The 57,671-nt window shown below is 32.2% G+C and carries 49 protein-coding genes and 7 pseudogenes (1 of these 56 running past the window's edge); 41 read left to right on the top strand and 15 right to left on the bottom strand.

Annotated elements, in window-relative coordinates; all coding sequences use genetic code 11:
* Positions 1 to 494, top strand: partial view of an IS200/IS605 family element RNA-guided endonuclease TnpB gene (gene tnpB, locus V7S50_RS31490; RefSeq protein ID WP_252209323.1) — the end only. It extends 628 nt beyond the left edge of the window; the window shows 494 of its 1,122 coding nt (coding positions 629–1,122); its start codon lies beyond the left edge, outside the window; it ends in the stop codon at positions 492 to 494.
* Positions 495 to 1,004: 510 nt separating this feature from the next.
* Here the strand turns inward: tnpB and V7S50_RS31485 are convergent.
* The gene (locus tag V7S50_RS31485; RefSeq protein ID WP_000376554.1) at positions 1,005 to 1,142 is read right to left on the bottom strand and encodes a DUF3956 domain-containing protein; all 138 of its coding nucleotides are present in this window, start codon (positions 1,140 to 1,142) and stop codon (positions 1,005 to 1,007) included.
* A gap of 268 nt (positions 1,143 to 1,410) precedes the next feature.
* Here V7S50_RS31485 and V7S50_RS31480 point away from each other — a divergent pair, with 268 nt between their 5' ends.
* From V7S50_RS31480 to V7S50_RS31465, 4 genes are all read left to right on the top strand, one after another.
* Complete coding sequence (locus V7S50_RS31480) at positions 1,411 to 1,617, top strand: hypothetical protein (protein WP_336376728.1); 207 nt, start codon at positions 1,411 to 1,413, stop codon at positions 1,615 to 1,617.
* A 636-nt stretch (positions 1,618 to 2,253) separates the two neighbouring features.
* The gene (locus tag V7S50_RS31475; protein WP_336376729.1) at positions 2,254 to 2,838 is read left to right on the top strand and encodes a recombinase family protein; all 585 of its coding nucleotides are present in this window, start codon (positions 2,254 to 2,256) and stop codon (positions 2,836 to 2,838) included.
* On the top strand, positions 2,835 to 3,434 hold the full coding sequence (locus V7S50_RS31470; RefSeq protein ID WP_336376730.1) for an HNH endonuclease signature motif containing protein: 600 nt from the start codon (positions 2,835 to 2,837) through the stop codon (positions 3,432 to 3,434). The genes V7S50_RS31475 and V7S50_RS31470 overlap by 4 nt, the downstream gene beginning before the upstream one ends.
* A 134-nt stretch (positions 3,435 to 3,568) precedes the next feature.
* Entirely contained in the window at positions 3,569 to 3,826 is a 258-nt protein-coding gene (locus tag V7S50_RS31465; protein WP_336376731.1) for a hypothetical protein, read from the top strand.
* A 67-nt stretch (positions 3,827 to 3,893) separates the two neighbouring features.
* On the opposite strand, the pseudogene V7S50_RS34210 reads toward V7S50_RS31465, so the two are convergent.
* Together V7S50_RS34210 and V7S50_RS31460 are read right to left on the bottom strand one after the other, a co-directional pair.
* Positions 3,894 to 4,007: pseudogene (locus V7S50_RS34210) on the bottom strand (hypothetical protein); the annotation flags it as partial.
* Positions 4,008 to 4,279: 272 nt separating this feature from the next.
* On the bottom strand, positions 4,280 to 5,113 hold the full coding sequence (locus V7S50_RS31460; protein ID WP_336376732.1) for a MerR family transcriptional regulator: 834 nt from the start codon (positions 5,111 to 5,113) through the stop codon (positions 4,280 to 4,282).
* A 120-nt stretch (positions 5,114 to 5,233) separates the two neighbouring features.
* Here V7S50_RS31460 and V7S50_RS31455 point away from each other — a divergent pair, with 120 nt between their 5' ends.
* From V7S50_RS31455 to V7S50_RS31445, 3 genes are read left to right on the top strand one after another with little or no spacing between them, the layout of a single operon-like run.
* Positions 5,234 to 5,722, top strand: a complete 489-nt coding sequence (locus tag V7S50_RS31455; protein ID WP_336584453.1) for a DedA family protein — start codon at positions 5,234 to 5,236, stop codon at positions 5,720 to 5,722.
* 28 nt (positions 5,723 to 5,750) lie between these two features.
* A complete protein-coding gene (locus tag V7S50_RS31450; protein ID WP_336376734.1) occupies positions 5,751 to 6,314 on the top strand; it encodes a GNAT family N-acetyltransferase in 564 nt (187 codons plus the stop codon).
* Positions 6,314 to 8,032, top strand: a complete 1,719-nt coding sequence (locus V7S50_RS31445) for an ABC transporter ATP-binding protein (RefSeq protein WP_336376735.1) — start codon at positions 6,314 to 6,316, stop codon at positions 8,030 to 8,032. Before V7S50_RS31450 ends, V7S50_RS31445 begins: the two co-directional genes overlap by 1 nt.
* Positions 8,033 to 8,300: 268 nt before the next feature.
* Here V7S50_RS31445 and V7S50_RS31440 read toward each other — a convergent pair whose 3' ends face one another.
* A complete protein-coding gene (locus tag V7S50_RS31440) occupies positions 8,301 to 8,816 on the bottom strand; it encodes a hypothetical protein (protein WP_336376736.1) in 516 nt (171 codons plus the stop codon).
* A 196-nt stretch (positions 8,817 to 9,012) separates the two neighbouring features.
* Between V7S50_RS31440 and V7S50_RS31435 the strand changes: the two genes are divergently transcribed.
* The 3 genes from V7S50_RS31435 to V7S50_RS31425 all read left to right on the top strand — a co-directional run bounded on the left by V7S50_RS31435 (position 9,013) and on the right by V7S50_RS31425 (position 10,043).
* Positions 9,013 to 9,183, top strand: coding sequence for a DUF4083 family protein (locus V7S50_RS31435; RefSeq protein ID WP_336376737.1), 171 nt, complete (start codon positions 9,013 to 9,015; stop codon positions 9,181 to 9,183).
* A gap of 52 nt (positions 9,184 to 9,235) precedes the next feature.
* The gene (locus V7S50_RS31430) at positions 9,236 to 9,673 is read left to right on the top strand and encodes a GNAT family N-acetyltransferase (protein WP_147807513.1); all 438 of its coding nucleotides are present in this window, start codon (positions 9,236 to 9,238) and stop codon (positions 9,671 to 9,673) included.
* A 133-nt stretch (positions 9,674 to 9,806) separates the two neighbouring features.
* A complete protein-coding gene (locus tag V7S50_RS31425; RefSeq protein ID WP_336376738.1) occupies positions 9,807 to 10,043 on the top strand; it encodes a hypothetical protein in 237 nt (78 codons plus the stop codon).
* 153 nt (positions 10,044 to 10,196) lie between these two features.
* Here the strand turns inward: V7S50_RS31425 and V7S50_RS31420 are convergent, their stop codons facing one another.
* Complete coding sequence (locus tag V7S50_RS31420; RefSeq protein WP_336376739.1) at positions 10,197 to 10,511, bottom strand: hypothetical protein; 315 nt, start codon at positions 10,509 to 10,511, stop codon at positions 10,197 to 10,199.
* Positions 10,512 to 10,984: 473 nt separating this feature from the next.
* Between V7S50_RS31420 and V7S50_RS31415 the strand changes: the two genes are divergently transcribed.
* Both V7S50_RS31415 and V7S50_RS31410 read left to right on the top strand, forming a co-directional pair.
* Positions 10,985 to 13,834 (top strand): pre-toxin TG domain-containing protein, encoded by a 2,850-nt coding sequence (locus V7S50_RS31415; protein ID WP_336376740.1) that lies wholly within the window; start codon positions 10,985 to 10,987, stop codon positions 13,832 to 13,834.
* A gap of 24 nt (positions 13,835 to 13,858) precedes the next feature.
* On the top strand, positions 13,859 to 14,266 hold the full coding sequence (locus tag V7S50_RS31410) for a hypothetical protein (RefSeq protein ID WP_336376741.1): 408 nt from the start codon (positions 13,859 to 13,861) through the stop codon (positions 14,264 to 14,266).
* 71 nt (positions 14,267 to 14,337) lie between these two features.
* Here V7S50_RS31410 and V7S50_RS31405 read toward each other — a convergent pair whose 3' ends face one another.
* Together V7S50_RS31405 and V7S50_RS31400 are read right to left on the bottom strand one after the other, a co-directional pair.
* A complete protein-coding gene (locus V7S50_RS31405; protein ID WP_336376742.1) occupies positions 14,338 to 17,364 on the bottom strand; it encodes a Tn3 family transposase in 3,027 nt (1,008 codons plus the stop codon).
* A 763-nt stretch (positions 17,365 to 18,127) separates the two neighbouring features.
* Entirely contained in the window at positions 18,128 to 18,727 is a 600-nt protein-coding gene (locus tag V7S50_RS31400) for a DJ-1/PfpI family protein (RefSeq protein WP_336376743.1), read from the bottom strand.
* Between the two features lie 73 nt (positions 18,728 to 18,800).
* On the opposite strand from V7S50_RS31400, the pseudogene V7S50_RS31395 reads away from it, so the two are divergent.
* The 4 genes and pseudogenes from V7S50_RS31395 to V7S50_RS31380 form a co-directional block, all read left to right on the top strand.
* Positions 18,801 to 18,902: pseudogene (locus tag V7S50_RS31395) on the top strand (tyrosine-type recombinase/integrase); the annotation flags it as partial.
* A 698-nt stretch (positions 18,903 to 19,600) separates the two neighbouring features.
* The gene (locus V7S50_RS31390; RefSeq protein WP_336376744.1) at positions 19,601 to 19,993 is read left to right on the top strand and encodes an S-layer homology domain-containing protein; all 393 of its coding nucleotides are present in this window, start codon (positions 19,601 to 19,603) and stop codon (positions 19,991 to 19,993) included.
* On the top strand, positions 19,990 to 22,368 hold the full coding sequence (locus V7S50_RS31385) for an S-layer homology domain-containing protein (protein ID WP_336376745.1): 2,379 nt from the start codon (positions 19,990 to 19,992) through the stop codon (positions 22,366 to 22,368). The genes V7S50_RS31390 and V7S50_RS31385 overlap by 4 nt, the downstream gene beginning before the upstream one ends.
* 16 nt (positions 22,369 to 22,384) lie before the next feature.
* Positions 22,385 to 22,930 carry a hypothetical protein gene (locus tag V7S50_RS31380; protein ID WP_336376746.1) on the top strand — a complete coding sequence of 182 codons (546 nt, stop codon included), beginning with the start codon at positions 22,385 to 22,387 and terminating at the stop codon, positions 22,928 to 22,930.
* A 378-nt stretch (positions 22,931 to 23,308) separates the two neighbouring features.
* On the opposite strand, the gene V7S50_RS31375 is transcribed toward V7S50_RS31380, so the two are convergent.
* Complete coding sequence (locus tag V7S50_RS31375; protein WP_086423312.1) at positions 23,309 to 24,739, bottom strand: IS4 family transposase; 1,431 nt, start codon at positions 24,737 to 24,739, stop codon at positions 23,309 to 23,311.
* Between the two features lie 148 nt (positions 24,740 to 24,887).
* Entirely contained in the window at positions 24,888 to 25,298 is a 411-nt protein-coding gene (locus V7S50_RS31370; protein ID WP_086423311.1) for a DUF1878 family protein, read from the bottom strand.
* A gap of 489 nt (positions 25,299 to 25,787) precedes the next feature.
* Between V7S50_RS31370 and V7S50_RS31365 the strand changes: the two genes are divergently transcribed.
* From V7S50_RS31365 to V7S50_RS31355, 3 genes are all read left to right on the top strand, one after another.
* Positions 25,788 to 26,507 carry an MOSC domain-containing protein gene (locus tag V7S50_RS31365; RefSeq protein ID WP_336376805.1) on the top strand — a complete coding sequence of 240 codons (720 nt, stop codon included), beginning with the start codon at positions 25,788 to 25,790 and terminating at the stop codon, positions 26,505 to 26,507.
* A gap of 445 nt (positions 26,508 to 26,952) precedes the next feature.
* The gene (locus tag V7S50_RS31360) at positions 26,953 to 27,480 is read left to right on the top strand and encodes a GNAT family N-acetyltransferase (protein ID WP_270673593.1); all 528 of its coding nucleotides are present in this window, start codon (positions 26,953 to 26,955) and stop codon (positions 27,478 to 27,480) included.
* A gap of 557 nt (positions 27,481 to 28,037) precedes the next feature.
* The gene (locus V7S50_RS31355; protein WP_336376804.1) at positions 28,038 to 28,598 is read left to right on the top strand and encodes an NAD(P)H-dependent oxidoreductase; all 561 of its coding nucleotides are present in this window, start codon (positions 28,038 to 28,040) and stop codon (positions 28,596 to 28,598) included.
* 902 nt (positions 28,599 to 29,500) lie between these two features.
* Here the strand turns inward: V7S50_RS31355 and V7S50_RS31350 are convergent.
* Both V7S50_RS31350 and V7S50_RS31345 read right to left on the bottom strand, forming a co-directional pair.
* Positions 29,501 to 30,094, bottom strand: a complete 594-nt coding sequence (locus V7S50_RS31350; RefSeq protein WP_088021385.1) for a hypothetical protein — start codon at positions 30,092 to 30,094, stop codon at positions 29,501 to 29,503.
* Positions 30,095 to 30,252: 158 nt separating this feature from the next.
* Positions 30,253 to 30,495: pseudogene (locus V7S50_RS31345) on the bottom strand (DDE-type integrase/transposase/recombinase); the annotation flags it as partial.
* A 400-nt stretch (positions 30,496 to 30,895) separates the two neighbouring features.
* On the opposite strand from V7S50_RS31345, the pseudogene V7S50_RS31340 reads away from it, so the two are divergent.
* The 3 genes and pseudogenes from V7S50_RS31340 to V7S50_RS31330 all read left to right on the top strand — a co-directional run.
* A pseudogene (locus tag V7S50_RS31340) lies at positions 30,896 to 32,176 on the top strand (ribonuclease domain-containing protein); the annotation flags it as partial.
* 20 nt (positions 32,177 to 32,196) lie between these two features.
* On the top strand, positions 32,197 to 32,472 hold the full coding sequence (locus V7S50_RS31335) for a barstar family protein (RefSeq protein WP_088349136.1): 276 nt from the start codon (positions 32,197 to 32,199) through the stop codon (positions 32,470 to 32,472).
* 859 nt (positions 32,473 to 33,331) lie between these two features.
* Positions 33,332 to 34,759 (top strand): S-layer homology domain-containing protein, encoded by a 1,428-nt coding sequence (locus V7S50_RS31330; RefSeq protein ID WP_336376803.1) that lies wholly within the window; start codon positions 33,332 to 33,334, stop codon positions 34,757 to 34,759.
* A 148-nt stretch (positions 34,760 to 34,907) separates the two neighbouring features.
* Here V7S50_RS31330 and V7S50_RS31325 read toward each other — a convergent pair whose 3' ends face one another.
* The gene (locus V7S50_RS31325) at positions 34,908 to 35,462 is read right to left on the bottom strand and encodes a helix-turn-helix domain-containing protein (RefSeq protein ID WP_336376802.1); all 555 of its coding nucleotides are present in this window, start codon (positions 35,460 to 35,462) and stop codon (positions 34,908 to 34,910) included.
* Between the two features lie 193 nt (positions 35,463 to 35,655).
* On the opposite strand from V7S50_RS31325, the gene V7S50_RS31320 reads away from it, so the two are divergent.
* The 7 genes and pseudogenes from V7S50_RS31320 to V7S50_RS31290 all read left to right on the top strand — a co-directional run bounded on the left by V7S50_RS31320 (position 35,656) and on the right by V7S50_RS31290 (position 43,051).
* Positions 35,656 to 35,868 carry a serine ammonia-lyase gene (locus tag V7S50_RS31320; RefSeq protein WP_336376801.1) on the top strand — a complete coding sequence of 71 codons (213 nt, stop codon included), beginning with the start codon at positions 35,656 to 35,658 and terminating at the stop codon, positions 35,866 to 35,868.
* 199 nt (positions 35,869 to 36,067) lie between these two features.
* Entirely contained in the window at positions 36,068 to 36,571 is a 504-nt protein-coding gene (locus V7S50_RS31315; protein WP_336376800.1) for a DUF3902 family protein, read from the top strand.
* Positions 36,572 to 36,669: 98 nt separating this feature from the next.
* Positions 36,670 to 37,491 (top strand): peptidoglycan-N-acetylglucosamine deacetylase, encoded by an 822-nt coding sequence (locus V7S50_RS31310; protein ID WP_336376799.1) that lies wholly within the window; start codon positions 36,670 to 36,672, stop codon positions 37,489 to 37,491.
* Positions 37,492 to 37,749: 258 nt separating this feature from the next.
* Entirely contained in the window at positions 37,750 to 39,480 is a 1,731-nt protein-coding gene (locus V7S50_RS31305) for a methyl-accepting chemotaxis protein (protein WP_336376798.1), read from the top strand.
* A gap of 460 nt (positions 39,481 to 39,940) precedes the next feature.
* Positions 39,941 to 40,105: pseudogene (locus V7S50_RS31300) on the top strand (helix-turn-helix domain-containing protein); the annotation flags it as partial.
* A gap of 129 nt (positions 40,106 to 40,234) precedes the next feature.
* On the top strand, positions 40,235 to 41,140 hold the full coding sequence (locus tag V7S50_RS31295) for an alpha/beta hydrolase (protein ID WP_336376797.1): 906 nt from the start codon (positions 40,235 to 40,237) through the stop codon (positions 41,138 to 41,140).
* A 519-nt stretch (positions 41,141 to 41,659) separates the two neighbouring features.
* A complete protein-coding gene (locus V7S50_RS31290; protein ID WP_336376796.1) occupies positions 41,660 to 43,051 on the top strand; it encodes a glycosyl hydrolase family 8 in 1,392 nt (463 codons plus the stop codon).
* 199 nt (positions 43,052 to 43,250) lie between these two features.
* Here the strand turns inward: V7S50_RS31290 and V7S50_RS31285 are convergent.
* A pseudogene (locus tag V7S50_RS31285) lies at positions 43,251 to 43,436 on the bottom strand (helix-turn-helix domain-containing protein); the annotation flags it as partial.
* Positions 43,437 to 43,628: 192 nt separating this feature from the next.
* Positions 43,629 to 43,841: pseudogene (locus V7S50_RS31280) on the bottom strand (DDE-type integrase/transposase/recombinase); the annotation flags it as partial.
* A 207-nt stretch (positions 43,842 to 44,048) separates the two neighbouring features.
* Between V7S50_RS31280 and V7S50_RS31275 the strand changes: the two are divergent.
* The 10 genes from V7S50_RS31275 to V7S50_RS31230 all read left to right on the top strand — a co-directional run bounded on the left by V7S50_RS31275 (position 44,049) and on the right by V7S50_RS31230 (position 55,186).
* The gene (locus tag V7S50_RS31275; RefSeq protein WP_336376795.1) at positions 44,049 to 45,134 is read left to right on the top strand and encodes an S-layer homology domain-containing protein; all 1,086 of its coding nucleotides are present in this window, start codon (positions 44,049 to 44,051) and stop codon (positions 45,132 to 45,134) included.
* A gap of 545 nt (positions 45,135 to 45,679) precedes the next feature.
* Entirely contained in the window at positions 45,680 to 47,068 is a 1,389-nt protein-coding gene (locus V7S50_RS31270; RefSeq protein ID WP_242255966.1) for an MFS transporter, read from the top strand.
* Positions 47,069 to 47,092: 24 nt separating this feature from the next.
* Positions 47,093 to 47,221 (top strand): hypothetical protein, encoded by a 129-nt coding sequence (locus tag V7S50_RS31265; RefSeq protein WP_002157812.1) that lies wholly within the window; start codon positions 47,093 to 47,095, stop codon positions 47,219 to 47,221.
* Between the two features lie 85 nt (positions 47,222 to 47,306).
* Positions 47,307 to 49,259 (top strand): B12-binding domain-containing radical SAM protein, encoded by a 1,953-nt coding sequence (locus tag V7S50_RS31260; RefSeq protein WP_242255967.1) that lies wholly within the window; start codon positions 47,307 to 47,309, stop codon positions 49,257 to 49,259.
* A complete protein-coding gene (locus V7S50_RS31255; protein WP_242255968.1) occupies positions 49,240 to 50,205 on the top strand; it encodes a multinuclear nonheme iron-dependent oxidase in 966 nt (321 codons plus the stop codon). Before V7S50_RS31260 ends, V7S50_RS31255 begins: the two co-directional genes overlap by 20 nt.
* Positions 50,190 to 50,981: a hypothetical protein gene (locus tag V7S50_RS31250; RefSeq protein ID WP_242255969.1), complete on the top strand. Its 792-nt coding sequence runs from the start codon at positions 50,190 to 50,192 to the stop codon at positions 50,979 to 50,981. The genes V7S50_RS31255 and V7S50_RS31250 overlap by 16 nt, the downstream gene beginning before the upstream one ends.
* Positions 50,978 to 52,222, top strand: a complete 1,245-nt coding sequence (locus tag V7S50_RS31245) for a hypothetical protein (RefSeq protein ID WP_309260320.1) — start codon at positions 50,978 to 50,980, stop codon at positions 52,220 to 52,222. Before V7S50_RS31250 ends, V7S50_RS31245 begins: the two co-directional genes overlap by 4 nt.
* A gap of 107 nt (positions 52,223 to 52,329) precedes the next feature.
* The gene (locus V7S50_RS31240; protein ID WP_336376794.1) at positions 52,330 to 53,340 is read left to right on the top strand and encodes a metallopeptidase TldD-related protein; all 1,011 of its coding nucleotides are present in this window, start codon (positions 52,330 to 52,332) and stop codon (positions 53,338 to 53,340) included.
* Positions 53,341 to 53,359: 19 nt separating this feature from the next.
* Positions 53,360 to 54,073, top strand: coding sequence for a cupin-like domain-containing protein (locus V7S50_RS31235; protein WP_242255975.1), 714 nt, complete (start codon positions 53,360 to 53,362; stop codon positions 54,071 to 54,073).
* Between the two features lie 36 nt (positions 54,074 to 54,109).
* Complete coding sequence (locus V7S50_RS31230; RefSeq protein ID WP_336376793.1) at positions 54,110 to 55,186, top strand: M42 family metallopeptidase; 1,077 nt, start codon at positions 54,110 to 54,112, stop codon at positions 55,184 to 55,186.
* Between the two features lie 307 nt (positions 55,187 to 55,493).
* Here V7S50_RS31230 and V7S50_RS31225 read toward each other — a convergent pair whose 3' ends face one another.
* Positions 55,494 to 56,486 (bottom strand): helix-turn-helix domain-containing protein, encoded by a 993-nt coding sequence (locus V7S50_RS31225; RefSeq protein WP_336376792.1) that lies wholly within the window; start codon positions 56,484 to 56,486, stop codon positions 55,494 to 55,496.
* A 400-nt stretch (positions 56,487 to 56,886) separates the two neighbouring features.
* Between V7S50_RS31225 and V7S50_RS31220 the strand changes: the two genes are divergently transcribed.
* Positions 56,887 to 57,671: tyrosine-type recombinase/integrase (locus V7S50_RS31220; protein WP_336376791.1), on the top strand; the 785-nt coding region annotated here is incomplete at its 3' end.

The raw sequence follows: 57,671 nt of genomic DNA, 5'->3' as shown, positions 1-57,671 counted from the left end.
AGTTGGCGAAAGCACAGCGTGTTCTTTCTAGAAGAATGAAAGGATCTTCTCGCTGGAATAAACAACGAGTAAAAGTAGCTAGAATTCATGAATACATATCAAATGCTAGAAAAGATTACTTAGACAAAATCTCGACTGAAATCATCAAAAGCCACGATGTTATCGGTATAGAGGATTTGCAAGTATCGAATATGTTAAAGAATCATAAGTTAGCAAAAGCAATTAGTGAAGTATCTTGGTCACAGTTTCGAACCATGTTGGAATATAAAGCAAAATGGTATGGCAAACAAGTCATTGTCATATCGAAAACATTTGCTTCCAGCCAATTATGTTCTTGTTGTGGATATCAAAATAAAGACGTTAAAAATCTAAACCTACGTAAATGGGACTGTCCTTCTTGTCGTATGCACCATGATAGGGATATTAACGCAAGTATCAATATAAAGAATGAAGCAATAAGACTTCTAACCGCAAGGACTGCGGGGTTAGCCTAATCAATTAGAGTTCGATAGAACTCTTTACTTAGGAATCCCTCACTTCTAAACGAAGTGAAAGTGGGGGTAGTTCAATGTTCTAGAAAGTCTATCAATGAAGCTATTCAATATTAATATTAGTATACATTAAGCATCCATTATGGATGCTTTTTTCTTTGTTATATAAAAATTACATATTAAACATATATTTATACGTTTTGTTCCTACACATTAAGGAATAGTAATAAAAAGATGATACCGATGAAACCGTATAAAAACAAAAAGAATCCTAAGATGGGTAGTTTTTTATGAAAGCCGAGCATGATAAACCTCCTTGGGTATATAAAGGATTATAATATATCGTTGGTCTATTTAGAATAGTAACCATGAATTGGATGGAATTATGGATGATTAAACCAATAGCAATTATCGTAGGCGCTGCCGTAATCTGGTGGTGTCTTCTTCGTTGTTAAGAAAAGATAAGGGGAAAATAAAAAAGAGAGCTAATGCCCTCTTTTTTTGATGTGGTAATTAATCGCAGATTGGTATTCCAAGCACTCTTAGAGCCAATGCTACCTGAAGAGAAATCTCCAATCTAGCAATTTCAATACCAGCTACTGAGAGAACTAAAAAAGGTTGTCCATTTACAAACACAACGCAACTATCCATGGTTACGCCTCCTTTCTAGTAATCTACTATAGTATATGTATGAATCATTAATATGTAATAGTTTGATTAATGGATTTAATATAATTGATAGATTAGCCTATTTAAAAAAACAAATGAACATAACGGTTGGAAATTGAGAGATGAGATAGACTTGCAAATTGAAATATTATTAATCTAAAACACAAAACATAGACTAGTAAACAAGCTGTTTTCACCTTTTATTCATAGAATATGATGAATTCTATTTTTAGAGGAGGGAATCATATCTATGGGATGGAATAAGAATTTTGGACATTCTCGTGATTGTAATAACTTTTGGGATGATTTAGTATTTTGCGGATGCGGCCGTAGACGCAGAAGAAACGATTTTAATGACTGTCATTGTAGACGCGATTGCGATTGTGATGAGTGTCGTCGTAGACGTGATCATGACCGCGATCGTGATCATGATCATGGTGAACATCGAGATTGGTAAAATCTTTTGAAAGAGTGCATATCTTAATCGCACTCTTTTTTATTATGTTTTTATTAGTACTTATTAACTCGAAGGATACCGTTTCAATTTGATTGAACATCTAACAAAACAAACGAACACAATTAATGAAGATACAAGCTTCAATTAATTAACTAATGCTTGTACCAATTTAATAAGGACATATAGAATTTGAAGTGAAAAGTAGATGTTTTCTATTGAATTAGGATATTGTACATTTTTATTTATTGCGATTTTTAACGCGGTTCCTTTTTGAGACTTAAATTTCAATTTGAATTTCATATAGAACACTCCTTTAGATAATTTCATTATTTAATTAAAACATGTGAAAATACCTTTAAGAAAGATTTGTCCAACAACCAGACTATTGTTTATATATCATCATTATTGGATCAATGCTTTTAAGGTATGAGCAGGAAAGATATTTCTCTTTTTATATGTTCCAGATAACGCGAGATTTGAGCCAATATTTAAAAACATAATTTTTGATTAGTGTTATATGAAAGAATACCTTCTGAAATAATTTAATGTGTCTCAAAAACATTTGATTGTGAGACGTAATCATTAATAGCCAAATATCAATGATTGCAGTGTATCAAAAGTAGAGGATGATAGGGAATGATATTCGGTTATGCGAGGGTATCGACTAAAAAGCAAAGTTTGGTTATGCAATTAGATAAGTTGGAAAGATATGGTTGTGAAGAAGTCATAACTGAAAAAGAAAGTGGTGCGAAGAAGGATAGGAAGGAGCTTCAAATGCTTCTTAATAAACTTCGTAAAGATGATACCTTAGTGGTTTATAAGTTAGATCGCTTAGGTAGAACTATGCACCAACTTGTTAATTTACTTCAGGAATTTAATGAAAAGGGAATTCACTTTGTTTCTATTAAAGATGACATTGATACATCTACAACAATGGGAAGGTTCTTATTCCATATATTCGGTGCAATGGCTGAGATGGAACGTGAAGTAATTAATGAACGTGTTATTAGTGATGTAGCTGCTGCTAAAGAAAGAGGAAGAGAAGGTGGAAGGAAGAAGGCTCACACCCCACAGCAAATTCAAGGTATGATGGAGATGTTAGCTGCTGGTAAGACAAAGATGGAAGTTTGTGAGATGTTTAATGTTGCTAGAGCTACTTTGTATAGATACATACGAGAACGGGATATGTCATCAAAAAATCTAAAGGAGAATGACGTATGAGTCGGAAACGGAAAAATATAAGCGGTTATGACATTATGCGATATTGGTTAGATAAAGAAGATGACGAGGGCATTCCATATGTTGAAATTGATGGATTGCAGTGCTTTCGCTGTAGAAAAAACAGTGAAATGATTTGTAATGATATAAACAACGACGTTGAACTAAAGGGTTATTGGAATAAGAAGACCAACGGATTCGTTAAAGCACATATCATACCTAATGCAGTAGGAGGTACTTGTCATCCTAGTAATATGATATTTTTATGCAAACATTGCAACAGGGACGACTTAGATGTTAAATCAAAAAATTTATATATGAATTGGTTGAATAGAGAACGAAAGAAACATATATTTGGTACTAACATGGGGCTAATTGAAAGAATGGCACAATGCTTGATTAAATACGAGATCAATGAAAAGAAGCTATCATTTATGTTTGGTGAAGAAAATGATGAATTTAAAAATTTTGTCAGTGAAAATTGTGCTTGTAACACCTCTATTAGTAAGAAAACGTACTATGATACAGCATTGGCGCTTGTATTGATGTACAAAGATGAATTAGATATGAAAGAACAAATGATGAAAGATTATTCTTAAAGTAGCGAATCCGCTGCTTTTTTATTTTATAAAGAAGCATTTTAAACATTTTTTATAGCGTTGAATACTTATGTAAATATGGAAAACAGATTTGGTTCTTGGAATGAGGGATCGATGTGGATATAACACATATTATGGCGAGGATAGTGGTTAATGGGAAAGATCTTCCGTTTACTTCAGTTAGGACAACTGCATGGATTAATGGACCTGCGAATGATTTAATCGTTACGACTAAGCAAAGGGTGGATGAGCTTTATCGGTTTATGTGGTCACGGGTGCCAATTATGCTAACAATGTATTTCCTTCAGGGGGCTGAATTGATGAGATTTGCTAGAGTTGCAGGAGTTGATGAAAGTATAACGGGAGAATATATATATCATTTTATTTGGTGATAAGACAAACCTTAAGTAGCCTAATAGCTGCTTTTTATTTTATAAAGGAAAACTCCCTACCTAGGGGCTAGATGATTTTCTTCATACCACAATGACGGCATTCTCTTAAGAAGATGAAATTTTTAATGGAACTTTTGAATGCGGAATTGCCGCAATTATCACAGCGACCGCTGATTTTATTATCAATACCTAAAACGCAAAAAGTTATAAAAAATAAAGGGTGATACATATTAGTCATGTGTAATATGTGTCACCCTTGTAATTCTTGTTCAACAATCGCGCCCTATTGTGGAAGATTGCTTTTAACTAAAGGCCAATATTAATTGTAGATTTAACAATTAACCTTTTAAAATATTCTTCATAATAGAGTTTTGAATTTTTTAAAAATTTTGAGAGAGGTTTTGAAAAAATAAAACGCCTATCTAGCAAGATAGACGTAAAGTATGACAAACTTTAAAGAGGTTGATAACTCGCCTCACGTGTTTTTACCTTCACACTAATTTTTGTAATATAATCTTTTTCCTCTTTAGCTGCTATCGAGTGCAGTAAATATTCCTCATAAATATCACCATCTAACAACAACTGCTCCTGTTCTAAATAAGCAAGCAGCGTATGATAGGTCTGCGAGATTTCATCATAAGTTCCTTGATGATAAATAATCGCATAGTGTCCAGCTGGTTTTATTCTTGCTGACGGGTCATCTAGGTGACAAAATAGGTAGCTTACCTCTCCAGACTCCTTATTTAGAAAATCTTCTTTTGAATACACAATACCGTATGCGGCTGTACTTTTAACCCCAAGTTTTTTTAAAAATGGCGTAGATTGCTCGTAAAGTTCCTCCATTGATACCGACCAATCTATTTTCTCGTCGCTATACACAACAGGTTCGGCTGGTAATTGCTTCAGCAAAACTTTACCAAATAAAATCACCTCCATCTCTTTTGTCAGGGCAACCGTTCGTTCTAGGAAAAATTGAATGTCCTGCAATTTTTGGATTTCCTTTGCCACTTTTTCTTTCTGTACCATCGCTAGTTGTTGCAAAATTTGGATGTTAGGCGCATCAAAATACGTTTTGAGTTCTTTAATTGGTAACTCAACGGCACGGAGCGATTGAATGCCTTCAAATTGGTTGAACTGATCAAATGTGTAGTAGCGATAGCCGTTTTCAAAGGTACCTGCAGGCTTAAATAAATCGATTTTATCATAATAAAGCAACGTATCTTTATTGATTTCAAGTAACTTGGCAAATTCCCCTGTGGAAAATGTTTTTTTGAATTTATTTTTCATTTCTTTTCACTTCTTTCTTTACTCTAGAGTTACTCCATACCTTACACTATTCCTTGTGAACTTAACAAGAAAACTTAAATGAGACAAGCAATCGTTATTGTGTTGAACGCATTAAGGTTGATGAAGGAGAGTGCCATGGGGTATATTGATCAATTAATTGAATACTACGGGTACGCAGCTGTTTTTATTGTGCTTGCCCTCGGGTTATTTAGCCTGCCGATTCCCGATGAAGCGATGGTACTACTTGTCGGCTATTTTACGAAAATCGGGCTGTTACATTATAGTTTTTCTTTGCTAGCTGTTTTTAGTGGGTCTTTTATAGGCATGCTTGTTAGTTATGAGATAGGAAAAAGAATCGGTCGTCCACTACTAACTTGGCTTGGTAAATGGTTGAGTTTCTCACTGAAATGGAGTAATAAGGCGGAAGGTTGGATTCAAAAATACGGAGCCCCGGCCATTATAGTCAGCTATTTTGTTCCTGGCATGCGACATGTTACGGGGTACTTTTGTGGAAGTTCGCATATGCCTCTAAAATCGTACATGCTATATGCTGGAGTGAGTGCTTTACTTTGGAGTCTACTATTTTTAACAGTCGGTCGAATATTTTAATCAGTTTAAAAGAAAGGTTTTTTTATAAATGACAAAACTAAATGAACAAATTACGTTAGCACCTGTACCGCAGGACGAGCTAGCAACATTTAAGGCAGAATTACAAGAGGCATTTATGAAAGGGTTACAAGATAGTTTTACAGATGCGGAAAATCCGACAGAAATGGGACCAATCCCGTCTGATGAAGATTTCGATCATTCACTTACTGCCAAAGAATCGGTCGTACGTCAACTTGTACTAAACGGCGAAAGAATCGGTGGTGTCGTATTGAAAATTAATAACGAAACCCAGCGAAACGAAGTGGACTTCCTGTATACAAGGGCAAATGCACATGGCAAAGGTCTTGGCACTAAAACGTGGGAAGCGATAGAAGCAGCGTTCCCAGAGACGGAGGTTTGGGAGCTGCACACACCATATTTTGAAAAGCGTAATATTCATTTTTACGTTAATAAATGCGGCTTTAAAATTGTCGAGTTTTATCACCAAGGCAACCCGGGGCCAAATGTTGAAGGCGAAGAGTCGGAATCGGATGAAGAGTATGAGTTTTTCCGTTTTGAAAAGGTCATGGTGAAAGTGAGCAGTGAATCATAATGCAAGGGAAAATCTCACAGCTTTGGATTTTGATGAATCGCAGTCAAATGGCGAATGGTCAATTAGTCCTTTTATTTTTTATAAGTATCGTAGAGGTGGCAGCTGGACTTGCTGTACCACTACTAACAATGAAGCTTATTAATCAAATTTCAGATAATGGTTTTGCATTAACGTCACTCTTACCAGTCATTGGCGTTTTAATTGTACAGGCAATGCTTAGTGCCTTTACATTTTATATGATGCGTCGTTTAGGTGAAGGAGTTGTCGCGAATTTACGAACAGAAGTATGGGAGCATATGCTACATTTACGATTAACGTATTACGATGCACATGAATCTGGCGAAACGATGAGTCGAATTACGCAGGATACAAACGTCGTGAAGGAGTTTGTAACGGAAAAGCTCGTGTCGTTTGTATCGGGGCTTTTCGCGATACTCGGTGCAGTCGTTGTTTTACTGTGGATTGACTGGAAAATGACGCTACTGTTACTGATCGCCGTACCACTAACAATTTTTGTGACGTATCCGTTAGGGGAAAAAATGTACGCGATTTCGAAAGCCAATCAAGATGAGTTGGCAGGATTCGGTGGACGATTAGGGAGAATTTTAACAAACATTCGCCTCGTGAAAGCTTCGCAAACAGAGCAGCAGGAGCTAGCAGGCGGAAAAAAGCAAATTCAACAGCTGTACAAGTACGGGTTAAAAGAAGCAAAAATTGTTGCGATTCTTTCACCACATATGACGTTGCTCATGATGGTTGTTCTCATTGCGATTTTTGGGTACGGCGGTTCACAGGTGGCTTCAGGTGCCATTAGTTCTGGCGAGCTTGTGGCAATCATGATTTATTTAGTGCAAATTATTATGCCATTTACACAAATGGCGACATTCTTTACTGATTTACAAAAAACACTTGGCGCAACAGAGCGTATTGTCGAGGCCTTAGATGAGAAGAGTGAAGTACAAGACGGTGAACCGGTAACTGCTACGTCACAGCCGATTCATTTTGAAAATGTGTCGTTTAAGTACAACGAAAAGTACGTGTTAAACGGTATGACGTTTACGTTAAAGCCAAATGAAACAACGGCCTTTGTCAGCCGAAGTGGTGGCGGGAAAACGACGATGTTCTCCCTTATTGAACGATTTTATGACGTGACATCAGGTACGATACTGTATGGTAAAGAAAACATTGAGCAATTTAACTTAACAGAGTGGCGTGAGCTGTTTGGCTATGTAAGTCAAAATGCACCGTTATTAAATGGAACGATTCGTGAAAACGTCATGTACGGGACGAATGGAGCAAGCGAACAAGAGGTACTTGCCGCATTAAAAGCAGCCTATGCCTATGATTTTGTCATGCAGCTGGACAAACGCCTCGATACAGAGGTTGGTGAAGGAGGTATTAAGCTTTCGGGTGGTCAAAAACAGCGTATTGCGATTGCTCGTGCGATTTTACGAAATCCGAGAATCTTATTACTTGATGAGGCGACATCGAACTTAGATAACGAATCAGAGCGTGAAGTGCAGCTTGCTCTTCAAGCGTTAACGAAAAACCGGATGACGATCATCATCGCCCATCGATTATCCACGATTACAAGTGCAGACCAAATCCTTGTCTTTGAAGAAGGACGCTTGTCAGGTCAAGGCACACATGAAGCATTACAAAAAACACATCCGTATTATCAACAGCTTTGGCATAATGGGCGTTTAACTGAAGATTAGACTAAGAGATGCAAAAATGTTTCTAGTAAGTTACTTTCGTGTACTCTTTGAAAGTAAAGACGTTAAAATAACTAATGAAATGGAAGTGGGACAGAACAAAATCCTACTTCCTAAATCTTAATAATTTTACATATTCAATTAGCCTCTAAATAACAACAAAACGAACTATATTTGTTTTATTAGCTAAAATCCTCTTAGCATTGCAACTTTTTTACAAACAGTTAATTTTTATTTTAAATCCCACAATAAGAAAAATTATCTATGATTATTAAAGTGGCCCACCTTCAAAACCGATCGGCCATCCATTGTCTTTAAATTTTACTTTATACTGAAACTCATAAGTGCCTTCATAAATAAACGCTAAACTAAAACCTGGCAATATATAATCGTCAATATTAGCCATCTTTCCAAAAGATATTGTGGTTAGGTAGTAGTTCTTCATTTCTTGATTAGGGAAGAATTTCTGTAGATATTTTAATGCACAGCTTATATGGAGATAGAGTTCATCGAATATTTTTTCTGCCATATCGATAATCTCAACATTGGGATTTTCATTATTTCCTTGAATGATAACTTCTACATCTTCCCACTCTCCGATATTCATACTACAAAACCACCGTGCCTGTATGAGATACTTCTCATTTTTGCATACAGTAGGATTAACTAGGTTTAATTTTTTCACCTCATCTTTAGTTATCGGTTTATCAAGAGTGAGCTTTTTATACAGAATATCTTTGATGTTAGAGATAATATATTTAGATTTATTTATTTTTAAAGAGTCCATTTTCCACCTCATAAATTATAAAATAAAGTAAATTCCCACTTAATTATATCATCATCCTAATTGAAGATTCCGCCTCATTCCTTACTACCGATAATGAGACGTTAAGTGAACATTGCATGCATAGAATATACAACCTAAAATACAGAACATATCACTTCTCTCAAATGGTATAATAAGGAAAAAGGGGTTCTGAATAATGTCTTTAGGAACCACTATTTCTTACACTATTATTGCGATAATCATTGGCGCACTGTTTGGCGGGATTATACGTATAATTCGGCATACCAGCAATCGTAAAAATCAAGATCCAGTTGAGCAAAAGTTAGATAAGATTATTCAAATGTTAGAAAAACATAACAAAGATTGACCATCTCTCCTAACAGGAGGGGGGGTGCTTTAATATTAGGAGGCGAAAAAATATGATTAAACAGGCTAGTAAAAATGATCTTAATGAAATTCTAGTAAGATCAAATAATGCTTTATACGAAGGAACTGCTAAGACCTTTAAACCTACACATGAACGGGTAAAAGAAATTGTACAAACAACATTAGAGCAAGGGGCATACTACCTAGTATCCAAAGATGGTGACGACTTAAAAGGATGGATTCTAATTGGCAGTGGTAAAGATTACTTTTCACAAGAAAGTGTAGGATTCATTTACGAATTATACATTTTACCAGAGTATCGTGGCCAAAAGCTTTCAAAGAAATTGATGCAAGCAGGTATAGACGAATTGTTTTTAAAAGGATATAAAGAAATACGATTAAATGTTCATGTAAAGAACTTTGCAAGAGAATTATATAAAGAACTCGGTTTTATAGATCGACAGATTTCAATGAGTTTAACCTGCAAATAATGAACTTTCGATAACGAAAATTATATAAATAAGTAGTCTAAATAGATAGCTTATTTTATTTTTTGCTTAGCTTGAGGTTTTTCTAAACTGCTGACGGTACCTTGGCTTTAAAAAAATGATAGGAGTGAAATACATGTATTATAATAAAGATCGAGATTTTCCACTAATGAAGTTCCAATTAGGTGAAAAAGTGTCGTTTAAATTCGGAAATAAGATGCTCGATGGAACAATTGACATTAGAGATTTTGGCGGCTCGATTGAACACGACTATCATTCTTATGATATTCTTGTCAAAGAAGAAAACATGCTATACAAACACATTCCAGAGCGTGATGTTTTCAAACTTACACATTCGGAAAATTTCCACTAGGAAAATGGATACTATAAATGAAGAATACGAAATTAAAGTAATTGATGAGTTTTTAATTAAGTATAGCGGTCCCATTAAGGGGTACCAACGTCAAAACGCGGTTATTATACGCTAAGATATTTTTGGAAGTAAAAACTCTAACATAAAAAACAATTATTTACGACGCCTTCTCTTTGTTTTTTTTCGCCCATTTGTTTGACTATATTTTTTTATAGGAGTGCTTTTATTTTTCTTATAATCGGGTAACTTGAGTATAAGAACAGAAATCGCAGTAAAAATGCAAAATATAAGCATTGCAATCATCCAAAGGTTAATGTCATATTCATATAACTTACTAAAATACTTTTTGTCATGAGTAATATAGCTTACGTTACTGTCAATTGCTTCAAGGGTGTAGGGAATAACCCAAAAGGAACCAATTATCATAACAAATGTTCCAAGTATGAAACTGAGTATATGTTTTATCATGTTCTGTTCTCCTTTAAGTATGTTTTCTATATACACTCATATAGTATATAGGGTTTTTCTGCAAAGATTGGCTTAATTTAAAATAATTAACATTCCTATTAAGTTGATAGTGCATATGGTGATTTCACGGAAATGAGTATGTAAATTGAATACTTTAAAAAGCGTAGAAAGATTCAATTTCTACGCTTTTTCTTCTTAATAAATATTTGTCGTTGTTGTAAATCGCTTATATAAGATTTTACAGCTTGTAATAAGAATTCTTCCTGTCCCATAATTTCAATTGTATTTTTTATAAGTGTTATTGAGAGTCTCTGAGACTAATAATATCAAGGAAAGGGATTACTTCTCAATAGGGTACACTCTATTGAGAAGGAGAATATGCAATTATATATATTTATATTCATCATTGCAATAACAATAAAATTTAATATATAATTAAAGGGTTTTTAATGAATTGATAAGGAGATGCGAGTATGAAGAAATTCATAGGACTTATAGTATCATTATTTTTATTATTTTCTACCTATGCACCAACGTTTACAGAAGCAGCCGAAGTTTTAAATAAAGTAGGCTGGGTGAAGGAAAAAGAGAATTGGTATTATTACGAAAAAGATGGCAGTAAAAGAACAGAAAAAATCACATTAGATGGCATAGAATATGATTTCTTTAAAGATGGTAGACTGTTTGAAGGCAAAAAATTAGTCGGAAATGAATGGATGCATTACAAAGAACCAGGAAAATTGCAAACAGGATGGAGTTTTTCTGGAACAGCTTGGAGTTATATACGTGATGGTAAATATGCAACGGGTGTTATTACCTATCAAGGGAAACAATTTGAAATTAATAAGTATGGAGAAATGGAAAAAGGATGGATTACATTACGTTCTAAAATTAAAAGAATGTATCCCAAACCAGAAACAAAATTTTTATTTGAGTCGAAACCAGTAAAAGACGGGGATTTACTAGAGGTTATTGGTAAACAAGGTATTTGGTATCAAGTAAAATACCAAGGGGAAATAGGGTATGTAAGAATTTTTGAATCTGTAGTCCTAGGAGAAAATCCAACACGTTCCTGGGATGTTGTTAAAGAAGGAATGAATCTTTCACTATTTATGACAACAGAATATAAAAAGGATCCCGAAAAATACTTCCCTCCTAACGTTATAAAAAATATTGATAAGCGAATAGATGAAGACATAAAAGTTTTATATGAAAATCTAGATTTTCTAGACAAAATAAAGTCGACTATCTTGTTAGATAATACGCAAGGATGGGTTCAAAAAGATAATAACAAGTGGATTTATTTTCGAAAAGATGGACAACCAGCCAAGGGATTTCAAGTTATAGATGAGAAAAAATATTATTTTGATGATAACGGAATCATGCAAACAGGTTGGATAAAATTACCTACAGGGACGTATTATTTTAGTCCATCAGGTGTGATGCAAACAGGTGCACAATCCATTGATGGAAAAATGTATTATTTCAATGAAGGTGGTTTTTTAAGTTCTGGACTTCGCTTTGTAAATGAAAAACCGTATTATTTTGATGAATCTCATGAACAGAAAAGCGGTTGGATGAAAATGGAATACGATTGGTATTTGTTACATCCGAATGGTTCCTTACAAACCGGAGATTTTACTTATAAAGATAAGGTTTTCTCTTTTAATAAAGATGGAGAAATGGTAAAAGGATGGATCACATTAGAATCCCCTGTAAAAAAAGTGTATCCAGAACCAGATTTAAAGAAAGTTTTACGAGCAAAGCGTGTAAGTACTGGTGAATTAATAGAAGTAACAGGAAAAGTTGCTTCTTGGTATGAAGTAATGTATAAAGGTGAAAAAGGATATGTACGGATTCATGATGCCATTATTTTTGACCAAGAAGCGAAAAAACCTCTAACTTTGCTAGGGGGCAAACTCAAAATTTTTGAAGGTGTTTTTGATTATATAAAAAGCGATCAAACACTTTTAAATAATACAGTAGATGTATTGCAGAAAATGGAAAATGGCATTATTGATGATGCAAATACTTATAATAATATTGCTGCAGATATTGATAATCGAATTTCTTCTTTAGAAGAGCAAAAGGCTATAGTTATTGATTTTCAAAAGAAAATGAAAGACTTACAACAAAAAGTAAAAAATGATTGGGACCGTTTAACAAAAGAAGAAATGCATCAACTCATTACTATGTTTATTGCTGACGCAGAAAGAGCTGGCATATATGGGGAAGAACGAGCAAATCATTTTTCAGAACAAATATTAAGAAAATCTCATGAAATGGTTCGATTCCAGGAAGAAGTGTTAAAATCTCTTACTCAAATGGTGGAGTTTAACAATCAAATTTATGACGTAATTAGAGAAGATATACAAAACGTAGGAAAATTTCAAGACCAATGTAATATTTATTTAAAACAAATTGCAGATTCGATTCATGAATTAGCAGAGAGTCATAAGCGTATTCAGCAAGTATTACACGACAATGGTACATTTGAGGATTTAGGAAACATTGCAACAAGTGCGATTCGATTGAAACACTCCATAGATCAGGCGAAACCTGGAATGGAGGAACTTGTACAAGTAACAAGAAAGAATGTTCCAGTCATAGCAAAAGATTTACAAACCATGCAAGAAAGAGTACCAGGCATCTATACTGATGTAAATACTGGATTAGATTTTGGAAATGCGTTTATGGACACAGCTTCTAAAGTTGTCGGACATAAGTATAATATCCCTACTGCAGCAGCTAACATTGGGAATATTAATTTAAATAATGCATTGCGTGATTTGGGTGGAGATCCTTCTAGAATATATGATCGTAAGAATGACGGAGATTTATCATTTATATTAGATATTACCCCTTTTGTTGGAACAGGAAAAGAAATTGGACAACTTGTCAAAGGCGAGGATGTAGTAACAGGAAAAAAATATGGACCTGAAGACTATGGCTGGGGTACACTGGCCGTTGTGTCAGGTGGTACTTCACGAGTAGTCGGGAAAGTTGTTGGAAAGATTGGTGACCTTGAAAAGAAAGGAAAGGCACTAGAAGCGGCTGCTAAGAATACAAAACATGAAGTGAAAGTATTAGGAAGAGGCTCTACAGGTAGAACCACCGCAAATACATTAGAAGAGCAACTTGCAATGAAAGAAGTTAAATCAAATCCACAAGGAATAGTTCTAACGAGAATACCAATGACGGATCCTCGTTGGCCTAAAGAAGACGGATGGGTGAAAATGGCGCATAATGTAAATGGTGTAGAAATTCATTATGTTAAAAATACTAGAACAGGCGAATTTGATGATTTTAAATTTAAAAATTAATTTTTTGTTGATAGGAGCTTCTATATGAAGGTAATGTGTATAAAAAATTCAGGAGATACATTTTCAGAGGGTTTATTAAAACAAGGATATAATCGAGATTCGATTATAAATTTAGAAATCCATAAGGAATATGTGGTTTATGGTATTAGTTCATTGAATGGAGAATTAGACTATCTAATCTTAGGTGAAAATGAAAACTTGCCTTCATGGTACCCCGCCGAATTGTTTGAAGTATCTAATCCTTTACAACCTTTAGAATGGTATTTTGCGGATCATAAACATAGTAAAGAGACAACAATAGAATATATATGGGGTTATAAAGAATTAGCTTTAAACGATAGACATGCTCTTGGTTTAATGGAAAGAGAGAATAAAGATATTGAAATATTTTTAAAGCGTAAAGCTGAAATTGATGAATTTGAGGAGTTTTAATAGTAAAAAATCTGATTAACTTATAAAAAACGTAGGAATTAAATATTCCTACGTTTTTTTGTACATAACATTTAAATGAACATCTTATTTTTTGAAAAAGTTGAAGGATCAAATGGAAGATTTTCTGGTTTACGATTTGAATCAATATGATATTTTCCAAATCGATTTATATGTGCTGTCATGTAGGGACTTAAATAACAAATCAATTCTTTATTAAATTCCTCTTTTCGTTTTTCATACTCGCGAATTAATTTAGACATGGAAAACACATTATAAAAAATAAGACAGTTGGCAACCAAGTGATTATACTTAATAATTTTCTTCTGTTTCTCACGATCATTCTCAGAAATAATGCCTTCTCCTCCAAAAAAGAGCCATTTTGTAAATCCATTAAATGCTTCAGATTTATTTGTTGCAGATTGAATGGTACGTCGTAATTCTTCATTAGACATGAATTGTAACAAAAACATCGTTCTAATAGCTCTGCCTAATTCACAAAATGCCTGATATAATTTATTTCTCTTACTATATGTGCCTAGTGTATTCAATATAGTAGAGGGAGTAATTTTACCAGCTTTGATTGACATCGCGATCCTAAGCATATCTGGGTAGTGATTTTCAATCATACTCCAATTGATTTCTCCTGAAAATAGTTCATCAATATGTTCATAATTGTCTTGTGAATTGGGGAGAAATAATTTTAAGTGCTTCCAATTGCGAATGCGGGGCATTAACTGAATACCTAATAAAGTAGCTAAACCAAAGACTGTGGTGCTTTGTCCTTGAGTATCCGAATGCAGAATTTCTGGTTGAATATCTACTTTTTCATTCATCAAAACATCCAATATATGTATTCCTTCCCAAACCCCACAAGGAATAAAATTACTAAATAAAGCAATATATGTGTTGGAAACATGATAATATCCAATACCCCCATAACCCCCATATCGAATATGGTTTTCAGATAAAAGATTTTGTTCATAGACATCCCATATCGTTCCGTCTGCTGATGCACTTTTTCCATCTCCCCAATATTTTGGAAGTTCAAAACGATTATAAGCATTAATAATATATCGAATTGCTTTGTCTAAATCTTCAACTGTTACATGTCTTTGATTAATCCAAGCAATTTGCTTTCGATCTATTTCTTGTATTGAACGAGCTGTTTGAGTAGGACCTAAGTTACATCCGTAGCAGAATGTATTTGTTACATAACGTTCAATATGGTTTTCTAATTTGCTCTCATATCCTGAAATAGGTCCAAAGAAACGTGTCCAATTGAGCCAATATTCTGTGTCTGCTAACATATCTAGAACGTTAATTGGTTCTAAATTATACATAATATAATTTTCAAGATCTTTTAATTCAGGAGGAACCTTGTTCTTTTTTAGTTTTCCAATTACGACTTCACCTTTTTCAATTCGAATTTGTCGATTATGTGGGAAAGATTTGTTGGTATTATGGCAAACTTGTTGAAGGTCATCATGTATCTTTTTTGTGAAATCTGAACCTAAACTAGGTAAGTTTAATTGATTACAAAATTCCTCAAGGTTCTCTTCATATTCTTCCCATGAAATCAATTGTTTTCGATAATCTGCATATTTTTCACTACCTTCAATATATAAATCTCCAGATTTCAACCCCCACATAATTTGTGAAAATACACATACTTCAAAATGCCGACGATTCAGTTCCTCTGGAACAACTTCTCTTTTCTTTTTAGGGCTTAACCATCTCCACCAACCATCAGGTATCCAAGACAAGTTCAGAAGAGGTGTCACTTCCCTTTTCCACAGTCCAATCTTTTTTATATGAGCGACTGATATCCATTCTTTTCTGGTATGTTGATGAGATAATAGAAATTGAATGGCTTCTACTATAGATGAATCCTGATTTGTTGACCGTAAAGGGAATACCTCTAAAATTTTGAATAGTGTAGAGCGATGACTTTTAAAGAATTTTTGTAAAAGCAAATAATAATTATCCCCACTAAGTGCTAGATGATCCTCGCAATCTTGTAATACTTGATCTTCTTTATCTCCAAGTACTTGTTGGATAGCTTGTAAACGTTCTTCAGGCATTCCTTCCGTTTGGTAGGCCATAAGTATATGCTGTAAAGTGGCTACTAAAGAATCCGTTCGTTTTTGTGTCTGTTTTTTATAATCCTGTAAAAATTCACGTCCTTTTTTATGGATACTCATCATACGTTTTATCAGCATTTCACCAATATTATCTAGTATTCTTGATGTTTGTACAGAAACCAAAGAGATGGCTAACGTATATCTTTTCTTCTTTTCTATTTCTGACATACGATAAGCATCTAATGTTTTGGCTTCAGCAGCCATTTGTTGTATTTTGGTTGAAGAAAAACTTTCGAGAAGATGAACAGGTATTTGTTGCTGTATTAACCAATCGTGATGCATAATTAACTCTTTTAAATGAAATAAAGAGGCACGTTTGGCATCTTCTTTGAGGCGATTCCATGGGCTATAAAAGGTATCAAGTTCTGTTTGAAATAAACAGTCTATCTGTTGTAATTGTTGCTCTTGTAAGGATTCATATACTTGCTCGTAAATGAAACGATAAGACTTGTGTCTTATTTCATTAGCCGCTTCTTTAAAAGTGTTATAGACGGGTAATTCATATCTTTGATGTATTAATTCTTCAATAGCTGCATTAATTAAATCAGCTGGATCATCTTTGCTTCCAGCTATATGTTTCATTGTATCAAGCATAATTTGACGAGCATTATGATCAAATTGTTGAATGTTTAGATACTGTCTCACAAAGTGATAATGTCTTTTTATAGTACGTGTTTTACTGTATGCTTCCCATTCAGTTTCAATAGGGATAGGTAATTGAGCGGACTGTGCAATGTGTTTAATTATAATTGGAGGTATATCTGAAATACGTGTAAAAAAGCCAAGATTTTGTACAGTTTTTAGCAAAATTAGTAACGCTAGTTGCTGTAATGTTCCTTTTGTTTTCAAACTTGTCCATTCTATTTCGCTTCTGGTTGGCGTATATACACTCCTTAAATCTTCCGTACTTAGATTATGTTTGATTCTTGGATATATCGTATCTTGAATACTAGGCATAACTAATCCCCCTAGAATCTATATATATTTCAATATTCAACCATCTTCATTGTAAAATAAAAACCTATCCGCAGATAGATTTCTTGTTTATATTCACCTTATTAATTTGAATATTTTCCCAGAGTGGCCCCTCATACCTTGAATCGTTTCCGTACCCCTACTTAGCCATTTAACATATTGGAATATTTAATTGTGAATCGGATGGATGTTAATCTGGATTTGGTTCGGTTGCTACACAGACCTCGTAAGCGAGAAATTGTACGCTATATAAAACAGTAAAATAAATATCCGGTCCCTTAGCGTACAAGGAACCGGATGTTTTGTGTCTAAATTGTGTCCAAACGTACAATTTTCTTTTTTTTGATATGGTGACCCCAAATAGGTTTGAAGGTCTTCCAAACCTGTTTGCCTGGCTAGCGCCGAGCGAGTCCCTTCCAAGATTGGAAGGGGTTGGGGATGGTTGATTTTCTTTTATAATAGACCTTCATTTCAGGAGGAATCGAAAATTCAGCAAGATTTGTTTTTTACTGCAGTAGGGGTACAGCCGAGATATGTGTAAAAATAGGTCATAGACTTACTTTTATTTCCAATTCTTCTTCATGCTTGTCTCTCCCTCTGTATAAAATAGCTACCTACACTTTTAGTTTAGGGAAAAACAAACAATAAAAAAAGCCAGGATTGGCTTCAATTTTATATATACGAATAGCTACTTTGCGGTCTACAGCAAGAACCCTGTGATTAAGCCAATAAAAAAGAATTCAAATTAACTCCAAACAACACCTCGCCTCTCGTATTCCATTCTATATTCAACGGCAGCTGCAATTTTAGGGCTTGCGAACCTTTCCGTGATCCAAAGCCCCAAATCAAGTCCTGAAGTGACTCCTCTTGCAGTGATAATATTCCCTTGATCAACAATTCTGTAACGAAGAAGCTCTGCCCCGTATCCAATGATTTCATTCTTCGCCAAATAGTGCATCGTCGCTTTTCGACCATTCAATATACCGGAGGCAGCTAGTAGCATACCTCCGGTACAAACTCCAGCAACGATCGTTCCTTCGTTGTGCATCTCTCTAATCATTTCGGTCAGGGTTCCAAGCTCTGCTTGCTTTCGTGCCCCATGTTCAGCTTTATGATTCCAGCCACCACCAGGTACAATTAACAGATCTGGACGATTATCCATTCGTAAAAAATCATTTAGTTTAACCGTAATTCCAAACGAAGTAGTAATTTCTTGTTTTGGTTCACTTGATATTAGTTCAACCGTAAATGGAGCCCCTTCTTCTATCGCTCTTTTGAGTACCTCAAAAGGTGCGAAAGAGACAAGCTCTCCGAAGCCGTCAAACAATACAATTTGTATTTTCATTTTTATTACACCCCATATGCTTTCTTTTGTGAATCGTAGACATATAAAACGATTCGGCGATCATGTAATTGAGTTACAAGAAATATTAAATCATAGTACACCACAAATTACACTAAGATACATTGGAATTAATAAAGAAGAAAAAGATAATGTACTTGATACATTCCGCATCTAATTTAAAATATGAAGTCACTTACTTAAAAAAGATGTAGATTTGCAATAAAGAATGATAATAAAAATGAAATAAATGAGGTTTCCTATGGGTCAAAAATTTTCTATAAAGGGTGTTTTTGAGAGTCTCTGAGACTAATAATATCAAGGAAAAGATTTCTTCTCGATAGGGTACACTCTATTGAGAAGGTAAATATGCAATTATGCATATTTATATTTTTTTATTTTAATAAAAATGAAACCTAATATATAATTAAAAAGTTTTTACGAATTGATAAGGAGATGCGAGTATGAAGAAAATCATAGGACTTATATTATCATTATTTTAATTATTTTCTACCTATGCACCAATGTTTACAGAGTAAGTCGAAGTTTTAAATCAAATAGGCCGCATCAAAGAGAAAGGAGATTGGTATTATTATGGATCTCGTCAACATAATGCGAATTTTACACTAAGGGATTTTCACATTAAAAAGCTTGGTTTTACTGTAGATTAAGAAGGTTCCATAAACGGGCTACTACATTTTAAAAATGAAACATCTTATGGATTAAATATTGTTTAGACAGAATGACTTAGGTTGTCCTTATGCGAAATATCAGTATGAATAGAAATTTGATAATTATATAAAACGCCGTAAATGAAGGATAAAATAAGTGCTGATTTTGCAATTATATTTTTAAAAATTGAATAGGAGATCTATTATGAATACAATTAAGAAATTATTTTTAAGTTCTGTGATATGTATTTTATTATTCAGTACAGTAGGAACAGTGTATGCAGGACAAAATAATCAAGGAAATTCATCATCATTTATTGACATTCCTAAAACCCACTGGGCGTATAAAGAAATGATGTATATGGTGGAGAATAAGATTATAACAGGATACGGAAATGGGTATTTCGGTGCAGCGGATCCTATTACTCGCGAACATCTCGCTGCTTTCTTGTATCGATATTTAAAACCGCAAGATAGTACAAATAATCCATTTGTTGATATTGGTGACAGCAATTTCAAAAAGGAAATTTTGGCACTAACAGCACGTGGTATTTTCAGTGTAAATGCTGAAAAAAATTCAATCCGAAAAATAATATGACACGTGCCGAAATGGCAACTGTGCTTGTCAAAACATTTGATTTAAAACCGCAAGGAAATGTTGCATTTACGGATATGAAAGGTCACTGGGCCAACGAATATGTCAAAATATTAGCTGGAAACAAAATAACAAATGGCACTGGGGACGGCAATTTTAATCCAAATGGAATTGTAACAAGAGAGCAATTTTCTATGTTCTTATATAAGACAATTATGGCAACATCAGGTATAAAAAATAATGACGCGGTTGGCTGGGTTGTAGATGGGGAAAAGAAATACTATTATGACAAACCAGGCGTGAAACATACTGGATTGTTGCGTTCAGGGGATGATACATATCTCTTCGATAAAAATGGTAATCTAGCTTCGGGATGGAATACTGTAGACGGAAAAGACTACTATTTTGATAAGGGAAGTGGAGCTGCACAAAAAGGATGGTTCTCTCAAACTACCCATTGGTATTATGCAGACGATAACGGTGTGATTCAAAAAGGCAATGTAACCTACAAGGGAAAACAATTCCAATTTGATAGAACAGGTAAAATGGTAAAAGGGTGGATAACGATCAAATCCCTGGATCAAAATATCTACAAATCAAGAACAGTTGCAAGAGGATTTGACCCTATAGAAGTTAGAGACGATGAAATTCTTGAAGTAGTAGGGGAAGATGGTCCTCTATGGTTTAAGGTGAACTACAATGGTCAAACATACGTTGTGCAAAAATTATTTGCCGTCGTGTTTGATCAATCTTTATCTAATAAAATAGATACGATTCGTCAAGATATTGACGATTTAAAAACGAGTGCTGAGTTAGTAAAGAAATATTCCGAACGCTATAAAAAAGCAAAAGAAACTAAAAATTATGATGTGGCTTTAGTTGAATCAAGTGAATTTACACAAAGTGTCACTCAATTACTAACGACACTAAAAAAATCTGAATTGAAGAATACTGTAGATAAGATTTATGAAAAAGAAGCTGATCCAGCTGTAAGGGAAAAATACAATTCTACTATTACAACTTTAGAAATGATGAATGAGGATTTTGGGAAAATCCATAAATTAATGCTACTAAAAGATAGTATTATGGTTTTAGATAAGGCAAATCAGGATTCAGGTAATATTATTCAACAAATTCAAGAAGGTAAATATTTGGTACAGCAGGATAAAGCTAACCTTCAAAACTATGTGAATGGTTTAACAGATTATAAAAATAGTATGACATCCTATAAAAAGCAAATGTTAGATTGGTATGTAGATACTTTAGATGCAGGAATAGATGCCATGATAATGTTTACAGACATGACAACACTTTACTCGCTCTCAATTAATAAGGTGTTTATTGAACCTGCAGAAAAATGGGTTGGCACATTACCAAAAGGTGAAATAGAAAAATTTGCAGATGGTGTTCGTGACTACGGACAGCAACTTACTGCCATGCAAGAAGGATTTAAAAGTAGACTACCTGAATATAAACAAATGGCCGATGATTTACGCGTAGTAAATAAAAGTTTTATAAAATTTGGAGATTCTGTACAAAAAGCTGGAGCATCAATTCATAAACAAGCAGTAATGGCTGATGGACTAATTAATAGTGTCTCAACGCATGTTGCAGAAGCCCAACAAGCATTTCCAACAATACATACAGATATTATGTCTGGTTTAGATGCAGCTAATAATATGATGGACTCTGCTAATAAAATTGCGAGTTATAAAATTGATGTACCTGCAGCATCCAAAAATATTGGAAATATTGACTTGAGTAATGCACTACGTGATTTAGGTGCTGATCCATCTAGAGTATATGATCGTAAGAATGATGGAGATTTATCTTTCATATTGGGTATTACGCCTATAATTGGTACAGGAAAAGAAATTGGACAACTCATAAAAGGGGAGGACTTAGTAACAGGTCAAAAATATGGTCCAGAAGATTATGCATGGGGGACACTGGCTGCCGTATCTGGTGGTACAACACGAGTTGTTGGTAAAGTTTTTGGAAAGATTGGTGATCTTGAGAAAAAGGCTAAGAATCTCGGTAATGTAACGAAAAATGTACCAAAAGGCTCCTTTGATGTAGCAGCCTTTGATAAAAAAATCGCAAAAATGAATGTAAACGAAAGAGTTGCTGAAATAAAAACAGTTTCTCGGGAGGTTGCAAATCAAAAAGGTTGGAAAAAAGATAATAAACGAACTAAAATGAACAAGAGAGAAGTATATTATGATAAAAAAACAGATACTTATTACGCTATAGATACACAACACGGAAGATTTGAAGTAGTTAATAGTAAAGGGAAACATCAAGGAGAGGTAGATTTCAATTTGAATCAAACGAAACCTGCAGATAAATCTGGAGGGCATGATTTAATAATGAGTTAAAAGAAGGGATTTAGTCATGAATGAATTAGTAAAAAGAGCAATACAACAATTTTATGTAAATGAAGATAAAGATGCATATTTGTTAAAATGTGAAAGCAAAATTGAATTACCAATAGAATTACAATCATTCACAAACAACAGTAATATTCTTACTACATCTGTTAAAAATAATGTGATTTGGCCAGCAGAAAAATATATATTTGATTTTAAACCATATAAAAAAGATAATTTAAAAGTTGACTACAGCAGTACTTTATTAATTTCAAAGTTGGTGCCCGTGTTTTACTTTCAACATGAATTTTCAGTTGACTGTCCTGATGATACGTCACTCATGTCCACTTTAGATGGAGATAGCACACAGGCCTATACGATTCAACAATTGGAATTCGAACAACAAGTCATTCAATCTTTAACATCGAAAAATTATACACAACTATCCTATGCAGAAGTAAATGAGGTTGTTATGGATCTCAAATTCCCAGAGGGTGTAACTTTCTTTGGTCCTCAGGTGACTGTAGAATATGCTCTTTTTCATGATGTTTTAGATATTTGTCCAGATTAATGAAATTTTAAATAGGAAAAAGTCGTAGGTAATAGTTCCTACGACTTTTATTATTGAATTTTTTTCCAGAATGACCCCTCATATCCAGAATCGTTTCCGTACCCCTACAAGGTTCAGCCGAGATTTTTTTATGGTTATTTGACATTATCAAGGTTTTTAATTCACACTCGCTTTTCGATTAGTTGAATTTGAAAAATGTCACTGTCATTTATACCAAGCACCTTCATTTCCTCTTTAAGGGGAATCGCCACATCGCTATCAAGCTAAGCCCTTACAACGTCAAGTATAGTAGAACTTGTTTCTTTTTTCTAAAAGCTAGGTGTAGAGAATTTAAAGAGTTGCATGCGAAATAAACCCTATCGGGTTTCATTTTTTGAATTAGGCCGCTTGATCATCAGACATGGTACAATTGTAAACGACACCTAATATATCAAAGACGGTTTTTTTCTCATATCTATGGGATTTTCGCCCGTTCTGCTGTAGGAGGTTGAACAGGCGAATGAGAATCTTTGATAGTTCTTGGGTGTCTTTCTGTGTAGCTTGATAAATAAGAAGAAAATAATCTTTAATCATATATATGGCTTTATATTCACTCAGTTCTCGTTTCTTTTTCATAAGAAGTAAGTGTCGCATTTGAAACATAGTAGACGAACAGAGTAGAATGGCAATCAGTTGCCCATACAAATGACATTCCAATCTTTCTCGTTTTATCTTTTTACAATGCTGAATATGAAAGAATGATTTCCATGTTTTAAATAAAATCTCGATTTGCCAACGTAAAGAGTACCAATCATGTACTTGTCCCATCGGGACAATATCTGTAGAGGTATTGGTCATGTATACATTGATACCGCTAAGTCTTTTACTACGAGCAGAGTACTTCATTCCTTTCTTTTTTTCTCTTACAGTTTGATCTTGTAATCGTTTTTGTTGTTGTTCTTTTGTTAGCCGATGAACGATCACACGAGTTGGGATTTTATCAGTCATTCCTACATAAGCATCGGATATTTCATAGGTTTTTCCTGGTTGGAGAGAGTTCATTAATACCTCCATATCTATCTGTATATACTCTGTACCTTTCTTGATGCTTCCATCCTGAAAATAATCAGGTGTGAGATTTTTTTGATAAATACGTGTATTGGATTTAATACGAGAGATATAGTAAGCCTTTTTATCTTGTATATGTTGAAGATCTTTTAAATGAAAATACCCTAAATCACGGATACATAAATCATTTGGTGCTACAGTTGGAACACACAGAGAACCGTAGGTTCGATCATGTTGTTTCCCTGGACCTGTATGGATATGCAGGAATTGTCCGCTTAATAGGTCATATTCAAGTTGAATTTTCATCCCAGCAGTATGGCTACATCCTCCAGCCCCAGGATAAATGGTTGAAAATATATCTGGAAGCTGAAATGCAGTGGAATCTAAAATGCGAATACGCTTGAAAACAGAGGTGTATGGAGAAGAAAGTGGCATAGATGAAGTTAATTTTTTATTTAGAAGGTTAGTCAATATATGTTGTAAAAACTGAACGGCTGATGTATTAAACCGTTGATTCAGTCCTTCTGGACTGATAAGTACTTCTGTGGATGCTTCTAAACAGCTAGATAACTGAGCTAAAGAGGTTGTAGCGATATTTTGACTCATCCATATACATAAAGCGACTAAATCTTTTGCTTGGTATTTACTAGTTCGTTGTACAAAACCAACATCTCTAGCAAGATCCCGTAAGGTATTTGGAGATAAAAAACTTTGAATCTCTTGAGCAAATAGTTGTAATTCATCAGACACAGAAACAGACATAAAAAACGCCATCCTTTCCTATAATTCTACAGAAAGGATAACGCCTTTTTTACTTTATGGATAGTGCAAAACCTTAGTTTTATATCGATGTAACGGTACCAAATAGCCGTTTAATAATTATTTATATCACCTTTATATATCTATATAATCAAACGTTATTAATTATTTTTAATTGCTCTAAAAGATAATCACAGACATTCACAAAAATACATTGTTTTTTTAAACTTAATAATAAGTATTTCAATTCAAATTCTTGATAAAAAATCTTAGTGATATATAGTTTAAACTCATCTAAATTAGGCTTTTCTGGGCTGTATAGCATATCTAAAGGAAGTTTAAATTTAGAAAATAAATGATCGTTTTGGGCAAAAATCGAAACTTCTTCTCTAGTTAATCGATCATGAAATGCAATTAAAATTTTTCTTAAGGCATTTACTTGTTCTTCTTCAAATTCATGATCTATAACAAATCTATAAAATGGGAATTCATCTGACTGAATCATACTTTGCATAAGTCTAAATTGATATCTTAATAAAGTCACTTCTTTGATTAAATCCATATTTCCCCTCCTTTATTTCCCTAAATTAACCAGTTTATCATAACAATTTATAACTCGAAATACAAATACTTATGATATATCACCCATACAATTTTTATTAACATAACCTATCATTATCAATAGTTAACGATGCATAAAATTTTCGTTATGGGGGTAATTAAAACTATTAGCTTGATGGGGATGGGGAATCGCCAGCATTTCGGAAAAAAACCACGCTAAGAGTATGCAAAATTTTATACAGTTTTTCGGCTAATCCAGTAACAAATAAAAAACCTAAAACCGCACTAAAATAGGAATGTATAAAAAATTGCATAGATTGATAGAACAAAAAAAGGAGGTTCCCTTGTGAGATTAGGGTTCCTCCTTTTTATTTGCTACCGATAATTGATAGGTTATGTAAACTTCACATGAATACTATATTCATAAGGTAACTAATTCCAATTGATTATATAATGAAGGGATAAGATTAGATAAAATAGGAGTAAGGATATGATAATTGGAGAACTAAAAGAAATTGTAAGACATCCAATAAAGTCATTTCGCGGAGAAAATGTTCAACAAACTTTCATTGCATCCTATGGCTTATATGGAGATAGAAGCCATGCTTTTTTAGATGAAACAAGACCAGGAAAGTATTTAACCGCAACACAACTTCCTGAAATGATTGGTTATACGGCGAGTTTTATAGGAGAAGAAACTTTGGATACATATCCATCAATCAAAATCGTTTCTCCTGAAGGGAAAATATATAAGTGGGGCGATCAAGAGTTACTTACAGAATTGGAACAAAAATCAGATCGTAGAATTAAAGGCATACAATACTCACCCCAGCAAGTACCTCTAGGTGCAATTGAAGAAGAACATGTATTAATTGTGACTAATACGTCATTACAAGAAATAAGTGCAATGTGGGGACAAGATGTGGACCATAGGAGATTTCGTCCAAACTTGATATTCTCATTATATGAAAATATTCCTTTCGTAGAAGATACATGGTTTGGAAAATGTATACGTATAGGAGAAGCAGAATTAGAAATAGTAAGACACTGTGAACGCTGCATGATTATTACTATTGATCCTAACACATTAACATTTGAAAAAACTCTCTTAAAAACTGTTGTACAAAAAAGAAATAATCATTTTGGAGTCTATGCATCAGTTATAAAACCAGGAAAAGTGAATGTTGGGGATTCTATCATATTAGAATAACCTTCGATAACACTGATTATGTAAAAATAAAGCCGTCCTGATGGACGTTTTTTTTTGCTTAGCGTGAGGTTTTTCAAAAATACTGCGATACGCCTCGTTTTGGGGTATTTGGTTTTTCATAGCTTGATAGCGATGTGTTAGAACCCCACATCTCCATCAACTTAATAGAACAGATTAACTTCAAAAAGAAAAATCAGCTTTTTTATTATAAGTTAACACAAAATTTAGTTCTGGGGGCGTTATAAAATTTTAACCTGATAGCGATGGATGACCCTTAAAAGATGAATTATTGAAATTACGTAGTATGATCTATGATAAATTTTGAGAATAAAAACCCTTTACTACTTTTCAGTTTTACTTATTGTCTAACGGTGCAGGTTAGTTGAACAAATAAAGGAGTTTTGCTTACAGTAAAGAAAGAATAAATAAAGAAAAATGTAAGGGGATGAATAAAATTTCAGAACGTAGCAATCATGTTATTCAAATTAAACCTTGGGAAGATAAGGACCTTGATTTACTTTTTCGTATTAACACCTCAGTGATGATGCAGCATCTTGGAGGTCCAGAAAATGAAGAACAGATTTTGAAGCGACACAAACGGTACCTTAAACTAGATAGTAGAGGATGTATGTTTAGCATTTTATTGTTACCAGAGCAAGAATCAGTGGGTTCTGTTGGCTATTGGCAAACTACTTGGAATAATGAAAGTGTGTACGAAACTGGCTGGAGTGTTCTTCCCGCATTTCAGGGGAAAGGAATAGCGACAACTGCAGTAAAGTTGGCAATAGATGAAGCATCCGCTGAGAATAAGTATAGGTACATTCATGCGTTTCCTTCAGTTGACAATCCAGCTTCAAATGCAATTTGTCGGAAGCTTGGATTCAAATTAATCTCCGAATCCGAATTCGAATACCCTCCTGGTAGCTTTATGCGATGTAATAATTGGTGTTTAAACTTAATTGCCAGTAAATAGCCTTCTTAAACTAACGGAGGCGTTAATTTAATAGGTGTCACCACATATGTCCATCAAGTTAAGATAAATCTGTATGTGACTTTAGCCATAAAGTTGCCCCTAAAGGAATCATAACCTTGCCGTGAATGCTGTTGGTTTGTAATAATTTTCAATCAAAAGCATGCTGCAAAAATTGATTTTTCAACAGAAGAAACCCAAACATTTTGAAAAAAGTTTGATCAAAGTGCTTGGGTTATTTGTTGCTAGTGAATAATTTTTTATAAAAAAGCTCAATCATTTTTCTACCTGTGTTTGCTCAACAATCGCGCCCTATTCTTGAATAATGAAAAAATGACTTAGTATTCCATCTTTTCGTACATCGTACGGTGTCCCCATGAATGTAATTATTCTACTTTGCGGGTAATAGGTTCTCTGGTCCCCCCATATAGAATAAATATTTTTATAATTGATTTAATACTCACATTTATGTAAGTACCTGTACTAAAAGTGCATACTTACATATTTATAGTGTTCACTTTATTATCAAGATATAAATAATACTTAAGGAGGACAACTCTTTGAAAACTCTTGTCATTGTAACACATCCCAGCATAGAAACTTCCGTCATTAATAAGCGATGGATAGAAGAACTGAAAAAATATCCGGAAAAGTATACTGTTCACGAATTGTCTAAGGTTTACCCTGATGGAAACATAGATGTGCAAAAAGAACAAAAAATGGTTGAATCACATGGTAATCTGATTTTGCAGTTCCCTATACATTGGTTTAATTGTCCGCCTCTCCTTAAAAAATGGCTTGACGATGTTTTAACTTATGGATGGGCTTATGGTTCAAATGGAGGGGATAAATTAAAGAATCGTAAAGTTGCTTTAGGTGTAACTGCAGGAATCAAAAAAGAAGATTATAGTGAAAATGGAAGATATCAGTATACACTTGAACAAATATTAGTTCCATTTAAAACGACATTCCTGTATTGCAATGCAGATTATCGTTCGTACTTTGCGTTTTATGGTAAAGAAAATAAGCCGGGTGGAAACGAAGAAGAAGAAAATGAGCCTGGTATAAGCGAATTGGAAAAAAGCGCTCAAGATTATTTGAATTTTGTTGAAAACCTGTAATAGGTGGCTTTATAAAAGCTATAAAAAAGAAGTATCTCCTTCTTGAGGAGATACTTCTTTTGATTTAAACAAAATAGCTAGCTACCGCTGTACATCCTCCATAGCGGATGCTTTTTTTCTTTGTTATATAAAACTTATATAATAAATGAGAAATTAACTAAGCGGACAATTGAACACTGAACTCATCATACCTCACATATTGATTCATAACTAAAATATTTTAAACAAATGTTTGTTTAATTTTCCTATACCTAATTTCTTCATCTCATAAATAAAAAAGATAAGAAATCCCCATTTACATATATTCAATAATTATAGTTAGTTATAATATGAAATTCATTTTCTTATAATTAATTGATCCTGTATGCCATTATATATTTTTCTGTAAGAATGCACCATTCTTCTCTATTTACCTATACTTATATTTTTATAAATTATTACGATATAAATATTGATTTAAAACGTTTTGTTCGAAATAATAAATTAGGATTTTCAGGGGGTAAGATCGTTATTTATTCTCCTATGATAAATTCACAAAATTTTCAAACATTAAAAGTGCATACGTTAAGATTTGGTATATAATAAAATCAACCCGTGGTTATAGTGTTTGCTCCGATTCAAATTATGAGATAGTTTGTTTCAACTTTTTACATTATCTAAAAAAGGACTTGTAGAAATTCCTACAAGTTCTTTTTGTTTTCCATTGTAAAGAACCTACAGTAGATCTTTAAAAGAAACTTAATATCTTAATTGAGGAAATTTGTTATTGTATCGTCTTAAACATTTTTTTGAACTCTTTTTCATTAACCTTATTAGTTTGAGGGTTCGAATCATTCATTATATCTTTCCATTGACTGAAAAACCCTCTAGGTATACCTTGTAACAATTAAATAACTTAAAAATTATTTAATTTTCACAAATTCATTTATTAATTTAGCTCTACCTTCTTTGGGATATGCATGTTTTTCTAGAAAATCTTGATGCCACGTTCTATCTTGTATACTTAAATCTTCTATTTTGTATCCCAAATAGCTGTTCAGTTTATCTCGGTTCAATTCGATTTCATAAACTATCCCCTTAAATGGAATATTAATTAAGACATTTTCCAAAAATGAAAATTGACGTAATAGACGAGCGCTTTCTTGAGTAAGTATTTTATTAATCCTGTCACCTGTTCCGAAGTATTCTTCATATGTTTTAGCATCATTACCTGGATTTTTATTTAATGTGACATATTCATCAAAAGAATCAACGTACTGAATAGCGACATTTTTAGATTTTCCGCTTATACATACTTCCTTTACAAATGGAGCCCCTTGAATATTCTTGATGTATAAGCATAAAGCTGGATGGTTTTGTGTAGCATCTATAACCCACGTTTTTCCAATCTTTTTCGATACTACTTCACTCTTTGCACAAAGGTTTTTTATATATCCAGGTGATAATCCCCATAGAACCGCTGCCTCTTCAACTCCAATTACTTTATCTAGATCCATCTAACCACTTCCCAAATGCGTCATCGCATGTATTTATTTAAAATAATAACATGCGATGACGCATTTGTAAATAATCTTACGAAATTTATTGAATCATTTATAATTCATTTTTCATTTTATAACAGTTCAAGAATATTCATTGCAGAGATACATCTATATTAATCAAATAATCTTTTAGTAATTTCTCTACACCGCGTCCCAAAAGGTACACGTTTTTTAATAAAATGATAATCTTGCTCTATAATATTATTCAAATATTTGATCCTTCGGATTTGGGTGCCTACGGGCATCTGTTTTTCTTTCTTTAATTTTTTGATAACAATTGGATAAGTTGGATTTTTATCAACGGTAATTATACGAGGTTTAGAAGCATGAAAAGAATATAGGAGATGTTTTTGGAACTGGAACAAATGCTTGTAAAATAGCTTCTAATAATGCTATAGCTATAAAAATATCAGATGATGGAGATATTAAAGTTTATAAATTTGGAAATAATGTACTTAATATATAGGAGAGAATATTTTGTCTAAAAACAAAAGTGAGTGGATTGATAATATAATGGAGCTTTTATTAAATTTTTCCTACAACCAAATACAATAATGAATAGGTAGCATCATATCTCTAAATAGAAACGATTTCATTATTCCATTAAAGGGCGTTTTAATGGAATAAAAGGAGAGCATATATTAGTCATGTATAATATATGCTCTCCTTTATTTTTAGGGATTTTTATAATTTAGGTCTTGGTAAATTTTGGATGTTTAACTCTGGGGAAAAATTTCTAACGATTTAGATGTTGAGAAAAAAGATGTGCAACATAAAATGCAAGTAATAAAGGAAACACATGATAAGTTGCAAGAATTAGTGAATGCAATGAAAGGTGACATTAAAAATTTAACAGTCACTCAAAGAAAAGAGCTATTTAAACTGCTTGGAAATACGAGAGAGGATGCTTTAGCGTATGGAAAAGAGTGGATGGGATTTAGTGCTGATGTATATGTATCTATCCTGCAATACTATACATCGCTTTATCAAACCTATGTTGGATATTATCAAGCATTAGATGTAGTTGCTGGGAAAACTGCAGACTTTTTAGATGTTCTTGCTAAAGCAACAGTTGAAATCGAGGAAAACCATCGTAAGTTAGCTGAAGGGCTTTCAGGTATCGTTAAAGACTTAGGACCAGTTGTAAATAGTTCGATTCGCTTAAAACATTCTGTAGATGAAGCGAAGCCTGGAATGGAGGAACTTGTACAAGTAACAAGAAAAAACGCTCCAATCATTGCAAAAGATTTACAAGCATTGGATGCGAAAATTCCGGGATTTTTCACAGATTTCAACATGGGATTAGACCTTGCAAATACATTTATGGACTCCGCTAATAAAATAGCAAGTCATAAGATTGATATACCTGCTGCTGCCATCAATGTTGGAAATATTGACTTGAGTAATGCACTACGTGATTTAGGTGGCGATCCATCTAGAGTATATGATCGTAAGAATGATGGAGATGTATCATTCGTATTGGGTATGACGCCCATAATTGGTACAGGAAAAGAAATTGGACAACTCATCAAAGGGGAAGACTTAGTAACCGGTCAAAAATATGATCCAGAAGATTATGTATGGGGTACATTGGCTGTCGTATCTGGTGGTACAACACGTGTTATCGGTAAAGTTGTAGGGAAGGTTGGAGACCTTGAGAAGAAAGGTAAGGCTTTAGAAGCGGCAGCCAAAAATACAAAATTCAAGAAATATCCTACGGGTTTTGATGAAGTCGCTCAGTATATAAAACAAAATTAGAAATTACCGGATAATTTCATCACAAAGCAACAAGCTGAAGCTTTAGGATGGGATAGAAAGAAAGGAAATCTCCACGAAGTAGCTCCAGGAAAAAGTATTGGTAGAAATGTTTACTATAATAATGAAAGGCTATTACCAAGTGCTCCAAATAGGACTTGGTATGAAGCGGATATTAATTATTCATCAGGGTATCGAGGTAATGATAGAATTCTTTATTCTAATGATGGATTAGTGTATAAAACTTCTGATCATTATAAAACGTTTACCGAAGTAAAATAGGGAATAGAGGGATTAAGTTTATGGATATAGTAAAATTAGATGGAAGAACATTTACTAGTAAAGAAGTATTGCACCAAATATTAAAAAAACAATTAGATTTCCCTAGTTTTTATGGGGAAAATGCAGATGCTTTGTGGGACTGTTTAACTGGATTTATAGGTCTTCCTATAACAATAGAATGGGAATTTTTCGAGAGTACTCAAAAAATGTTAGGACCTTATGCGGATTTAATTTTAAAAATATTTCAAGATGCACAAAATGAAATGCCAGGTAAGTTCTATATTGTTGTAAAATAATTAAAAGGATCTTAGGTAAAAATAAAAACCGTAGAAATTAAATATTTCCACGGTTTTTATTGTAACAATTAGGTTTTCTTTCATAGTGGCCCCTCATACCTCGAATCGTTTCCGTACCCCAAAATTGGAATACCATTTTACATAAAAATTTAGGTCTTGATAAGACCAAAGCTCAAGCGTGAGTATAAAAAAGATAATGTATATATAATAATAGCCACATTGACAGTAGCAGTTGTGGGACATCATGATAAAAACATCTCGTCTTTTTTAGTTTATGCCATTCGAATGATTAACATTATATATTGAATATTTAGTATAGCATATCATATCATATTTGATTTAGAATTCAATCACTTAAATTTAACTGGAGAAACATGTAATTGGTTTGTAAAAAAATAGGCAATCCTCTTTATAAAGGAATTGCCTAATCAAATGAATTAAAACAAATAACAGACAAATCGATCATACTATAAATCTTAATATAAGTATATAATGATTATAAGAATTTTATTTTTAATTAACAAAGGCTAAATATTATATTATTAAATATACGTTAACACGATATTAATTATAATTAAATATAAATTAATTATCGTTTGCTCTTTTAAAGGAAATTTAACTATTAAATCTACCTTATACATAAGTCAATTATGACACTATGGAAATTCAAATTCATATAAATATCATACGTTTTTGTAAAAGACATCTATTGACACTTGTACATATAAGTAACTATAATCATTACATCAAATTGAATACATGTTAATACAATCTGATTATGATTACAGGCATGTAAATATAAAAATAGAAAATCTCAATTTGATAAATACAATAGTATGGTAGAGGTGTATATTTTTTTATGAAGCACAAATTCATCGCGACAAGTATCCTCGCAGGAGCAATATTATCTTATTCTTCTAATATTTTAGCAGATACTCACAAATTTCCTGATGTTCCAAAGTGGGCAGAGCAATCCGTTAATTATTTAGTGGATAAACAAGTATTAAGTGGTTATCCAGACGGAAACTTTGGCTCAAATGATTCACTAGACAGAGCTTCCGTCGCAACAATTATGACAAAAGTTTTAGATATACAAATAGACTACGATGCAAAACCATCCTTTATAGATTCACAAAACCACTGGGGAACACCTTATATCGCCGCAGCTGAAAAAGCTGGCATTATTAAAGGCGAAGGTAATGGTATCTTCAATCCATCTGGAAAAGTAACGCGCGCTGCTATGGCGGCAATGCTAGTAAATGCATATAAACTTCAAAGTACAGCAAATGATAATGGCCAAAGTAAATTTGAGGATTTAACAGGCCATTGGGGTGAAAGGTTCGCCAATATTTTAATTGATTTAAAAATTTCCGTTGGTACTGATAACGGTTGGCAACCAAATAGATTCATAACACGCGCTGAAGGTGCTCAACTTACTGCAAAAACAGATATGATGCAACTAACTCCAAAGAATGTTTTAAAGGAAAAAGAGATTATTACTGCTACCTCATATGAAGATTTGAATTTAACGGTGACTTCTAAAATTACAGCTCAAGAGATTGATAGTTTTATTGCAAAATATCATTCAGATAGTCCTTTGGTTGGACATGGGCAAGATTTTATCAATGCGCAAAATCAATATGGCGTGAATGCTCATTATTTAGCGGCGCATGCGATTTTAGAATCTGGATACGGAAAATCAGAAATTGCATACCAAAAGCATAACCTATTCGGATTACGTGCATATGATGGAGATCCGTTTAAATATGCTAAATACTTACCAACGTACAGCGACAGTATTGCTTATAACGCTAATTATGTGCGAGAAAGATATTTAGAAGAAAGTGGTATGCATTATAACGGACCAACATTAGCTGGTATGAACGTGAAATATGCATCAGATAAAGGCTGGGCAAAAAAAATTGCGGGTATTATGGAACGTATGAAACCATTCCGTGCGGAAGACTATACATATGCAAAAAAATTACCAAAGAGCCCTGAAACATTAGATGTTGAAGCATTATCTAATGAAATACCGTATAAAATGTATGCAGATGGTTCGAGCGTAAATATAGTATCATCAGCTACTTATTACTATGTACCTTATCCATTTGATTTGAAAATTAAAAGTAGATCAGATGTAGATGTAACGCAAAATAATGTTGGTACATTAACTCCTGGAACAAACATCTTTATTTATCGTGAAGATCCAAATGGATGGGTCGAATTCTCTTTTGACGCTAATGGGGAAAAATACTGGACATTAAAAAGTAAATTAAGCATGTAATCAAAAAGCTCTACTTTACTATTCTTAATTGTTTAGCTTTTAATCTCATATAATTATGAGACAAGTTTTTTATTTTCTTAAAATATAGTTATGTATACAAAAAGTTAGAGAATTATTTTCTCTAACTTTTATCCGATAGTATATGGAATTAAAAAGATGGTGGGGTTACTCCGAATATAACATTGACTTTGTTTAAAGAAGTGTTTTCCCATTTATGCTTTGCATATGGTGGGATTTTAACACTATCACCTGTATTGAGAAGTAAAACCTCATCATTTAGATATAGTTTTACTTGTCCTTCCATAATAAATGCTATTTCTTCACCTTTATGTGCCACAGGTTCTATAGATGAAGCGGTTTGAGGTAACAGATTCATTAAAGCCAATTCTAGTGATCCATCTAAATTGGGAGATAATAACTCATACGAAACATTTCCACTTTCAGGGAAAGTTATTTTTTTTCTTTGATTAGCTCTTACAACTAATTCTTCTGTATTGGTATCTTCTAAGAAAAAATTAAATAAAGGAATATTTAATGCTACAGAAATTAATTTTAGTGTTTGTAATGATGGATTCGTGATTCCTTTCTCAATCTGACTTAACATGGAAGGTGTTATATCAGCTAATTCAGCTAACCGTTTACTAGTTAATCCGGCATTTTTTCTAAATGCCATAATTTTTTGACCAACATTAATATTGTTCATATGTGTAATCCCCTTTAAAAAAGTAAAAAAATATTAAATTATAATTAATTTTATTTACTTATACTAAACATGTTGTTAATATATACTTAATTATAATAAAGTATGGTTAAATTTCCAAGCACCTGCATAGTTGTGAGAATAATAAATAAGACGAGAAATGATTGGTATTTATTCTTCTTGTATGTTTTTAGGTATGATGACCAGATTACATGAGGGCATTTCCGTACAAGATATTGGGATTGATAATAAAAAAATACCGGCAGTCAGAAGAGCATCTGGGTTTGTAGATAAAACATTAGAACCATTTTTAAGCGGTGCATATACAGCTAGTAATAATTACTTATATAAGTTATTAAAAGAATTAATAGATAAAGAGAGAAAAGACTATATACAAAAAATGCTTTAAAACAAAATTTGAATCAAGGTACACATAAGGTACACATATTGTATGGGGAATAGGAGAAAGCATGAGTTCAAGAGAAGTAATGGAAGAATAGTATCAAACAGGTTCTCAATTAATAAAAAGGGCTTTTAATAAGAAAAGGACAACTCAAGAGTAAACATCAATGCTTTATCATAACAATTATTAAGGAAGTGAGAACATCATGAAATCAGCATTAAATAATATTATGATCTCTTTGATTTTTGCATTAGGAGGGGTCATTGCACTTTTGTTTAATTTAATGGGAAATCAAGATTGGATATTAAATTGGGTGGGAGTATTACTGGCATATCTATCTTTGGCCATTTTAATAGATCTATCAAATAAAATTGTGTATTATAAAATATTTCCTAAAATACTATACAGAACTTTGTTTATTTCCTTTAATACTGCAGTATTAGGAATAGTTGTAGGGATAACATACCAACTATTAGGAAAGTGGAATGTTACTATAATGATGTACTATTGGTTGATAATCTTATTCTTACATTTAATTACTATAATAACATTAGTTATATTGATATTTTTAAATCTTAATAATAAAAAAAATAGTTTTTCATATAAGTTTATTATACTTTTAAACATTTTCCTTACCTTAGGGCCAGTGTTATATCCATTAGTTCTAACTATTATTGGAAATGGTATGAGCAGTAGTGCAGGAAATTAATAGGGCTTATCCAGATTATTAAAACTACTAGCAAAGGCAAAATGAGTTTGGTTAAATAACATATAGTGGAATAATAGGATAGAAAGAAGAATTATGGTATGAAAATTAAGCTAAAGAAAAAAAGAATTTTATGTGTATTGTTAGCTATTACATTAGTAGCAATAGGTTATTACATGTTTCAATCTATAACGAATCCTAAGCTAGTAAATGCAGAAGAGGAAAACAGTGTTCAACAAGTGAGCAGTCTTCCTAAAAATGAATTTAGAAAATCAATACCTAGTCGTTTTGATGGTAAAGAAAGAAAAGTTGTATATTTAACTTTTGATGATGGACCAGGAAAATATACAGCTAACCTATTAGATATATTAAAAAGAAATAATGTGAAAGCAACATTCTTTTTAATTGGTGACAATGTGAAAAGGTTCCCAGATTTAGTGAAACGAGAACATGTAGAGAGTCATTATGTTGGCATGCATAGCATAACACATGATTTTAAAAGGTTATACACCAATAAGGAATATGTTAAGGAAATGAAAGAGGATCAATCTTTAATTAAAAATGTTATTGGAAACTCACCGAAATTAACACGGCCACCATATGGATCAATGCCTGGCTTAAATGAATCACTTCGAAATCAAGTGGTCGGAAATGATTTAAAAGTATGGGATTGGACAATTGATTCTTTAGATTGGAAATACAATAAATTAGCCGTTGATGTAGCAGCTGCAAAAATTGTGCAAAATGTATTGGCAGGTGCGACATCTTCAAAAGAAATTGTTTTAATGCATGATATTCATCCCCAATCTGTCGCGGCAGTTCCAGCAATTATAAAAGGATTAAAAGAAAAAGGTTATGAATTTGAAGCTTATAATCAGAATGACCATTTTCCAATAAACTTTTGGCATGATAATCGTATATAAAAAGATATGTATTAGTAAAAAGGAAATCAGAATGGAATAAGCAATTACTATAGGATTTAAATATTAGCAGGAGCGTGTTTAGATAAATAGATGAAAACACGCTCTTTTTACCGGACTATATTTAAATTTAGATTTAAATATGAACTTTCTTATTTTAGAAAACTTTATACGGTTTTTTAATAGATATAAACAATTAAATGTCTTTTATTTATGCAAATAAAATTATTTAATCATAATATAACAATGGAGTGAAGTTAATTGTCGTTTTTTAAAAACAGTAAAATTGGTACAACATTAAATGTATTAGTAATTATAGCAAGTGTGGCTTGTATAATATTATCTATACTAGGATTTTTGGGTCTGAAAAAGGGGGAGCATGCATCTAATACGATGTATGAAGATAGTTTATTACCAATTCAGTGGATAGGAGCTATAGAGTCTAATTTTTATCTAATCAATATGAATGTAAAGGAAACTATTCTATCAAAAGATCAGAAAAGAATAAAGGAGCTTTTGGCAGAAATAGATGTAGCTCGTACAGAAACTGATCAGTTAATAAAGAAGTTTGAGTCTAGAGTTAGTTCTAATAAAGAAAAAGAATTGTATACAACATTTCATGAAGTATTTAATGAATTAAGAACACAACTGAGGAAAGTACAAGATTTGGGACAATCTAATAATGAAGAAGCATATGCTTATTATCTGAAAGAAGTTGACCCTAATATGAAAAAGGCAGTGCAGGCTATTCGTGAGCTCATTCAGGTTAATAATAATAATGCAGATCAATTACAAAAAAATAATACAGCCAGTGCAACAAATACTATAATGCTGTTTGTCAGTATCTCTATTATAGCAATCGCAATCGTTATTTTTATTGGATATATCATTAAAAGTACAATTAGACAACCGATTGTATTATTAGAAAGAGATATGGAAAAGGTATCTGCAGGTGATTTAACGATACGTACTTCTTATAAATCGGATAATGAATTAGGAAGTATTGTAAGGTCTTTTAATAGTATGCTGGATAACTTACAACAATTAATTGGAGAAGTAAAAATCACAACTCAAGAGGTCATTTCTTCTACCAATGGAATGTTACAAGATACTAAACGAGCATCTCATATATCAAGAGAGGTAGTTCAAACTATATCCGAGGTTGATAAAAAAATAGAAGGACAAGTTACTAGTATTCAAGAAAGCTCTTCATCAATGGAAGAAATTGCGACTGGCGTTCAAACTGTAGCTGAGTCTTCAGCAACGGTTACAGAAGTGGCGGTCACAACAACAGAACAAGTCAATTCTGGTAGTGAAGTAATCAAACAATCTATACTTCAAATGAATAGTATTCATCAGGTTGTTGAAGAAACATCCAAAGTAATAGAGAGACTTGTTATGCGTACACAGCAAATTGATAAAGCTCTAGATGCGATTACTAATATTGCTGAACAAACAAACCTCCTTGCCTTAAATGCTTCAATTGAAGCTGCACGTGCTGGAGAAAATGGAAAAGGATTCGCAGTGGTAGCAGCGGAAGTAGGGAATTTAGCTGAACAGTCTAAAGCATCTGCAGATGAAATCAATCATTTAATACTAGCCATTCAACAAGACACAAAAGATACAGTTGATGCAATGCAAAAAGGTCAACAAAAAGCGTCGGAAGGAAAAGAAACAGCTAATAAAGCGGATCAAGCATTCTCATCTATTATGGTAGCTATTAATAAAATCACTAGTCAAATTCAAGAAGTATCTGCAGCGACAGAAGAAATGTCTGCCGGCACAGAAGAAGTAAATGCCTCTATGTCGAGTGTTTCTGAAACCGCAGCGCAAGTAGCTAAAGAAACAACTCAAACAGTACAGTCAATCGAATCACAGGCAGCCTCAATTGAAGAAATCTCGAATCAATCTAACAAAATAAAAGAAAAAGTAGAAGCATTATCAGAGTTAGTTTCGAAATTTATTATTGAGAAACAAGGCAAGGAGAAATAAGAGTAATAAAAAAGACTATTGTAACTTTTATAAATATGAAGTGCACCCCAATTGTTAGACACATAATTAACAATTGGAGGTGCATTTTTTATGGATAAATTTTCTTCAAAAGATAAATACAAGCAGTAAAACGATAATATCGTAAAATAGGTTATGTAATTAATATAAGAGAGCTATCTGTGAGAATTTAATATATTTTTTCATTTTAGAGGTGACCCATTTTTTAGCTTGATAGCGATGTGGTGTTATCCCATGCCCATCAACTTAAGAATTCAGAATTACCCCAAAACGAAAAAATGAGCTTTTTTGTTACATGTTAGTACAAAATTTCGTTCTGGGATACTATAGAATTTTTGCTTAATGGGCATTGGGAGAGTTACCTCTATACATTTAATTTGCCTTTTATGCAGGGAAATAAGCATTATTTTTGAATAGATAGTTAGTAAAGTTAAGTAAATGAGGGGAATTTAAAGATCGGTTAAAGAAATATCATAAAAATCACACAGCAATGAATTATGTAGTAAAGTTATACAAAGAAGGAAATATGACTGTACATCAAATTTGTGAAATTACAAATGTATCTAGAGCTTCATTATATAGAAAGTTATCGGAAGGGAACAAATAATCATTCCTTATTCCATTAAATGAACGAATTAATAGAACAAGAATAAATTATTTCTTCTATCGAAATATAATCCCAAAACAAAATAATCTATTAAGTAATTCTCATTTTACAAAAAAGAGGTGTGAAGAAATGTCATTAACATCAGTTTTATTAAATGTGTTATTTGAAAAGGGGGATGCTAAAAGAGATAAAGGGTTAACTACCCCAGAAAATATCGCAAGGTTTGACAACCTTGATTACTACGGGGATAAAAGTGAAGACCATTTGCTTGATGTGTATTATCCAAAAGATACGGAAAAACCTTTGCCAGTAATTATATCGATTCATGGTGGTGGCTGGGTGTACGGGAACAAGGAAGCTTATCAATTTTACTGCATGAATTTAGCCCAGTATGGGTTTACGGTAGTAAACTTCAACTACTGCCTTGCACCAAAATATAAATTTCCAGCGGCTCTGGAAGATGTAAATTCGGTTTTTCATTGGGTGAAGAATAATTCAACAAAGTTTCATATGGACTTAAATAATTTGTTTATTGTAGGTGATTCAGCGGGGGCACAGATTGCAAGTCAGTATGCAGCAATTTTAACTAATTTAAAGTATGCAAAACTGTTTGACTTCAAAATGCCTGATATTAAAATAAAAGCAATGGGATTAAACCACGGAATGTATGATCCAATCGATAGAATAAAAAACAAAGAAACGAAAAAATGGTATAGGAATCTTTTAAATGCTTTGATGAAGGACTATCTTGGAAAAGAAATTTATAAATATGAAAAGGAAATGGATTTTCAGTCAAACATTACACCATCTTTTCCTCCGTCCTTTGTGACTTGCAGTGTTAATGATGGATTGGTTGGGATTCAACCTGCTTTCCTTAGTAAATTAGAATCCGCAGGACTTCATTATATTTACAAGGAATATGGTCATAATGACAAAGCGAGCGGTCATGTATTCCACCTTGACTTAAGAAAAGACGAAGCAACAATACTCAACAACGAACAAATAGAATTTTTCCACCAATACATATGCAAATGAGTAGATATCTAGTAAGAAAGTAATTAAAACAAGCTGAAAATGGGGTATCCCCAAAAAGATATAAATAATATCTTTTGATTAGAATTCTCCTATAAAAATAGTTGAAAATGTAAATTTAGACGAATTTTGAACAAGGTTTTTCAAATATGGTATTTTGCAACTTTCTATTCCTTTTATCTAAGATTTATAAGGGAATATTCTTATTATAATATAGTTTTTGATGTAAATAAAATTAGTTATCTATTAATTATTAAAAATTATTTAGAGTTACCTTCACTACATAATAATATTAATGTTAACTATTTCAAGTATTAACTACCATAAGTTATAGAAATTGCTTAGATGAGTACTCTTATATTAGAAAAGTATAAAAAATATACCAAGTCAGACTAAGTTTGAAAAATATCTAAATGTATTCCAAATCCTTCAAAAAAAGGGTACGTTTGTTATGAAAGTAATTATTATAGAAATATGAAATTTTATCCGAATTTTAAAATTTATTTTAAGGGAGATGAAAAAATGGTAGAAAAAAGAACGATATTCACCGTTATATGTGCATGTGGGATTGGGTTTGCAAGCTATACTAATTGTATTTCAGCAGCAGCTATAGACAATGATACATTAATAAATAATGGACACAAAATCAATTCTTCTATTATAACAAACTCTTCTCAAGTATCCGCTGTCGCTAAGGAGATGAAACCTTTTCCTCAACAAGTAAATTACTCAGGAATTTTAAAACCGAATCATGTTTCACAGGAAAGTTTGAATAATGCAGTTAAAAACTATTATAGCGATTGGAAGAAGAAGTATCTAAAGAATGATTTATCTTCACTTCCTGGTGGGTATTATGTTAAGGGTGAGATTACGGGAAATCCAGATGGATTTAGACCATTAGGAACTTCAGAAGGACAAGGATATGGGATGATTATCACAGTTTTAATGGCAGGACATGATTCAAATGCTCAGACTATTTATGATGGCTTATTTAAAACAGCAAGAGCTTTTAAAAGTTCCATAAATCCAAATTTAATGGGGTGGGTTGTAGCAGATGACAAGAAAGCACAAGGGCATTTTGATTCTGCAACAGATGGGGATTTAGACATTGCTTACTCACTTCTTCTGGCTCATAAGCAATGGGGATCAAGTGGGAAAATCAATTATTTAAAAGAAGCTCAAAATATGATTACAAAAGGTATTAAGGCTAGTAATGTGACCAAAAATAATGGTTTGAATTTAGGGGATTGGGGAGACAAAAGTACATTTGATACTAGACCATCTGACTGGATGATGTCTCATTTAAGGGCATTCTACGAATTTACAGGAGATAAAACTTGGCTTAATGTTATTGATAATCTCTACAATACTTATACAAATTTCACAAATAAATATTCACCAAAGACAGGATTGATTTCTGATTTTGTTGTGAAAAATCCACCACAGCCTGCACCGAAAGGTTTTTTAGATGAATCAAAATATACTGATTCATATTACTATAATGCGAGTCGTGTACCACTCCGAATTGTTATGGACTATGCAATGTATGGAGAAAAGAGAGGTAAGGTGATTTCTGATAAAGTTACTACATGGATAAAAGATAAAACAAAAGGTAATCCATCTAAAATTGTAGACGGCTATAAACTAGATGGAACAAATATCGGTGATTATCCAACAGCCGTATACGTTTCGCCATTTATTGCCGCTGGTACCACTAACAGCAAAAATCAAGAATGGGTAAATAGTGGTTGGGATTGGATGAAGAATAAGAAAGAGAGTTATTTCAGTGATAGTTATAATCTTTTAACCATGTTGTTTTTAACAGGGAATTGGTGGAAACCGATTCCAGATGAAAAAAAGATACAAAGTCCAATAAATTTAGAAGTACAGTCTGAATTGAAGGAACAAGATTAAGATTGTATGAATACCAAATTTAAAATTTGATATTTTTTTAAAAATATAGCTAAGCAATTAGCAGCAACTTATATAGTAAAAAACGTAGGAATTTATAATTTCTACGTTTTTTACTTATAAGATAAACTATATGGATTAGATAAATCATGTAGGATGTAAATAAAATAATGTACTGGTTGGAAGTTGATGTAAATAAGCTTCAAAACTTTTCAATATATGATTTTACAGCTTGTAATAAAAATTCTTCTTGCCCCATACCAGATTCGGCAGCCATTTGAATTACTTTTTGGTTAAAGTCATAATCTGCATGAAAAGTTAATGGCTCAACCTTACTTTTAAAATAAATGCCTTCAACATGAGGGAGTATTGTGCCTGACGTCATATGTGGCGGGACCCCGTATAGAAGAAATACGGAATATTTTACAAGCCTAAATGATTAAAAATAACACCTACAATATTTGTAGGTGTTATTTTTAGTGGCCACCGCAACTTTAACGGTAGTAGTTATCTAAAGGAGAGCAGATTCTGTTGCAAAGTTTGAAAAAGCATAAACGGGTGGATGAATAAGGAAAAATCCTTATGCAGTGGCCATTAATTGTTGTAACGCATTGTACACTGAAAAGGCGAAATCTGTTTGAAGATTTCGCCTCTGTTTATATATAGCCTGAATCGTTTCCATTACTTTGATGGTACGTGAAGCCTGACGAAGAGTTTGAAATCCAGCTGATTTCACAAAATGATGTTTGACATGTCGATGGTCTTGTTCATTGAGATTATTACGATGTTTAATATTTCACATACCATAATGATATATAGTTTTAGGGATAGTCTGAAATAAATTCTTATTGTTTATAAAAAGGTTTAATAATAGATTGATTTAAGGGTAAAATAGAATATTAATTGTAAAATTAATATATATAAAAATTAATAAAAATATGGTATATAAGGTAATTAGAATTATTTATAGCAATAATTTATAGAGACAGGGAGATACAGTATGAAATTAACAAAAACGCTTTTAGTAGGAGCTACACTTGCTACTACGATATTTACATCATTATCGAATGTACAAGCAGACACAACATTTAAAGATGTTCCTACAGATCACTGGTCTTATGATGCAATCATGCATCTAAAAGAGAAAAACATTGTAGCTGGTTACGGAAATGGAATGTTCGGATTAGGAGATAATATCACACGTGGGCAAGCGGCGCGACTGCTATATGTGTATCTACAGCCATTAAATCTAGCTATCCCCTACGAGGCTCAATTTAGAGATGTAAAAGGTACTATGTTTGAAAAAGAAATACATGCAGTTGTAAGTTCGGGTCTTATGAATGGATATGGAGATAATATGTTTGGACCAGATGATGTTCTAACTCGTGAACAATTGGCAGCAATTTTACAGAATACATTTAATTTAAAAGCAAAATCTATTACTACATTTAATGATGTTGAAAAAAATTATTGGGCTACTGAGGGGATTAGTGCTCTACAAGAGAATAAAATTGCAGTAGGTACAGGGGACAATTTATTTGAGCCAAAAAAAGTTGTAACTCGTGATCAGTATGCACAGTTTCTGTATAATGCAATTCGCAAATTAGAGAAGCCAGGAAATCCGGAAGTAATGCCGCTTGGGATACCGAAATCCATGGTGACTGATGACTTTACGTTTATTAAACCTTGGGTTGACTTCGTTCCAGTATATGTTAAATCTATATCTGAAGAAGCGCAATCTCTTATTAATGAGATGAATGCAAAATATAATTTAGATATTAAGTATTCAGAGGCAGGTCCGTCGATTGATTTAGATTCAGCTAAAATGGGGGGCAGAGCATTAAGTTTAGAAGAAAAAAATGATAAGGGTCCTAACTTTACTATTTTCTTCGAACATCATAAAGTTTCCATTGAATTGACGAAGAGATGGGTTACCATGATATATCCTGATTTAAATCTAGATGCAGAAATTGATAGATTGGTTAAAAATCCAAGTAACAAATTTAAATTTGTTAAAAACCAACGTGAAATAACAATGGGAGAAACCAATAATAAAAATAGCATATACATTAATATTATGGAATAATTCACTTTTTTAAAGATGTAAGTGAAATAAAGTTATGACCTCTTATCCCTATGCCTATTAACTTAAAAAATTTATAGTGCTCCAAAACGAGAAAATCTTCAACTGAAGATGTCAATATTCTCATTTTGGGGCATTTGTTTTTCTTAAATTGATAGATAGTTCCTGATTTCTTACGGAAAAACCAGAATTTTAATCAAGGATATATTTATCAATAGATTGAGAGTTCTAACATGGTTAACCTATCACTTGAAAAATGAACTTATTGCCGAAAATCAGTACAAAAATTCAACCAAAGTTTAACTCTTTATTGATATTTTTAAGTGTTATTTCTAGTGGTAGCGCCATTTTTTCGAAGGTATAGCTTAATTTATAAAACTTTGCAACAGATTGTATTTGTCCATAGAAAAAGTTTCTCAACTTGGGTTGGCAAAAATATACTAAATTCTAGTTGTACATAAGTTATTTATCTATTATTATTTATTTCACCGGGGTTAATTTTTAGAAAAATCTAAAAACAAACACATCTGAAGGAGAGAACATCCTTAATGAATACGTATAAAATTAAAATTTTCACCATTTCATTATGTGCTTTTGCAAGTGTAATGAGCACGTCCATGTTAACCATTGCTTTTCCAGATATCATTAAAACTTTTGATATAAATTTTTCAACACTTCAAATTAGAAATATATTATTCTTTGCTTTTTTTGCAACAGGGATTCCTCTTTTCGGGAAAATATCTGATATATTTGGAGCAAAAAGGATTCTTATTATAGGTCTATTACTCTTTACGTTCTCGACTGTTTTAAGTGGAATGACTACTAATTGGTACTTGTTTTTAGGATTTCAATCATTACAAGCTATTGCAGATGCGATGATCGTACCTGCGCAGGTTTTATTAATAAGAACAAATTTTGAAGAAGATAAGATAGGTTGGGCATTTGGGTGGTTTTCTGGAGTGCTTGCAGTTGCAACATTTGTAGGGCCAGCTTTAGGAGGGCTCATAGTACGATACTTTCAGTGGCAGGCAATCTTTGGAGTATTAAGTTGTTTTAGTACGATTGCTTTATTACTCGTATTATGGGTTATTAAAAAGGATAATTATGAAAAGAGTATAAAAAAAGTTCTAATACCTTTCAAAAGTTCAATAAGTTTACTTTTACTTGTATTAGCAATACAAATTTTATTTATTGATAATGTTGGTATTTATTTAAAACTTTTAGCGGCTGTTTTTGTTCTCATAACAATCTTGCTATTTGTATTTTTTGAAAAGGAGAGTACAAATGACACCTCTCTAATACCTAAAAAAGCTATTCATAATCCAATTTTTATTTCTGCATTAATTAGGGTATTTTTATTATTCCTAATTGCAAATGCAATCACATTATATATACCAACATATATGAGAGAAAATCATGGAATACCTCCTGAGCAAGTAGGATGGATATTAGTAATTGATTCTGTAATTTCGATAATGCTCTCAGGGTATATGGGACGTTTAGCTGATTTAAAGGATAATCGTCTATTAATATTAATAGGTGTATTTTTCTCAATATTCGGAATGTCATTGTTAGCTATTTCAACATTTTCAAGCTCAATCTTGTTGTTTCTTTTTATGTTTTTATTCTTTGGATTGGCAGGAGTTATTACAATGCCATCCCAAAATAAAATCGCAATGTTATCAGTACCCAAAGAAGAAACAGGAGTATATATGGGGCTATTTCAAATGGTTCAATTTGGAACAGGAGCATTTGCTGCAGGTATCTTTAGTCATGTAGTTAATTTTTCCGGTACTAATGGTGGTATGTCTAATGACGGATTCTTATATTTAGTTATAGTCTGTATAGTTTTATATTTCATCGTGCTATTTACCTTGTATTTTGATAAGAAATTTTTAAAAAAAGTTACTAATGTGACAGAAAACATAGAAAGTTAATGAATTTGAAAGGAGGTGATTTACATGGAAAATAAAAATGAAAAATTACTTGAAGATTTAGAAGTAATTGAAGCGAAAGAATTAGAAGTAGGTAACGCATTCCATGCTTTCCGTTTTTCAGCAGCTCCAGAAGCAAAAGAAGATGAGAAATAAAATATAATATTATAATCCATAAAAGCAGAAGTGTGCAGCTGTTTATAACAGCTGTACACTTCTACTATTTTAGGGAGATGATTTATTGGAACTTCAGGATTTGAAAATTATTTTCCCACCAGTAACTGAAGCAAGGCTTTTCCCGTATTTGAGCTTACCAATGATAACTGGTTATTTAAGAAATAAAAAATTAAAGGTAGAGCAAAAAGATTTTAATATAGAACTTTGTCATAATATTTTTTCTAAAACAAACTTATTAAAATTTATTGAAAGCTATAAAGGTAAAGAGCTGCAAAATATTAAAAACATTTACAGGTTAGAATTTGCAAAATACTTGTATGAAAATCAAGAAGAACTATTTCACAACGTGTTTATCAATAAAAAATCAGATAATGAATTGAAAAATGACGTTAGATTAGTAAGACAAGGCATAGAGCTTTTATTGGAAACTTCTTTTTTAAAAAAAGAAGTTACATCATTACCCCAAATGATTTCTGAGATAAATAAGTTTATTGAAAACCCAGAAGATATTGGTAGTGTTATTCAAAAAAAAATGTTAGTTGAATTTTTAAATCAGAATCCCACCAAAATTTTTGGAATTTCAATTGCATATTACAGTCAGTTATTACCTTCACTACTATTATGTAAATGGATTAAAGAATTAATGCCAGAAGTTTTTGTGACTCTTGGTGGACAACAAATAATGTTAAGGAAAGAACAACTTTTAAAATTAGATGACCTTAGTCAGTATGTAGATGGTTTAGGAACTGGAGCTGGTGAAGAAACACTTTACCTCCTTTCTAAACATTTGGACGGGGAAATAGAAAAGCATGATGTACCAGATTTTATTTTTTTAAAAGATAATGTACAAAAAGAGATTTTTAAAAAGTCGGATTATCATATAAAAGACGCTTTACCTCCTGATTTTTCAGATCTTCCATATAAAAATTATTTAGATGAAGAAGTACATATGTCCATTATTACTTGTGTAGGTTGTTATTGGGGAAGATGTGCGTTTTGTTCATATGGAAATAGATCTCGACAAGAAAAAAATTATCAACAGAAAACCCCTAAACAAATTGCATATGAATGTGAATATTTAATTAAAAATTATGGTGCAACAAGAATAAACTTTATTGATGAAAATACTAATCTACGTTTAGTGCTAAACGCAATGAGAATCTTAAATGATAATGGATATCGTATATCTTTTAGTACTAGAAATCGATTGGAAGATATTCTTTTAAAGAAGGAATTTTGCAAAGAACTAAAGGATCGAGGCTGCATACTGATGTCCGTAGGGTATGAAACAAATTCGCAAAGAATTTTGGACCTATTGGATAAGGGGGTTACAGCAAATAATTATCAACAAATTATAGATAATCTTCATGAATTAGGAATTCCTCTGCGTTTTTCAATAATTGGTGGATTACCCAATGAAACTGAAGAAGAAGTTATGAATTCAGAAGAATTTTTGAAAAAAAATGCAGATAAAATAGGTATTGATGTCATGCAAATGCTTGTTGCTGAACCAACAACATATTTAGCAAAAAATCCAGAGAAATATAATATAACTATAACATCGGACGAAAATTTAAGGGGAAATAAGTTACTGAATTATGGTATGGGTAGAATGGGGGCTACATTTAACCATAGTGACGGTGATACCTTTAATGAAAGATTAAACCGATTTCTTGAAATTTATAAAAATGTTAATCCACAAAAGAATGATGAACTACCACCAGATAAAAGGAGCTCTACAGAGTCTAGGGATAATTTGAATCCAAATTCATATACATATATTTTGCAATTATATCCATGGGTGAGAGTAGTAAAAAGCGAGAGAATACTTTTAATGGATTTCTTATGGCAAAGAGTCTTCCCTCTTCCAAATGCAATATATTGTGATCAGGATTATTTATATGTAGTGGAAGAAGAACATCAAGTTTATCTTCAGCATTTTAGTGATAAAGGAGCGGGAATACTAGTTGCTGTTAATGAAAAGGAGGTAATGTTGAATGAAGCTTACAGAAAATAGTGTACGCTTTCCTAAAGTTGAGAATAAGTTAGGCCTGGGTATTGGAATGGACTTACCTTGGGGAGAAGATATTGGATTTTGTACAGCAGAAAATGGAGATGATATTACTCCAAAAATGAAAATCTTTTTTGAAAACTATAAAGATGAGTTTAATTATATGTTTTTTGCATTCCAGCCTAAAAATCGAAGTGTTCTTAAAGCAGAAGATTATTTTGAGGCGTATGATCGGCTATTTAATGCTGTTCCTAATTATAAAGCAAGGGCATTTCATCAAACCATATTAAATATGGGAGCTACTGAAAAATATGAAAAAAGCTCCATAATAGAATTTACAAATAAGATAATTGAAAGGTATGAAATCAAATGGATTGTTGAGGATTTAGGCTTATGGTCCATTAAGGGAAAAACTGTGCCATTTCCATTACCACCATATATGACGCCAAGAGGGCTAGAAGCTTGTATTGAAAATATAAATGAATATCAGAGAAATCTACTGGTACCAGTTTGTATTGAATTTCCTGGTTTTACAGAAGGAACTAATTTCTTTATCGGTGACATGGATGGTTTTGAGTATTTTAATACTCTAGTTCAAGAGACAAATTCCCCAGTAACTATTGATATAGGTCATATTTTGAGTTATCAATGGCTTATTGGTAATACAAATGAAAAAATGTATACCAATCTTTCTAAGCTACCGCTTGATAATTGCTTTGAATTACATTTATCAGGGTGTCAGATTATTCGTGGAAAGTTTAGGGATCTGCATCATGGCATACTATTAGACGAACAAATAGATTTACTTAAATATTTACTTCCTTTATGTCCAAATTTAAAAGCCGTGACTTATGAAGATCCTAAGTATACGAATGATGGTATTCTCATTCCGAAATCTCAACGAAATTATCAGAGGATGAAAGAGGTGGTAAAACAATGGCAATATCAGTAGATAAATACTATTCTCTCGACGAAATATTATATAATTTACTACATGATTATGAGTATAGAAATTTATTCCTAAAAGATAAATTCAGTGAACTAAATATTTCTGAAGAAAATCTAAAACAGATTCAAACCATTGACAAGGAAGAACTAATTGCTACTTCAAAAACTATTGTAAGAAATTTATTGAATGGGAATATAGAACATAGTGGCGGATTAAAAACAGCTTTTCCTGGAACTTTTAAAGAACTCGAACTAAATAATATTGACTTGCAACAATTGATGTATGAATTTGTAGCATCAAAAGAATTTGAAAATTATAAGGAAATTCCTTATGCCGGAGATGGTCAGTGTATTGAGGAGTCATTCTTTTGTTTTTTAAGTAATATTGAAATAATTAAAAGTAATAAAAATATAGAACTGCTTTTAAAACATGAATTCTTAAATGCGATGATATCTATCTTGGTAGTAAATGCAGAGCCAGCATTTAAAATTTTAAGTAAGGATATTAAACATAATGGTCATATTTATTATGCCTCGATTAGACTCGATAGAAATATTGCCGAAGCTTTATTGGGTAAAAAAATTCAGGTGCAACAGGACAAGATTATATGGTTATTTGCAGCAGCTAAAAATAGACTAATAAAAGGCCCTATAGAAGAAAATGTATTACAGTTAATTGAAATTGGAAGTCTACAAAAGATTAATGAAATGAAATTGACTAGTAATGAAGAAACTAACCTAGCAATGAGCATATATAAATTGGGTTTAATCAAATCATGAATACAATTACAACATTCGAAGAGCATGGTGAAGTACTTCCTTTTTGGCAAGGAACTATTAAGGAGCCAGCAACTTTGTTGTATTTTGATCGTCATTTAGATCTTAAATTAATAAGTGAAACTAAAATTCAAAAAATACATCAAAGAGTAGAAAAAAATCAATCATTAAACATTCTAAATAGGGACATACCCTGTAGAGAAGATGAACAATATGCTTATGGATTAGATGACTTTTTATATGCAGCTATTGATTTAAATATGTTTAAAAAAATTATATGGGTCTCTCCAGTAGTTGAACATAAAGGTAATGTAAATGATTTGGGCCAGGTATTTTGGAATTTACTATCTTTAATTCCCCAGCATGGTACTGAAATTATTGATTCCTTTAAAAAATATTCGTTTGGTATTGAAACAAAAATAAAAAATACAACCCTCATGATTACAACTTTAAATAATCTTAAGTATATGCAACTTTATAAAGAGAGTAATTTAATTACGGATATTGATTTAGATTTTTTCTATAATCCTGAGAACAAGAATCTATATTATAAGCTTGATCAGGTTTTACAGATTTTAAAAGAAAATAAAATTACAGATACCATAAAAACAATGACCTATTCAATAAAGAGTGGTTTTATGCCGGAGCCATATAGAAGATTAAGTAGTATATTTTCTCATAAATTAGATATGAAACTTATTAGTAATCCAGCTCGAAATCATTTGGTACCTATAGAAACAATGGCTGCTCTTTCTAATAGAAAACCAATAGATCAAAAATACTTAAATTATTTACAAGAAAAAGAGCTTGATATTTTAAGTGGAATCGGATGGAAATTACGCTCTTTATTATTAGTACAAATGGGACAGTTAGGCGAGGCTGAAAAATGTTATTATCAAGCTAAAGAGCACGGTGATGAAGCTTTTTGGGCAGCCTATAATATTGGTATGAGTTATATGAAGCAAAAAGATTATGAGCATGCATTGAAGTGGTTTCAACAAAAAAAAGGTGTTGTTGACACGATCCAGGCACATAGTTTAATTCTTCAAATTTTATGCCATTTGCATCTAGAAAATTTCGAATATGGCTTATCTTTAGCACATAGAACTCTAGAATTATTACCCATGAGAACGGAAATATATGAACTAATAGAAATTTTTTGTAAGAAAATGAAAATGAAAGAAAAAGATTATATCCACTATAAGGAAAACTATCAAAAAATTAATCAATTATTAAAAACATAGGAGGGATTAAGTTTAATAATTTTTTAATTAAACTTCAGTATCAATCTCAAAAAGATTGCATTGAGGTCATTAATGATCAAATTAAAGACACTAGTATCAATAACTTTTTGAAGAGGCAACTTAAAGATTGTATTAAATTACTAGAATTAAATATCTTAAAATTCAGTAAAAATATTATTTCGTATAGTATAAACCTTAATTTAAACAATGAGAGAATTTCCTTATATGAAGAGCCTATAAATAGATATAATTTATTAATCCTATTTCATGTTGAAGGGGAAGAATCTATAATACCCGTTTTATGGCAAGTAAGTACGGAATCTTCACCAGTTCATATTCTTTCCAATCAAATAGAAGAGTTAAGAATAGAACTAGAGCAAACCGTTCAGGGAAAATCATTAAAAGATAAATTAAAATTACCAGTTATATTAGATCAGTGGCCCGCCTCTCATTTTGTTCATGAATGTTTTGGACATACCTCAGAAGCTGATAATTATATGGAGTATGCTTGTGAAAATGGTTATAGCCTAGGTTATAGATGGTCTGATTATAAGTTTAATGTATATGATGATCCAACTTTAATAGGGCACAAAGCTTATTACGGAATGGATGATGAAGGAGAGAAATCTTTTCGTACCCAAATAATTAAAGAGGGTATTTGGAGTAATTTACTTCATAGTTCAGAAACGAAAAAGAAGCTACAAGCAAAAGGTTCGTGTAATGGTCGAAAAGTTTCATATGACGATATTATTCTTCCACGTATGTCCATAACGTATATGGATAAAGGTAACGAGAATATCAATGATTTAATATCAAAAATAGAATATGGTCTCTTTTGTAAAGGTTCATGGGGAGGAGGATCAATAGGTACAAAATTTGTAATCAGACCATCCTATGGGATTATTATTAAAAACGGAAGTTTAAGTAATTTAATTATTAGAAGGTTTGATATTAAAGGTTGTAAGTTTGAGGCTGCGAAGAATATCGTTGGTAGTAGTAATGAATTGCGAATTTTCAATCCGGTATTTGGCTGTGATAAAAACAATCAAAATAATTTAAGTGTAACTCAAGGAGCTCCACATATTTATTTTAGAGAGTTAAATATTTACCCAATATAACATTGAAAGAGTGAGGCCAATGATTGAAAGAATAGATTGTAAGAATCTAACCTATGAAAGATTTATGAAGGAGTTTGCAGATAAGAAGCCTGTTATCTTAACAAATCTTGTGAATAATTGGGAGTGCTTTAATTGGGATTTAAAATATTTAAATGAAAGATTTGGAGAGCAAGAAGTTGTAATTAGAAAGTCTGATTATGAAGGAAAAAAGAAAGTTTATACAGTGAAGCTTTCTAAATTTATTCAATTGTTAGAAGGTGGAAATGAAGAAAATTGGTATTGTGATTGGCCTTTCTCCATTATGGGAAACAGAGAAATCGCTTTATCATATAGTATACCTTCCTTTTTAACAGAGCAAACAGTTAGGAAAAAAGGAGACAAAGAATTGAAATGGGTATTTCTAGGTTCAACGAACACTGGAACTCCATTACATAAAGATTTTCAAGCAACACACAATTGGAATGCCGTTATATTTGGAAAGAAAAAATGGGTATTTTTTAATCCGAAATTTGATCAAGAAATGGAATATTTAGCAAGTGTAGATTGTAATATTTTTAATCCAACTCCAGAAGAAGAAGAAATTATTTTAAAAGCAAACCCTTACTATATAGAACTTAATCAAGGTGAGATTATATATACTCCTAAAAATTGGTGGCATCAAGTTATAAATGAAGAATTAACCTTTGCTATTAGTGAAAACTTTTGGTTTAAGCATGAGCTTCAAGTTAATTAACTTTAAATAAATCATTTAAAATAGGGGGATTTAATAATGCTAAAAGTAGAAGAACATGTAATTAAGAAAAGTATTTATAAAACATTAGAAGAATTAGTAAGCTTACCTGGTCCTGTTGGTCATGAATATTTAGTTAGTAATTGGTTAAAGAAACGTTGGATTAATAAATCAGAGGAATGTTTTGAAGATAAAGTTGGAAATTTAATTTGTAAAATTGGTGGGAAGGGACCTAAATTATTAATCCAAGCACATATGGATGAAATTGGATTTATAGTGAGGTATATTACCCCTGATGGCTTTTTACTAATTGATCCTGTGCAAGAAGCACATAGGTCTGGTCCTAATCATTTACATATGATAGGTCAATTAGCTCAAGTAATAAGTAGAACAGGGGATGTAGCAACAGGAGTTTTTGCAACATCTACTGGTCATGTCCTTACCGAGCAGCAAATGGCTGGAAATTTAAATTTTAATAGTCTATTTATAGATATGGGAGTTAATAGTAAAGAAGAGGTAGAAAAATTAGGAGTTCATATTGGCTCTAGTGTGGTATGGAAAAGGGAATTAACTCAGATTGGAAATAAGCTTATTGGAAAAGCGTTTGACGATCGAATTGGACTTTTGGTCATGGATCTCCTTTTAGAGAAAATGGACGTTTCCAATTTGAATTATGAAGTATGGTATGGCGCTACAGTGCAAGAAGAGAATAAAGCTCATGGCGCTTATGCTCTAGGTTCAAGAATGGACTTTGATATGGCAATTTCTTTAGATATTGGTTTAGTAGGAGACATACCAACTGTAAATGAACAAGATTATCCTACTAGATTAGGTGGTGGGCCGACACTAGTTTATAAGGATGGTGCTATTCATTATAATCCTAAAATAACATGGGGTTTAGAGGATATATCTAAAAAGTATAATATCCCTTATCAAATTGGTATTTATAGTAATTATGGCTCTGATGGTATAGCCTTTTTTGATAGTGGTATTCCTGCAGCACTTATTGGTATTCCAACTCGTTATACACATACACCTTTTGAAATGGTTGATATCAAAGATATTTATTCTACTGTAAATTTACTAAATCATTTTATTGAGAATAAAGCAAATTAGATTTGGTTCTGTTGCAAAGTTGATTAAAGTATAGATGATTTTAACTAAAAGCACTTCATTGCATGTGGTTTTTACAAAATTTCATAATTTATCGTACGTTGAAAAACCGAAATCTGTTCCCAGATTTCGGTTTTGTTTATTTAAAGTATGGACTATCTCAATTATTTTTTTCCTTTAGCTTAATGGCATGCGGCTGTATTCCATAAATGTATAGAATTGCAATGACTTTTAAGTATGGAATAGGCTATAAATTATTGAGGGTAAAAATATCAATGTACTCGTTTAAGGATGTTAGTGCAAGAAGTATTTAAATTTTTTCAATATAAGATTTTACTGCCTGTAATAAAAACTCTTCCTGTCCCATTCCAGCATCAGTGGCCATTTGTACTATTTTTTGTTTGAATTCATAATCCGCATGAAAAGTTAATGGCTCTACATTACTTTTAAAGTAAATGCCTTCTACATGTGGAAGTATTGAACCAGATTTCATATGAGAATGTAAATATTTTATCTCTTCTTGAAATTGCAATGGATTTACGTGTAAAACAAAGGGTTTAATTTCTAATTTGATGATATCTTGTGTAATAGTCAATCGCATATTTGTGACACCAAGTTTTTTATAGAATAAGTTTATTAGATTGTAAGTGATAGAATTAAATAATTGAGGTTTTTTAAATGAAAAAGATAAATATCCTCGTTTTGTAATCACTGGCTGTTTTTTGAACGGTTCAAAAGAATAATCATGTTCTTTATAAGTAGATAGTGGGAAAATCTCTTCATCCTCTGTAAGAATCTTTCCATCTGCTCCATTAAGCTCTATTACCCTAGCTGTTTTTCCGGTGTGTTGATGTGTTAATAATTGATATAAACATATCTCTTCATCGTAGATCTTGGTAATGAATGTTTTTCGCTCTTTTGTTTTAGTTTTTTCATAATCAAGCATAAAAATTTCTAATTCTTCTTCATCGATAAGATATACTTGTTTTCCTCGTTTTTCTACCATTGTAGCGGGTAATTTTCCGGATTTGATGTATGTAAAAATAGTAGATGGAGCTACATTTAGAATTTCAGCTGCTTCTTTTGTGCTTAGTCCATTGACCTCTTCTTTTTCCATTAATTTTTCAATATCTTCTAAATAGAAAATTTTGCTACCGAATTGTTTCCAGTTATCTTTGTATACGCATTCTATTAATCCTTCTTTTTCTTTCTTTAATATGGTCTGTACGGTTACCCCCATTAAATCAGCCGCTTCTTTTGTAGTAACAGTAGGCTTTGTAATAAATAGTAAATCCTGTGTCATAAAATTATACCTCCGAATTCCGACTAATTTATAAACTCTACATAGTATCATATCAGATTTTTATATACATATAAAATTTGATTTAAATTCTAATAAAAATCGAAGTTAATAGTAAATTCAATAATAGTAAAAAACGATATTTATATATATATTGATTGTTATTATAATGTAAAAGTTTTATTTGAATTAAATAAGTGAATATATATATATAACTACACGTATAATGAATAAATATTTATAAAAAAATATATGTATGTTTAGATAGAGAAGAATATAGAATTCTTACAGAAAGAAAATGAATTATCATTTGTATAATAGATAGAAGTGAAATAAAATAATACTTATAGGTAATAAAGAGAATTATATTCATAATCTTCAATAGGAGAGGTGAATTCGATTTATGGGTAATAACAATTCAAAAGAAAATATACCTATTATAAACAATCAAAGTAAGTATATGGATACATATGTAGAGAATATAAGTGGTATCATTCCATTTCTGCATAACAATCGTTATGTAGATAAAGTGGAAGAGAAGATGGAGGTTGCAGAAAAAGAGGGAAAGAGTAAATATACGTATTTAAGTGATATAGAAGTCATTTATCATTTTGTGCATTTACAAAAAGATATGGATGAAAAGAAGAATAGAAAAGAGGATACGAAAAAGAGTTATGTGTCCGAAATCTTGTCATTTTGTCAGTGCATGGTGCAGCACGCAGAGGAATTCGAATTGAATGGGGAAGAGGTACAGCAAAACGACTCTTTATTAAAAACATTGCAACCTTGGCATATTCGTAAATATAATGCTTGGTTGAAGCAGGTAGAGAACGGTAGAAATGGAGATACGTACGCGGTCGCAACACTTGCAAAGAAAACAGTACTCATTCGTTCTTTTCTAAAACATCTTCACGTATTTTCTTACATTGAAAAGCCTCTTCATGAAGAACTGCAGCGCGCTAATGTAAATGAACAGGATCGGCCAAATCGGGACCTATCCTATGATGAAGTGATGAAAATTTTAGGATTTTATAAAGAACAAGGGCATTTAGTAAACTATACAATTTTACTAGCTCTGGCAAGTACCGGTGCAAGAATTCAAGAATTGTGCACCGCGAGAGTAAAAGACTTACATTATGACGGAAAGTATTGGTTAAAAGTCACAGGAAAAGGAGATAAAGCACGTGA

Source organism: Bacillus sp. CCNWLW194 (assembly GCF_037120585.1).
GTDB lineage: Bacteria > Bacillota > Bacilli > Bacillales > Bacillaceae_G > Bacillus_A > Bacillus_A basilensis.
The sequence above is the reverse complement of the archived record's forward strand: the minus strand, read 5'-3'. Positions and strand labels throughout refer to the sequence as shown.

Bases quoted from the DNA above. Each gene is read 5' to 3' on its own strand.
- V7S50_RS31450 (WP_336376734.1), top strand. From the start codon at position 5,751: ATGACAAAACTAAATGAACAAATTACGTTAGCACCTGTACCGCAGGAC.
- V7S50_RS31255 (WP_242255968.1), top strand. From the start codon at position 49,240: ATGAAGCTTACAGAAAATAGTGTACGCTTTCCTAAAGTTGAGAATAAG.
- V7S50_RS31385 (WP_336376745.1), top strand. From the start codon at position 19,990: ATGACACGTGCCGAAATGGCAACTGTGCTTGTCAAAACATTTGATTTA.
- V7S50_RS31400 (WP_336376743.1), bottom strand. From the start codon at position 18,727: ATGAAAATACAAATTGTATTGTTTGACGGCTTCGGAGAGCTTGTCTCT.
- V7S50_RS31350 (WP_088021385.1), bottom strand. From the start codon at position 30,094: ATGGATCTAGATAAAGTAATTGGAGTTGAAGAGGCAGCGGTTCTATGG.
- V7S50_RS31405 (WP_336376742.1), bottom strand. From the start codon at position 17,364: ATGCCTAGTATTCAAGATACGATATATCCAAGAATCAAACATAATCTA.
- V7S50_RS31230 (WP_336376793.1), top strand. From the start codon at position 54,110: ATGCTAAAAGTAGAAGAACATGTAATTAAGAAAAGTATTTATAAAACA.
- V7S50_RS31335 (WP_088349136.1), top strand. From the start codon at position 32,197: ATGGATATAGTAAAATTAGATGGAAGAACATTTACTAGTAAAGAAGTA.
- V7S50_RS31365 (WP_336376805.1), top strand. From the start codon at position 25,788: ATGATAATTGGAGAACTAAAAGAAATTGTAAGACATCCAATAAAGTCA.
- V7S50_RS31415 (WP_336376740.1), top strand. From the start codon at position 10,985: ATGAAGAAATTCATAGGACTTATAGTATCATTATTTTTATTATTTTCT.
- V7S50_RS31460 (WP_336376732.1), bottom strand. From the start codon at position 5,113: ATGAAAAATAAATTCAAAAAAACATTTTCCACAGGGGAATTTGCCAAG.
- V7S50_RS31275 (WP_336376795.1), top strand. From the start codon at position 44,049: ATGAAATTAACAAAAACGCTTTTAGTAGGAGCTACACTTGCTACTACG.
- V7S50_RS31390 (WP_336376744.1), top strand. From the start codon at position 19,601: ATGAATACAATTAAGAAATTATTTTTAAGTTCTGTGATATGTATTTTA.
- V7S50_RS31290 (WP_336376796.1), top strand. From the start codon at position 41,660: ATGGTAGAAAAAAGAACGATATTCACCGTTATATGTGCATGTGGGATT.
- V7S50_RS31455 (WP_336584453.1), top strand. From the start codon at position 5,234: ATGAAGGAGAGTGCCATGGGGTATATTGATCAATTAATTGAATACTAC.
- V7S50_RS31480 (WP_336376728.1), top strand. From the start codon at position 1,411: ATGGGATGGAATAAGAATTTTGGACATTCTCGTGATTGTAATAACTTT.
- V7S50_RS31245 (WP_309260320.1), top strand. From the start codon at position 50,978: ATGAATACAATTACAACATTCGAAGAGCATGGTGAAGTACTTCCTTTT.
- V7S50_RS31315 (WP_336376800.1), top strand. From the start codon at position 36,068: ATGAAATCAGCATTAAATAATATTATGATCTCTTTGATTTTTGCATTA.
- V7S50_RS31250 (WP_242255969.1), top strand. From the start codon at position 50,190: ATGGCAATATCAGTAGATAAATACTATTCTCTCGACGAAATATTATAT.
- V7S50_RS31435 (WP_336376737.1), top strand. From the start codon at position 9,013: ATGTCTTTAGGAACCACTATTTCTTACACTATTATTGCGATAATCATT.
- V7S50_RS31360 (WP_270673593.1), top strand. From the start codon at position 26,953: ATGAATAAAATTTCAGAACGTAGCAATCATGTTATTCAAATTAAACCT.
- V7S50_RS31235 (WP_242255975.1), top strand. From the start codon at position 53,360: ATGATTGAAAGAATAGATTGTAAGAATCTAACCTATGAAAGATTTATG.
- V7S50_RS31295 (WP_336376797.1), top strand. From the start codon at position 40,235: ATGTCATTAACATCAGTTTTATTAAATGTGTTATTTGAAAAGGGGGAT.
- V7S50_RS31375 (WP_086423312.1), bottom strand. From the start codon at position 24,739: ATGTCTGTTTCTGTGTCTGATGAATTACAACTATTTGCTCAAGAGATT.
- V7S50_RS31475 (WP_336376729.1), top strand. From the start codon at position 2,254: ATGATATTCGGTTATGCGAGGGTATCGACTAAAAAGCAAAGTTTGGTT.
- V7S50_RS31370 (WP_086423311.1), bottom strand. From the start codon at position 25,298: ATGGATTTAATCAAAGAAGTGACTTTATTAAGATATCAATTTAGACTT.
- V7S50_RS31265 (WP_002157812.1), top strand. From the start codon at position 47,093: ATGGAAAATAAAAATGAAAAATTACTTGAAGATTTAGAAGTAATTGAA.
- V7S50_RS31430 (WP_147807513.1), top strand. From the start codon at position 9,236: ATGATTAAACAGGCTAGTAAAAATGATCTTAATGAAATTCTAGTAAGA.
- V7S50_RS31445 (WP_336376735.1), top strand. From the start codon at position 6,314: ATGCAAGGGAAAATCTCACAGCTTTGGATTTTGATGAATCGCAGTCAA.
- V7S50_RS31225 (WP_336376792.1), bottom strand. From the start codon at position 56,486: ATGACACAGGATTTACTATTTATTACAAAGCCTACTGTTACTACAAAA.
- V7S50_RS31270 (WP_242255966.1), top strand. From the start codon at position 45,680: ATGAATACGTATAAAATTAAAATTTTCACCATTTCATTATGTGCTTTT.
- V7S50_RS31410 (WP_336376741.1), top strand. From the start codon at position 13,859: ATGAAGGTAATGTGTATAAAAAATTCAGGAGATACATTTTCAGAGGGT.
- V7S50_RS31330 (WP_336376803.1), top strand. From the start codon at position 33,332: ATGAAGCACAAATTCATCGCGACAAGTATCCTCGCAGGAGCAATATTA.
- V7S50_RS31440 (WP_336376736.1), bottom strand. From the start codon at position 8,816: ATGGACTCTTTAAAAATAAATAAATCTAAATATATTATCTCTAACATC.
- V7S50_RS31320 (WP_336376801.1), top strand. From the start codon at position 35,656: ATGATGACCAGATTACATGAGGGCATTTCCGTACAAGATATTGGGATT.
- V7S50_RS31425 (WP_336376738.1), top strand. From the start codon at position 9,807: ATGTATTATAATAAAGATCGAGATTTTCCACTAATGAAGTTCCAATTA.
- V7S50_RS31485 (WP_000376554.1), bottom strand. From the start codon at position 1,142: ATGGATAGTTGCGTTGTGTTTGTAAATGGACAACCTTTTTTAGTTCTC.
- V7S50_RS31380 (WP_336376746.1), top strand. From the start codon at position 22,385: ATGAATGAATTAGTAAAAAGAGCAATACAACAATTTTATGTAAATGAA.
- V7S50_RS31420 (WP_336376739.1), bottom strand. From the start codon at position 10,511: ATGATAAAACATATACTCAGTTTCATACTTGGAACATTTGTTATGATA.
- V7S50_RS31310 (WP_336376799.1), top strand. From the start codon at position 36,670: ATGAAAATTAAGCTAAAGAAAAAAAGAATTTTATGTGTATTGTTAGCT.
- V7S50_RS31465 (WP_336376731.1), top strand. From the start codon at position 3,569: ATGGCGAGGATAGTGGTTAATGGGAAAGATCTTCCGTTTACTTCAGTT.
- V7S50_RS31325 (WP_336376802.1), bottom strand. From the start codon at position 35,462: ATGAACAATATTAATGTTGGTCAAAAAATTATGGCATTTAGAAAAAAT.
- V7S50_RS31470 (WP_336376730.1), top strand. From the start codon at position 2,835: ATGAGTCGGAAACGGAAAAATATAAGCGGTTATGACATTATGCGATAT.